The organism is Sphingomonas sp. 1F27F7B, assembly GCF_005503355.1.
GTDB lineage: Bacteria > Pseudomonadota > Alphaproteobacteria > Sphingomonadales > Sphingomonadaceae > Sphingomonas.
Map to the genome: position 1 here is coordinate 1 of NZ_SCMK01000025.1, position 55489 is coordinate 55489.

At 67.8% G+C, this 55489-nt stretch carries 52 protein-coding genes and 1 tRNA gene; 26 read left to right on the top strand and 27 right to left on the bottom strand.

Annotation, left to right across the window (positions count from 1 at the left end; genetic code table 11):
• Positions 1–108: 108 nt before the first annotated feature.
• Positions 109–1701, bottom strand: coding sequence for an ABC-F family ATP-binding cassette domain-containing protein (locus tag FFS08_RS19120; RefSeq protein WP_137864101.1), 1593 nt, complete (start codon positions 1699–1701; stop codon positions 109–111).
• Between the two features lie 358 nt (positions 1702–2059).
• Here FFS08_RS19120 and FFS08_RS19125 point away from each other — a divergent pair, with 358 nt between their 5' ends.
• Positions 2060–2521, top strand: a complete 462-nt coding sequence (locus tag FFS08_RS19125; protein WP_137864100.1) for a vgr related protein — start codon at positions 2060–2062, stop codon at positions 2519–2521.
• Positions 2522–2655: 134 nt separating this feature from the next.
• Here FFS08_RS19125 and FFS08_RS19130 read toward each other — a convergent pair whose 3' ends face one another.
• On the bottom strand, positions 2656–4176 hold the full coding sequence (locus FFS08_RS19130; RefSeq protein WP_137864099.1) for a YML083C domain-containing protein: 1521 nt from the start codon (positions 4174–4176) through the stop codon (positions 2656–2658).
• Positions 4177–4397: 221 nt separating this feature from the next.
• Between FFS08_RS19130 and uvrA the strand changes: the two genes are divergently transcribed.
• Positions 4398–7349, top strand: a complete 2952-nt coding sequence (uvrA, locus tag FFS08_RS19135) for an excinuclease ABC subunit UvrA (RefSeq protein WP_137864098.1) — start codon at positions 4398–4400, stop codon at positions 7347–7349.
• Positions 7350–7391: 42 nt separating this feature from the next.
• Here the strand turns inward: uvrA and FFS08_RS19140 are convergent, their stop codons facing one another.
• Positions 7392–7799 (bottom strand): hypothetical protein, encoded by a 408-nt coding sequence (locus tag FFS08_RS19140; protein WP_137864097.1) that lies wholly within the window; start codon positions 7797–7799, stop codon positions 7392–7394.
• Positions 7800–8174: 375 nt separating this feature from the next.
• Here FFS08_RS19140 and FFS08_RS19145 point away from each other — a divergent pair, with 375 nt between their 5' ends.
• The 5 genes from FFS08_RS19145 to FFS08_RS19165 all read left to right on the top strand — a co-directional run bounded on the left by FFS08_RS19145 (position 8175) and on the right by FFS08_RS19165 (position 10602).
• Complete coding sequence (locus FFS08_RS19145) at positions 8175–8387, top strand: cold-shock protein (RefSeq protein WP_137864096.1); 213 nt, start codon at positions 8175–8177, stop codon at positions 8385–8387.
• Between the two features lie 300 nt (positions 8388–8687).
• Positions 8688–8846 (top strand): hypothetical protein, encoded by a 159-nt coding sequence (locus tag FFS08_RS23630; protein ID WP_164040945.1) that lies wholly within the window; start codon positions 8688–8690, stop codon positions 8844–8846.
• 185 nt (positions 8847–9031) lie between these two features.
• A complete protein-coding gene (locus tag FFS08_RS23635; RefSeq protein ID WP_171012718.1) occupies positions 9032–9580 on the top strand; it encodes a DUF3617 domain-containing protein in 549 nt (182 codons plus the stop codon).
• Positions 9581–9713: 133 nt separating this feature from the next.
• On the top strand, positions 9714–10115 hold the full coding sequence (locus FFS08_RS19160) for a glycine zipper 2TM domain-containing protein (RefSeq protein WP_171012719.1): 402 nt from the start codon (positions 9714–9716) through the stop codon (positions 10113–10115).
• Positions 10116–10188: 73 nt separating this feature from the next.
• Complete coding sequence (locus FFS08_RS19165) at positions 10189–10602, top strand: OsmC family protein (RefSeq protein WP_137864094.1); 414 nt, start codon at positions 10189–10191, stop codon at positions 10600–10602.
• Between the two features lie 1021 nt (positions 10603–11623).
• Here the strand turns inward: FFS08_RS19165 and FFS08_RS19170 are convergent.
• On the bottom strand, positions 11624–12061 hold the full coding sequence (locus tag FFS08_RS19170) for a cupin domain-containing protein (RefSeq protein WP_137864093.1): 438 nt from the start codon (positions 12059–12061) through the stop codon (positions 11624–11626).
• A 103-nt stretch (positions 12062–12164) separates the two neighbouring features.
• Here FFS08_RS19170 and FFS08_RS19175 point away from each other — a divergent pair, with 103 nt between their 5' ends.
• From FFS08_RS19175 to FFS08_RS19190, 5 genes are all read left to right on the top strand, one after another.
• Positions 12165–12527, top strand: coding sequence for a glycine zipper 2TM domain-containing protein (locus FFS08_RS19175; RefSeq protein WP_137864092.1), 363 nt, complete (start codon positions 12165–12167; stop codon positions 12525–12527).
• A gap of 104 nt (positions 12528–12631) precedes the next feature.
• Entirely contained in the window at positions 12632–13810 is a 1179-nt protein-coding gene (locus FFS08_RS19180) for a glycosyltransferase (RefSeq protein ID WP_137864091.1), read from the top strand.
• A gap of 60 nt (positions 13811–13870) precedes the next feature.
• A complete protein-coding gene (locus tag FFS08_RS23640; protein WP_171012720.1) occupies positions 13871–14026 on the top strand; it encodes a hypothetical protein in 156 nt (51 codons plus the stop codon).
• A 77-nt stretch (positions 14027–14103) separates the two neighbouring features.
• Complete coding sequence (locus FFS08_RS19185) at positions 14104–14715, top strand: hypothetical protein (protein WP_137864090.1); 612 nt, start codon at positions 14104–14106, stop codon at positions 14713–14715.
• A 45-nt stretch (positions 14716–14760) separates the two neighbouring features.
• On the top strand, positions 14761–15411 hold the full coding sequence (locus tag FFS08_RS19190) for a TMEM175 family protein (protein ID WP_137864089.1): 651 nt from the start codon (positions 14761–14763) through the stop codon (positions 15409–15411).
• Between the two features lie 79 nt (positions 15412–15490).
• Here FFS08_RS19190 and FFS08_RS19195 read toward each other — a convergent pair whose 3' ends face one another.
• The 5 genes from FFS08_RS19195 to yajC are packed head-to-tail and all read right to left on the bottom strand — an operon-like array spanning position 15491 to position 19938.
• A complete protein-coding gene (locus FFS08_RS19195) occupies positions 15491–16615 on the bottom strand; it encodes a DUF3089 domain-containing protein (protein WP_137864088.1) in 1125 nt (374 codons plus the stop codon).
• A 45-nt stretch (positions 16616–16660) separates the two neighbouring features.
• Entirely contained in the window at positions 16661–17032 is a 372-nt protein-coding gene (locus FFS08_RS19200; protein WP_137864087.1) for an Mth938-like domain-containing protein, read from the bottom strand.
• A 4-nt stretch (positions 17033–17036) separates the two neighbouring features.
• On the bottom strand, positions 17037–17990 hold the full coding sequence (secF, locus tag FFS08_RS19205; protein WP_137864086.1) for a protein translocase subunit SecF: 954 nt from the start codon (positions 17988–17990) through the stop codon (positions 17037–17039).
• A gap of 14 nt (positions 17991–18004) precedes the next feature.
• Positions 18005–19597 (bottom strand): protein translocase subunit SecD, encoded by a 1593-nt coding sequence (gene secD, locus FFS08_RS19210; protein ID WP_137864085.1) that lies wholly within the window; start codon positions 19595–19597, stop codon positions 18005–18007.
• On the bottom strand, positions 19597–19938 hold the full coding sequence (yajC, locus tag FFS08_RS19215; protein ID WP_137864084.1) for a preprotein translocase subunit YajC: 342 nt from the start codon (positions 19936–19938) through the stop codon (positions 19597–19599). The genes secD and yajC overlap by 1 nt, the downstream gene beginning before the upstream one ends.
• A gap of 143 nt (positions 19939–20081) precedes the next feature.
• On the opposite strand from yajC, the gene FFS08_RS19220 reads away from it, so the two are divergent.
• Positions 20082–20158, top strand: a tRNA-Pro gene (locus FFS08_RS19220).
• 105 nt (positions 20159–20263) lie between these two features.
• Here the strand turns inward: FFS08_RS19220 and FFS08_RS19225 are convergent.
• Positions 20264–21436, bottom strand: a complete 1173-nt coding sequence (locus FFS08_RS19225) for an acyltransferase family protein (RefSeq protein ID WP_137864083.1) — start codon at positions 21434–21436, stop codon at positions 20264–20266.
• Positions 21437–21568: 132 nt separating this feature from the next.
• On the opposite strand from FFS08_RS19225, the gene FFS08_RS19230 reads away from it, so the two are divergent.
• On the top strand, positions 21569–22918 hold the full coding sequence (locus FFS08_RS19230; protein ID WP_137864082.1) for an MFS transporter: 1350 nt from the start codon (positions 21569–21571) through the stop codon (positions 22916–22918).
• A gap of 37 nt (positions 22919–22955) precedes the next feature.
• Here FFS08_RS19230 and FFS08_RS19235 read toward each other — a convergent pair whose 3' ends face one another.
• Positions 22956–25241 (bottom strand): glycoside hydrolase family 3 N-terminal domain-containing protein, encoded by a 2286-nt coding sequence (locus tag FFS08_RS19235; RefSeq protein ID WP_137864081.1) that lies wholly within the window; start codon positions 25239–25241, stop codon positions 22956–22958.
• Positions 25242–25431: 190 nt separating this feature from the next.
• Here FFS08_RS19235 and FFS08_RS19240 point away from each other — a divergent pair, with 190 nt between their 5' ends.
• Together FFS08_RS19240 and FFS08_RS19245 are read left to right on the top strand one after the other, a co-directional pair.
• Positions 25432–26448, top strand: a complete 1017-nt coding sequence (locus tag FFS08_RS19240) for a LacI family DNA-binding transcriptional regulator (protein WP_171012721.1) — start codon at positions 25432–25434, stop codon at positions 26446–26448.
• A gap of 159 nt (positions 26449–26607) precedes the next feature.
• On the top strand, positions 26608–28041 hold the full coding sequence (locus tag FFS08_RS19245; RefSeq protein ID WP_137864080.1) for a glucoamylase family protein: 1434 nt from the start codon (positions 26608–26610) through the stop codon (positions 28039–28041).
• A 55-nt stretch (positions 28042–28096) separates the two neighbouring features.
• On the opposite strand, the gene FFS08_RS19250 is transcribed toward FFS08_RS19245, so the two are convergent.
• The 5 genes from FFS08_RS19250 to FFS08_RS19270 all read right to left on the bottom strand — a co-directional run bounded on the left by FFS08_RS19250 (position 28097) and on the right by FFS08_RS19270 (position 36699).
• Positions 28097–29392: a hypothetical protein gene (locus FFS08_RS19250; protein ID WP_137864079.1), complete on the bottom strand. Its 1296-nt coding sequence runs from the start codon at positions 29390–29392 to the stop codon at positions 28097–28099.
• A gap of 80 nt (positions 29393–29472) precedes the next feature.
• The gene (locus FFS08_RS19255) at positions 29473–31299 is read right to left on the bottom strand and encodes a family 43 glycosylhydrolase (RefSeq protein ID WP_137864078.1); all 1827 of its coding nucleotides are present in this window, start codon (positions 31297–31299) and stop codon (positions 29473–29475) included.
• The gene (locus FFS08_RS19260; protein ID WP_137864077.1) at positions 31299–31970 is read right to left on the bottom strand and encodes a DUF6445 family protein; all 672 of its coding nucleotides are present in this window, start codon (positions 31968–31970) and stop codon (positions 31299–31301) included. The genes FFS08_RS19255 and FFS08_RS19260 overlap by 1 nt, the downstream gene beginning before the upstream one ends.
• A 74-nt stretch (positions 31971–32044) precedes the next feature.
• Positions 32045–34990, bottom strand: a complete 2946-nt coding sequence (locus FFS08_RS19265) for a TonB-dependent receptor (RefSeq protein WP_249341219.1) — start codon at positions 34988–34990, stop codon at positions 32045–32047.
• 176 nt (positions 34991–35166) lie between these two features.
• Complete coding sequence (locus tag FFS08_RS19270) at positions 35167–36699, bottom strand: tryptophan halogenase family protein (protein ID WP_249341218.1); 1533 nt, start codon at positions 36697–36699, stop codon at positions 35167–35169.
• Between the two features lie 96 nt (positions 36700–36795).
• On the opposite strand from FFS08_RS19270, the gene hslV reads away from it, so the two are divergent.
• The 5 genes from hslV (at position 36796) to FFS08_RS19295 (ending at position 42694) form a co-directional block, all read left to right on the top strand.
• Complete coding sequence (hslV, locus tag FFS08_RS19275) at positions 36796–37347, top strand: ATP-dependent protease subunit HslV (RefSeq protein ID WP_137864076.1); 552 nt, start codon at positions 36796–36798, stop codon at positions 37345–37347.
• Positions 37348–37366: 19 nt separating this feature from the next.
• Positions 37367–37738 (top strand): hypothetical protein, encoded by a 372-nt coding sequence (locus FFS08_RS19280; RefSeq protein WP_137864075.1) that lies wholly within the window; start codon positions 37367–37369, stop codon positions 37736–37738.
• A gap of 109 nt (positions 37739–37847) precedes the next feature.
• Positions 37848–38966, top strand: a complete 1119-nt coding sequence (locus FFS08_RS19285; RefSeq protein WP_249341334.1) for an FAD-dependent oxidoreductase — start codon at positions 37848–37850, stop codon at positions 38964–38966.
• Positions 38967–39028: 62 nt separating this feature from the next.
• A complete protein-coding gene (gene hslU, locus FFS08_RS19290; protein ID WP_137864074.1) occupies positions 39029–40321 on the top strand; it encodes an ATP-dependent protease ATPase subunit HslU in 1293 nt (430 codons plus the stop codon).
• A gap of 252 nt (positions 40322–40573) precedes the next feature.
• Positions 40574–42694: a S9 family peptidase gene (locus tag FFS08_RS19295; protein ID WP_137864073.1), complete on the top strand. Its 2121-nt coding sequence runs from the start codon at positions 40574–40576 to the stop codon at positions 42692–42694.
• Positions 42695–42722: 28 nt separating this feature from the next.
• Here the strand turns inward: FFS08_RS19295 and FFS08_RS19300 are convergent, their stop codons facing one another.
• The 8 genes from FFS08_RS19300 to ypfJ form a co-directional block, all read right to left on the bottom strand.
• Complete coding sequence (locus tag FFS08_RS19300; RefSeq protein WP_249341217.1) at positions 42723–43124, bottom strand: DUF6491 family protein; 402 nt, start codon at positions 43122–43124, stop codon at positions 42723–42725.
• 11 nt (positions 43125–43135) lie between these two features.
• A complete protein-coding gene (locus FFS08_RS19305) occupies positions 43136–43534 on the bottom strand; it encodes a hypothetical protein (protein WP_137864072.1) in 399 nt (132 codons plus the stop codon).
• A gap of 48 nt (positions 43535–43582) precedes the next feature.
• On the bottom strand, positions 43583–44305 hold the full coding sequence (gloB, locus tag FFS08_RS19310; protein WP_137864071.1) for a hydroxyacylglutathione hydrolase: 723 nt from the start codon (positions 44303–44305) through the stop codon (positions 43583–43585).
• Between the two features lie 380 nt (positions 44306–44685).
• On the bottom strand, positions 44686–45720 hold the full coding sequence (locus FFS08_RS19315; protein ID WP_212742043.1) for an NAD(P)H-dependent flavin oxidoreductase: 1035 nt from the start codon (positions 45718–45720) through the stop codon (positions 44686–44688).
• Entirely contained in the window at positions 45714–46169 is a 456-nt protein-coding gene (locus tag FFS08_RS19320) for a VOC family protein (RefSeq protein WP_137864070.1), read from the bottom strand. Before FFS08_RS19320 ends, FFS08_RS19315 begins: the two co-directional genes overlap by 7 nt.
• Positions 46170–46310: 141 nt before the next feature.
• Positions 46311–47075 (bottom strand): tetratricopeptide repeat protein, encoded by a 765-nt coding sequence (locus tag FFS08_RS19325; RefSeq protein WP_137864069.1) that lies wholly within the window; start codon positions 47073–47075, stop codon positions 46311–46313.
• Positions 47060–47818: an alpha/beta fold hydrolase gene (locus tag FFS08_RS19330; RefSeq protein WP_137864068.1), complete on the bottom strand. Its 759-nt coding sequence runs from the start codon at positions 47816–47818 to the stop codon at positions 47060–47062. The genes FFS08_RS19325 and FFS08_RS19330 overlap by 16 nt, the downstream gene beginning before the upstream one ends.
• Before the next feature lie 202 nt (positions 47819–48020).
• Positions 48021–48920: a KPN_02809 family neutral zinc metallopeptidase gene (gene ypfJ / locus FFS08_RS19335; protein ID WP_137864067.1), complete on the bottom strand. Its 900-nt coding sequence runs from the start codon at positions 48918–48920 to the stop codon at positions 48021–48023.
• A gap of 118 nt (positions 48921–49038) precedes the next feature.
• Here ypfJ and FFS08_RS19340 point away from each other — a divergent pair, with 118 nt between their 5' ends.
• From FFS08_RS19340 to FFS08_RS19350, 3 genes are all read left to right on the top strand, one after another.
• Positions 49039–50178, top strand: a complete 1140-nt coding sequence (locus FFS08_RS19340; protein ID WP_137864066.1) for a patatin-like phospholipase family protein — start codon at positions 49039–49041, stop codon at positions 50176–50178.
• Between the two features lie 127 nt (positions 50179–50305).
• On the top strand, positions 50306–51091 hold the full coding sequence (locus FFS08_RS19345; protein ID WP_137864065.1) for a 3-hydroxybutyrate dehydrogenase: 786 nt from the start codon (positions 50306–50308) through the stop codon (positions 51089–51091).
• A gap of 17 nt (positions 51092–51108) precedes the next feature.
• Positions 51109–51732 (top strand): DUF4893 domain-containing protein, encoded by a 624-nt coding sequence (locus FFS08_RS19350; RefSeq protein ID WP_137864064.1) that lies wholly within the window; start codon positions 51109–51111, stop codon positions 51730–51732.
• 21 nt (positions 51733–51753) lie between these two features.
• Here the strand turns inward: FFS08_RS19350 and FFS08_RS19355 are convergent, their stop codons facing one another.
• The gene (locus FFS08_RS19355) at positions 51754–52350 is read right to left on the bottom strand and encodes a hypothetical protein (protein WP_137864063.1); all 597 of its coding nucleotides are present in this window, start codon (positions 52348–52350) and stop codon (positions 51754–51756) included.
• 27 nt (positions 52351–52377) lie between these two features.
• On the opposite strand from FFS08_RS19355, the gene FFS08_RS19360 reads away from it, so the two are divergent.
• Both FFS08_RS19360 and arr read left to right on the top strand, forming a co-directional pair.
• Positions 52378–53685: an amidohydrolase gene (locus FFS08_RS19360; protein WP_137864062.1), complete on the top strand. Its 1308-nt coding sequence runs from the start codon at positions 52378–52380 to the stop codon at positions 53683–53685.
• A gap of 142 nt (positions 53686–53827) precedes the next feature.
• A complete protein-coding gene (arr, locus tag FFS08_RS19365) occupies positions 53828–54220 on the top strand; it encodes an NAD(+)--rifampin ADP-ribosyltransferase (RefSeq protein WP_137864061.1) in 393 nt (130 codons plus the stop codon).
• Between the two features lie 39 nt (positions 54221–54259).
• On the opposite strand, the gene dmeF is transcribed toward arr, so the two are convergent.
• Complete coding sequence (gene dmeF / locus FFS08_RS19370; protein WP_137864060.1) at positions 54260–55174, bottom strand: CDF family Co(II)/Ni(II) efflux transporter DmeF; 915 nt, start codon at positions 55172–55174, stop codon at positions 54260–54262.
• A gap of 8 nt (positions 55175–55182) precedes the next feature.
• Positions 55183–55458: a metal/formaldehyde-sensitive transcriptional repressor gene (locus FFS08_RS19375; protein ID WP_137864059.1), complete on the bottom strand. Its 276-nt coding sequence runs from the start codon at positions 55456–55458 to the stop codon at positions 55183–55185.
• Positions 55459–55489: the final 31 nt, after the last annotated feature.

The window sequence follows — 55489 nt, forward strand, 5'->3', positions numbered from 1 at the left end:
CGCGAGCCGCGCCATTTGCTCGTCCGTCAGCCAGTACAGGTTGCTCACAGTCAGTCTCCTTGCGGAGCCTGAATCAGATCGCACCTCTCACATCAATGGGTCCTGACCCTAGGGCACTGCCCCCGCGGAGCCCACTCCGATCTCCCGCCCCACCGCGATCGCCTCCAGGAACGCACGGTCGTGGCTCACCACCAGCAGCGCGCCGTCATAGCCGGCGAGCGCCGCCTCCAGCACTTCGATCGATTCCATGTCGAGATGGTTGGTCGGCTCGTCGAGCAGCAGCAATTGCGGCACGGTCTCGCCGCCGAGCACGCAGGCCAGCCCCGCGCGCAGCCTTTCGCCGCCGCTCAGGTCGCGGACCCGCTTGAGCGCATCCCGGTTGCGGAACGCGAAGCGCGCGCAGGCCGCATGGGCCTCGCGCTCGGTGGCGCCGGCATGCAGCCGCCGGAAATTCTCCAGCACCGACGCCTCAGGATCGAGCAGCCCGACATGCTGGTCGAGCATCGCCACCCGCCCCTCGGCCCGCCGCACCGTGCCGCGATCCGGCGCCGATTGTCCCGCCGCCATCCGCAACAGGCTCGTCTTGCCCGCGCCATTTGGCCCGGTCACCGCCACGCGCTCGGGCCCGACAATCTCGAAGCGCCACGGCCCGAACACCCGCTCGCCCCGCACCAGCCCCGCATCCTCGAACGCCAGCAGCCAGCGATTGGCGGGCAACCCGGTCGCCGGCAGCGCGATCGTGAGCGGCGTGATCACCTCCACCGCCTCGCGCGCCGCCGCCAGCCGCGCCGCCGCATCGCCGACCAGCCGCTCGCCCAGGCCCATGCCGCGCGCCGCCGAATTCTCCGCCCGTTCCTTCTGCCGGCCGAGCAGGATCTTCGGCGCCGATCCACTCGCCGCATAGACGCGGCCCGCCCGGTCGCGCCGCGCCTGGCGTTCCTGTACCCGCTGCGCCCCGGCCTCGGCGCCGCGCAGCGCATCGCCCGCGCGCTCAACCTCGGCCGCCGCCCGCGCCCGCTCCGCCGCGCGCGCCGCCGCGAAGGCCGACCAGCCGCCGCCGAACGCCCGCACCCCCATCGGAGTCAGCTCGACGATCCGGTCCATATGCTCGAGCAATGCCCGGTCATGGCTGGCCACCAGCACCCCGCCGCGCCACCCGTGCACCAGCGCCGTCACCGCCGCGCGCCCCTCGGCATCGAGATTGTTGGTCGGCTCGTCGAGCAGCAGCAGGTCGGGTGCATCGATCCGCAGCCGGGCGATCCCTGCTCTCGTCCGCTCGCCGCCCGAAAGCGTCGCCACGCGCCGGTCGAGCGCAATCGCGCCCAGCCCCGCCTCGGCCAGCGCCGCGCCGACGCGCTCCGCCAATGTCCAGTCGGCCTCGGCGAGATCCTCCGCGTCGCCCTCGCCCGCCAGCACCCGCGCCAGCCGCGCGAGCCCGGCGCGCACGCCGAGCACGTCGCCGACGCGCCAGTCGCCCGGCCATTCCTGGCGCAGCACGCCCACCGAGGCCGAGCGCATCAGGTTTCCGCCCAGAGGCGCCGCTTCGCCCGCGACGATACGCAGCAAAGTCGACTTGCCCGAGCCGTTGCGGCCCACCAGCCCGGTGCGCTCCCGCCCCAGCGCCAGCGTCAGGTCATCGAAGAGCAGCCGGCCTTCAGGCGTGACGGCGGAAAGCGAATCCAGAGTTACGAAGCAAGACATGCGACACCTGCGGGCAGGACGAGACGATCGGGCGAGCGATGGTCGGTTCCTGGCGCATGGCGGCTTACTCCCTGGCGATATTCGACGCGCTATCTGGCGGCGCGAAGCGGGAATGGCAAGCGTCGCTCCCTCCCGTTCGACGTCCCGTCCAGACGCGCCGGATCGTAATGCGCAGCGGCACCTGCCATTTGCGGCGACGATCGCCACCGACGTCGCCGCAGGGCGTTTCCCAGAGGCGAGGATGTCCATGGTGGGTGCGGCGAACAAGGCGATCCGGGGAAGCCGGCGCGCGCCGCACTCCATCCCCCGCCGCCCGCTCGCCAGTGACAAATGCCCCCGGCATGGCCATCTTTCCACCATGACCGCGCCCCGTCCCCTGACCGCCGGCGAAGCCGAACTCGCCCGCTCGGTGTTCGGCGACGCGCTCGATCCGGGCCGCGCCTTCGTCGCCAATCGCAAATGGGCGTTCTTCCAGCCGCGCAACACCACCATGGCGCCGCTCGGCACGATCCATTTCAACCCCGCCTCGGGTCTCTACCATGAGGACTTCGCCACCGCCCCGCTCGCGCTGCAGGGGCTGTTCGTCCACGAGCTCGTCCATGTCTGGCAGCACCAGCAAGGCCTGTTCCTGCCGCTGCGTCGCCATCCCTTCTGCCGCTATGGCTATACGCTCGAGCCCGGCCGGCCGTTCGAACGCTATGGCATCGAGCAGCAGGCCGAGATCGTTCGCCACGCCTTCCTGCTCCGGCGGGGCATCGATCTGCCCGGCGCCGCGCCGCTCGCCAGCTACACGGCGCTGCTGCCCTTCCGCACCGCCTAGGGCAATCGGCATTTGCGATCGGGGAGGAAGGCCTGCGCAAGTGGCGGGTCACCCCGGCCTTGAACCGGGGTGACCGGGGGAAATCAGAGGCTCGTTCGGGTTCTCAACCCAAGATGTGGCGACGATAGGCCGACCTATGACGGCGCGGGCTCTTCGGACGAGATCTTGGGCTCGCGCGGTGGCGGAGCCGGGCGCGGGGCCGGCGGCGGCGTGTAGCTGGGCCGCGGCGGCGGCGCGCTGCCGGGCGCTGGCGGCGTGGGCCGCTGCCACCCACCCTCCGGCCGTGGCGGACGCGGCGGCGTGGGCATCGCGCCATCCCCGGCGACAGGCGGCCGCGGGCGGTTCCAGCCACCCTCCGGGCGCGGCGGACGCGGCGGCGCAGGCATCGCGCCGTCCCCGACGACAGGCGGCCGCGGACGGTTCCAGCCACCCTCCGGGCGCGGCGGACGCGACCATCTTGGCGGAACGGGCGGATTCTCCACCGCAGCGGGCGGCGGGACCGGCGCGGGCGACGGCGTCGTCGCCGGCGGCGCCACCACGGGCGGCGGCGGTGTCGGGCGCTGCCAGCCGGTACCGGTGCCCGGGCGCGGTGGGCGCGAACCGGAATCCGGCGGGTTGCCCGCGCCCGGTTCCGCCCCGGGCGACACCGGCAGGTCGGGCCGCGCACGGCGCCAGCCGGGCGAGCGCGGACCGTCCGGTCCGCCGGCCCAGGGGCGCGTCATCGGCGGGCGGACCGGCCCCGAGGCGCCGCCGGGCTCCGCGATCGGCATGCCCGGGCGCGGCGGCGGGCTCGTCCCCGGCGCACCGGGGCGCACCGGCTGGCCCGGCTGGGGCGGGCGGCCACCGTCCGGTCGCCGGGACCAGCCCCAGCCCGGCTGCGGCGGGCGTCCGGTCCCCGGCTGGCCCGGTTGATGCGATCCGCGGCCCGGCGGATGGAAACGGCCCGGTGGCGGTCCCTGAAAGCCCCCCTCGCGCCAGTGGCGGAAGCGCTCCGCGTCTCCGCGGCGGCGGCGTTGCTCCGCCTCGAAGCGACGGCGCCAAGCCGCGGCGTCGCCGCGATCATGATAGCGGGTCCAGCCCGAATAGCGGCTGCGTCCGCTGTCCCAGACCTGGATGAAGCTGAGGAGATAGGGGCTGGTATCGATCCAGGCGTCGGTATCCACCGGGCGATAGTCGCGCCCCGCCAGCGCCTCGCGCAGCCGCACGGCGCGCGCATAGAGGCTTCCGGCCGCATCGTCATAGTCGCCGAACTCGGCACGCGGCGCCGCCTCGCCATCGGCGTCATAGACCATCGCAAGCCGTCCGCGCACATAGGCGAAGCTCATCCCCGGCTCCACCGCGAGGAACGGCCCCGACGCGCCCGGCGAGAAATAATAGCTGCGGATGCCGCCCGTGCCCGCATCCTCCACGATGATCGTGTAGCCGTCGGTCGTCTGCCACGCCCAGGGCTCCCGCCCCTCGAAGGCGAAGGCGAAGTCAGGCGGCGCGTCGCCGATCGCGTCCCACAGCGCATCCGCCTGGTCGATCCATTGATAGTCTTCCGGCGATTGCGGCGCGGACTGGCCCATTCCCGCCGGCGCCGCCACCGTCATTCCGGGCAGCGCCAGTGCCGCCCCGGCCAGCATCGTCAGCCGGATCATCCTTTCGAACCGCATCGCCCTTCCCTCCTGTATCCCGCCATGAGCTTCCGCCTGCGCCGCTGAACGGCGTGTGAAATGCATATGCAGCTTCGAGAAAGGAAGACGACCGCGATCCCTTCCCCATTCACCCGCAGGCCCGTCGGCCGCGGCAACTGGCAACTGGCAACTGGCAACTTCTGTCCGGCGTTCCTACATCCGCACTGGAAACCCCATAAGAACAAAGCTAGAACCCCGGCATGGCACTTACCACCATCTCCGTCCGCGGCGCGCGTGAGCACAATCTCAAGGGCGTGGACGTCGACATCCCGCGCGACACGCTCACGGTGATCACCGGCCTGTCGGGCTCGGGCAAGTCGAGCCTCGCCTTCGATACCATCTATGCCGAGGGACAGCGCCGCTATGTCGAGTCGCTGAGCGCCTATGCCCGTCAGTTCCTCGAGCTGATGCAGAAGCCCGATGTCGAGCATATCGAGGGTCTCAGCCCCGCAATCTCGATCGAGCAGAAGACGACTTCGCGCAATCCGCGTTCGACGGTCGCCACGGTCACCGAGATCTATGATTACATGCGCCTGCTCTGGGCGCGCGTCGGCGTGCCCTATTCGCCGGCCACCGGCCTGCCGATCTCGGCGCAGACCGTATCGCAGATGGTCGATCGCGTCCTCGCCCTGCCCGAGGGCACGCGCCTGCTCCTCCTCGCCCCGGTCGTGCGCGGCCGCAAGGGCGAGTATCGCAAGGAACTCGCCGAATGGCAGCGCGCCGGCTTCCAGCGCGTCCGCATCGACGGCGAGACCTATCTGATCGAGGAAGCCCCGGCGCTCGACAAGAAGTACAAGCACGACATCGAAGTGGTGGTCGACCGCCTCGTCGTGTCGGACAGCATCGGTACGCGCCTGGCGGAGAGCTTCGAGACCGCGCTCAAGCTCGCCGAGGGGCTGGCCTATGTGGATCTGGTGGACGCCAGCGTCGCCGAAGTGACGGGTGCCCGCGTCCAGGAAGCCCGCGCCGAGTTCAACGCCACCGGCGGCAGCCTCAAGGGCGCCGGCATCCCGGACAATCGCATCGTCTTCTCCGAGAAGTTCGCCTGCCCCGTCTCCGGCTTCACCATCCCCGAGATCGAGCCCCGCCTCTTCTCGTTCAACGCGCCCCAGGGCGCCTGCCCGGCCTGTGACGGCCTGGGCGAGAAACTGGTGTTCGACGAGGACCTGGTCGTCCCCAATCACGATCTCAGCCTCAAGAAGGGCGCAGTCGTCCCCTGGGCCAAGTCCAACCCGCCCAGCCCCTATTACATGCAGGTGCTGGGCAGCCTCGCCCGCGAGTTCGGCTTCAGCCTCGACACGCCCTGGCGCGACCTGCCCGGCGAGGTCCGGCTGATCATCCTCCACGGCACCGGCGGCAAGCCGGTCACGCTCACCTTCGTCGACGGCAAGAAGAGCTACGACGTGAAGAAGCCGTTCGAAGGCGTGATCGGCAACCTCAACCGCCGCATGCTGCAGACCGAATCCGCCTGGATGCGCGAGGAACTGGCCAAGTACCAGGCGGCGCACCCGTGCGAGACCTGTGGCGGCGCCCGCCTCAAGCCCGAGGCGCTGGCGGTCAAGATCGCCGGCGAGGACATCAGCCACGCCACGCGCCTCTCGGTGGTCGACGCGCTCGGCTGGTTCCAGAAGCTGCCCGACACGCTCACCCCGCAGCAGAGGGAGATCGCCCGCGCGATCCTCAAGGAGATCGACGAGCGGCTCGGCTTCCTCAACAATGTCGGGCTCGACTATCTCAACCTCGACCGCACTTCGGGCACGCTTTCGGGCGGCGAGAGCCAGCGCATCCGCCTCGCCAGCCAGATCGGCTCGGGACTCTCAGGTGTCCTCTACGTGCTCGACGAGCCGTCGATCGGCCTTCACCAGCGCGACAACGACATGCTGCTCGCCACGCTCAAGCGGCTGCGCGACCTCGGCAACACCGTGCTGGTGGTCGAGCATGACGAGGATGCGATCCGCACCGCCGACTATATCCTCGACATGGGACCCGGCGCCGGCGTCCATGGCGGCGAGATCGTCGCGCGCGGCACGCTGGACGAGATCCTCGCAAGCACGGGCTCGGTGACCGCCGACTATCTCAACGGCACCCGCGAAGTCCCCGTCCCGGCCAAGCGCCGCAAAGGCACCGGCAAGAAGCTCACCGTCGAGAACGCCACCGCCAACAACCTCCGCGGCGTCACCGCGTCGATCCCGCTCGGCACCTTCACGTGCATCACCGGCGTCTCGGGCTCGGGCAAGTCGAGCTTCACGATCGACACGCTCTATGCCGCCGCCGCGCGCCAGCTGAACGGCGCCCGCCTGCTCGCCGGCAAGCACGACCGGATCACCGGCCTCCAGCACCTGGACAAGGTGATCGACATCGACCAGTCGCCGATCGGCCGCACGCCGCGCTCGAACCCGGCCACCTATACGGGCGCCTTCACCAGCATCCGCGACTGGTTCGCCGGTCTGCCCGAGGCGCAGGCGCGCGGTTACAAGCCGGGCCGCTTCAGCTTCAACGTCAAGGGCGGCCGTTGCGAGGCGTGCCAGGGCGACGGCGTGCTCAAGATCGAAATGCACTTCCTGCCCGACGTCTATGTCACCTGCGACGTCTGCCACGGCGCGCGCTACAACCGCGAGACGCTGGAAGTGAAGTTCAAGGGCCAGAGCATCGCCGACGTGCTCGACATGACGGTTGAGGACGCGGTCGAGTTCTTCAAGGCGGTCCCGCCGATCCGCGACAAGATGGCGATGCTGGCCGAAGTCGGGCTGGGGTATGTCAAGGTCGGCCAGCAGGCGACGACGCTTTCGGGCGGCGAGGCGCAGCGGGTGAAATTGGCGAAGGAACTGGCGCGAAGGGCCACCGGCAACACGCTCTACATCCTCGACGAGCCGACGACCGGCCTGCATTTCGAGGACGTCCGCAAGCTGCTGGAAGTGCTCCACGCGCTGGTCGAGCAGGGCAATACCGTGGTGGTGATCGAGCATAATCTCGACGTCATCAAGACTGCCGACTGGATCCTGGACCTCGGCCCCGAGGGCGGCGTCAAGGGCGGCGAGATCGTCGCCCAGGGCACGCCCGAGGAAGTGGTCAAGGAGCCGCGCAGCTATACGGGCAAATATCTGGCGCCGCTGCTGAAGCAAAAGGCCAAGGAGCCCGTCGCGGCGGAATGAACCGATCCGCGGGGAGAGGGGCGCGGGCCCCTCTCCTCCCCTTCAATAGAAGCGCGCATAGGCCTTGGCGCTGCCGAAGCTGCCCCGGCAGTATCGCGCGTTGCTGGGCCAGGGCTTCCTGCCGTTGCGGTACGACCAGCTGCTCGATTCCCAGCCATAGGTAATCAGCAGCTTGCCCGGCCGCGCCTGGACCTGCTGGCCGATCCAGCGGTCGAATGCCGCCTGCATCAGCCCGGTGACGCGCGCCGCGTCGCCGCAGTTGCGCACGCCGCTCCAGGTGCCGATCGCGCCGGCGAGGTCCGTGCGGGCGATCTCGATCCGGGCGGTATCCGGGTTGGCCGGCAGCGCGTCGCGCGTCAGCTCCCTGGCGGCGAGCGTCTCCTGCGCCTGGGCCCCGAACGGCGCGAGCAGGGCAGCCGCAGCAGCGGCCAATGCGATCCTGTAGCTCATCTTTCTTCTCCCTAAGCGGAGGACCAGGTCCTCCCGCCCCCCGGAATAGCGCCCGCCGGCGCCATCCCGCGTGACGGCGATCACGCTCCGGCGGGGAGGGGGGAGGGGAGGGATGACCGTGAACGGGACGACGCAGCACGGACGTCGATCGACGGCGACGCCGAGCGCGAAGATCGACCCCGCCCACGCGACCGTCGCGGAAGCGGTGCCCTCGTGACGGGGCTTGCACTTTCGACGCCCGCTCCCCACATACTGTACGCTACAGTCGCATTTCGACGGTTTTCGGCGCTTTGCGGCCCCTTTTCCTTCCATCTGCCCCTTGCAGCGCGAGGTCCGCTCGCACTGAGCGGCCGATACGGGAAGAAAGGAACCCGCATGACATATACCGGCACCGTCAAGTTCTTCGATGCGACGAAGGGCTTCGGCTTCATCTCGCCCGATGGCGGCAAGGACGATCATTTCGTCCATATTTCCGCAGTCGAGCGTTCGGGCATGGGCACGCTCAGCCAGAACCAGCGCGTGAGCTACGACCTGGAGAACGACAAGCGCGGCCGCCCGTCGGCTGCCAATCTGTCGCCGGCCGAATAACAGACTCCGACAGGCGGCCTTGGCCGCTGGCGGCGTCTTCCGCTCCCCGATGGGGGCGCCGCCACTCCAACGTCCTCTTTTGGAGAACGCATCCGTGGCAAACCAACCCGATTTCCGGGCTCAGGCGGCGAAATGCCGTGCCGAGGCCGATGCCACTTCGCTCGAAAATGTCCGCGAACAGCGGCTGCGAGCAGAGGCGGCATGGCTCGAAATGGCCGTCCGCCAGGAACGGACCGTCCGCTCGCGCATTGCACGAGAGGCGGCCAGTCCGGCCATCCAGTCAACAATACAGGAAACTACATGAACTTTTTCAATCGAATACACGAAACCCAGATTACCCGCGGCGCCAGCCGGCCCTTCGAGGCCTTCGTTCCGCCGCACCGCCGCCTCTTCCCCCTCGAGACCAGCCAGCGTCAGCGCGCCATTGCCCGCGCCGCGGCGATCGAGGTGCTCGGCTAAGGGCCGGCGCTTTTCCGGGGCCGGCTTGCGGCCTGGCCCCGCTTTCCCTCTTTCCGTCCCTGCCGCATCCGGCCGTCCGGTATCCTGCCGCGACCAGCCGTTTGCGCCGGTGGTTTCGCTGCCGTCCTGTTGCGGACTATGCTCCGCGCGGGGCGGGGCATGTTCCACCAATGAAGGGGATGTCCATGAAGCGCTTCGTGATTCTGTTGCCGCTGTCGCTGACGCTGGCTGCCGCGGCCTGCAATTCCGGGCCCACGGTCACGGTCGAGAATGCCTCGGTCGAGGAAGTCTCGAACAAGGTTGCCGCGGCCCAGGGGGCCGGCAGCTTCATCTCGCCGGGCCATTGGGACGGCAAGGTCACCATCACCAATCTCGACATGCCGGGCATGGACAAGATGCCGCCCGAAATGGCGAAGGCGATGAAGGACAAGATGATGAAGGGCCAGGAGTTCGCCAGCTGCGTGACCCAGGCCGACGTCAAGTCGCCCAAGGCCGGCATGTTCGGCGGCGACAAGAGCTGCCGCTACGATCACTTCACCATGGCCGGCGGCACGATCGACGCGAAGATGACGTGCGAAGCCGCGGGCCAGAAGCGCGACATGACGATCAGGGGCAATTATTCGCCCGACTCCTATCACACCGAAGTGACGTCTACCGGGGGCCAGGCCGGCACCATGGCGATGACCATCGACGCGAAACGTGCCGGCGCCTGCACCGGCAAGGAGAAAAGCTGATCCGGGCGGCGGGGCGGCGCGACGCCTGCCCCGCCCGCCAATTTCGTGATGCCGTCAAATTCGTGATGGAGGCGAAACCTTTTCCGCCCCCCGTGCATTCCCCCTGGCGAGCGGGTTCACGGAGGAGAGACAGATGCGCATCCTGATCCTCGGCCTGGCGGCGTCTACGGCGCTCGCCGGCTGCACCGATTACGACACGCGGCCCGGCGGCGGCTATGGCTATCGCGACTATGATTATAACCGCCCCGATCCTTCCTATGGCGGCTATTATGCCGATCGCTATTATCGGGAGGGCCGCGGCTATCGCGAGCATCGGCTGGGCCGCGACGACCGGATCTATCGGGGCCAGGACGGCCGCTATTATTGCCGCCGGTCGGACGGCACCACCGGCCTGGTGGTCGGCGGCGTGGCCGGGGGCCTGCTCGGTGCGGCGATCGCTCCGGGCGGGTCGGAACTGCTCGGCGCCCTGCTCGGCGCGGCGGCGGGCGGCGCGGTCGGCAGCTCGGTCGACAAGGGCGAGACGCGCTGCCGCTAGTCCGCGCGGTCGCTCTTCAAGCCGGGCTCCGGATTCCCTAGATCGGGGCCCGGCAAGAAGGGAGAACCAGAATATGACGACCCGTACCGCGACGGCCCGCTATCAAGGCTTCGGCAAGGAAGGCAAAGGCCATATCACCACCCAGTCGGGCGTGCTGACCGACCAGTTCTACGGCTTCAACACCCGCTTCGCCGACGAGCCCGGCACCAACCCCGACGCCGCCCATGCCGGCTGCTTCACCATGGCGCTGAGCTTCGCCCTGGCCCGAGCCGGTTTCAGCGAGGGCTCGCTGGAGACGCGCGCCGCGGTGAAGCTCGAGCAGGATGGCGACGGTTTCACCATCACGCGCTCGGACCTGACGCTGACCGCCAGCGTCCCCGGCCTGGCCCAGGCACAGTTCGAAGCGCTGGCGGCCGGCGCCCATGCCAATTGCCCGGTCTCCAAGCTGCTCAAGGCCGAGAGCAGCCTCGACGCGACCCTGCTCTGATCGCCGCGGCCACCTCGGTGCCTGCCCCGGTGCTTGCAATATAGGGTTTCGCCTGCTTTGCCGGTGCCGTGGCGGCGGGATGCGCAGTCGCGCCCGCTCGCTTGACGGGAGCCGGGATGGCCCGCCGCGAAACGGAGCACGCGGGACATGCGCCGGGCTGCGGACAGGTGCTTGAGTTCTCGAACTGGCGGCAAACCCCGGTCCATATCTCAATTTCTTTCGTCGTCCCCGCGCAGGCGGGGATGACGGACTCCGCTGAATGTGTCCCGACCCAGGTTCCGCACCCGCCCTGGCGGCGCCGCGCAACGCAAAAGGGGCCCGGCATTGCTGCCAGGCCCCGTGTCGCCGGACTGCTGCCGTGGATCCGGACGGACCGTCGGCATGGTTTCGGCGGCATCCGCAGTTCGCGCCGGCAAGGGCATGCGAACCTTGGGTCGGTCGTCGAGGCTGGCCGTTGTCCACTCACCCCGAAGGGGAGTTGCGGTTACCAGCCTCGGCGGCCCGCTTCGTCTCGCCGGCCGGGGGCCGGAAATCGGAAGCCTTGCTGGATGCTTCTCTCCGCTCGATCCCTCCAGATCCTTCCGCATCGCTTGCGCGGCGCGTCCGGCTGGCCAGTCTCCCGGCGGGCCGTTCCTTCGCTCCCGAAGCCTGGTGCTTGCGCACCCGCTCCCGCGAACCAGGGTTCCGTCCCTTTCCGTTTCGTCCTTCCGCTTCCGGCCGCGCTTGCGCAACGTCTTCCGCTTCCGTTCGAACCGTGCTCCGGCGTCCCTCGAAACCTCGGCAGCGCCTGGGCGGCACTTCGGCTTCGCAACTTCCGGGGCCTCGCATCCCCGAACCGTAACCGAATGCGGTTTCCCGAAGGCACCTGCACCGTTTCCGGCCCGTGTAAGCTTCTGATCTTGCTTTGGTTTCCCGCCGCCGGACCGTTCCGCTTACAGTTATGATGGTGTCATCGAACCCGAGTCGCGCAAAGCGCGAAATGCCCCTGCAAACTTGTGAAGACTGTGGATAACGTGGACAACTAGGCAATATTATTGCGTGGTGACCAATTGGGAGGCGCCAATTCGAACCCGGCGAAATCAAAGCCCGGAACGACGATACAGCTCACCAGCGCCCATCCGTGCGGCGCTTCGGTCGCCTGCCAGCGATTCGCCGGGACCAGGCACTGGGGCGCATAGCCGGCGGTCACGTCGCCGCCAAGCGGGATCGTCGCCGGATCGCGGTCCGCCGCGTCGGCAATATGGAGTATGAGCGGGCTGCCCGCGTGCCAGAGCCACCATTCGTCGGCATCCACCCGGTGCCAGTGCGAGCGCTGGCCCCGCTCGAGCAGGAAATGGATCGCGGTGCCCCTGGCGCGCCCGTCCGGGCCCGGCGGCGCCCGCCAGGTCTCGCGGTACCAGCCGCCCTCGGGGTGCGGGGCCAGTTCCAGCCGCGCGATGATCGCCCGTGCTTCGTCCATTTCCTTCCCTCCGATGAACGGCGTGTAGTCTGCCGTTCATGAAACTAGTTCGGACCCGAAACGTTAGCCAAGCGGTTTGCCCAAAGTGCATCAGGAGTGAAACATGCGGAAATTTATTCTCGCGCTCGGCGTGATCGCCGTGGCGGTGCCGTCTGCCGGCTTGGTTCCCGTCGCGGCCAATGCCGCGCCGATGGCGAAGCCAGGTGCCGACGGCGCCTATGCCCAGGATCGCCGCGACCGCAGGCGCTATGAATATCGCGAATGGCGCGGCCGTGACGGCCGTACCTATTGCCGCAAGCCCGACGGCACCACCGGCCTGATCGTCGGCGGCGTGGCCGGCGCGCTGGTCGGCCGCACGATCGACACCCGTGGCGACCGCACCGTCGGTACGCTGCTCGGCGCCGCGGCCGGCGCGGTGGCGGGTCGCGAGATCGAGCGCAGCGGCAACAAGCGCCGCTGCCGCTGATCGCCCGGCGACGGACACGGAACGGTTCGCCCGGAGGACGCGCCGGGCGAACCGTTTCCATTTGGCGACGGGCCCGTTAACCCTTGCAGGCTATAAGCGGCGCCATGCTCCGCGTGCTCGTCCTCTCGACTCTCTTCCCCGATGCCTCGCGCCCCAATTTCGGCATCTTCGTCGAGCGCCAGACGCGCGCGCTGGCGGAGCGGCGGGATGTGGAGTTACGCATCGTCGCACCCCGCGGCCTGCCGCCAGGGCCGCTCGCCCGGCTCGGCCGCTATGCCCGCCTCGCTGCCCTGCCGGAGCACGAAAGCTGGCACGGGCTGACGGTCCATCGCCCTCGCTTTCGCAACCTGCCCGGGACCGGCGGCCGCTTCCACGCCCGGGCCCTCGCCGCCGCGCTGACTCCGCTGCTCGGCGAGATACGGAGGGAGTTTCCCTTCGACGTGATCTCCGCCGAGTTCTTCTTCCCCGACGGCCCGGCTGCCATCCTGCTCGGCGAGCGTTTCGGCGTGCCCGTCTCGATCAAGGCGCGCGGCTCGGACATCCATGACTGGGGCCGGCGCAAGGACATCGGGGCCCAGGTGATCGCCGCCGGGCGGGCCGCGGACGGCGTACTCTCGGTAAGCGATGCGCTGCGCGCCGACATGATCGCCATGGGCATTCCGGGCGAAAGGATCGAGACGATCACCACCGGCGTCGACTTGACCCGTTTCGCGCCGCGCGACGGCGCCGCCGCCAAGGCCGAGCTCGGCGTCGAGGGCCCGCTGGTCCTTTCGGTCGGCGCGCTGATCCCGATCAAGGGGCACGAGATCGTCATCGACGCCGTCGCCACGCTCCCCGGCGTCACGCTGTGGATCGCCGGAGAAGGCCCCGAGCGCAAGCGGCTCGAGGCGCAGATCGAGCGGCTCGGCCTGCGCGACCGCGTCAGGCTGCTCGGCTCCGTCCCGCCCGATCGGGTCGCCGCCGCGCTTGCCGCAGCCGATGCGATGGCCCTCGCCTCGGAACGCGAAGGCCTCGCCAATGCCTGGCTGGAGGCGCTGGCGAGCGGCACACCGGTGGTCATCCCCGATGTGGGAGGCGCCCGCCAGGTGGTTACCGCGCCGGCAGCCGGCCGCATCGTCGCCCGCACTCCCGCCGCCTTTGCCGAGGCGCTGGGCGCGCTGATCGCCGCCCCGCCCGCCGCGGCCGACACCCGCGCCATCGCCGCACCCTTCACCTGGGTGGCCAACAGCACCCGCCTCCACGCCTTTCTCCAGCGCCTCGTCGAGCGCCGCCGCGCTGCCTGAGGGAACCGCTTCGGCCCGCCCGCCGTTCGTGCCCGGGGCGTAACGGAAGAGAGATGGACGATGGACCCTTTTCGCAACTTGCCCGAGCCGCCCGCCGAAGCGGCACCGCTCGTCTACTATATCCTGCCCCGGGCCGAACCGGTTCCCGACGCGCCGATCGGCCCCGGCGACCTGGAAATCGAATTCGAGCCCGATTGGGAGGCGGAGGACGAGTGAGTGTTTTCCGCGTTGACTAGGCGGCGCCCGTCCATGACATTCATGACAGTGAAGTTACTAGCGGTGGAGACCGAGTGATGGCGGGCAAGAAAGACAAGAAGGCCGGCGATACCAAGCCCGAGAAGACGGGCTTTCTTCCCAAGAGCATCGCCGGGATGAAGCTGCCCAAGGAGCTGCGCAAGCAGCTCGACGCATTGGCCAAGCATCCGGTGGTGAACGACCTTCTCGCCGCCGGGCTGGCCGCCCTGGCCGCCAGGCTGAAGCCCGGCGAGAAGGCGGAAGCGGCGCCGGAGACTGCTCCTGCACCAGCGCCGGCCGCCACCGCCGCAAAGCCGGTGGTAAAGCGCGCTCGCTCCGTCGCCGCGAAGCCCGCCGCGAAGGCACCGTCACGAGCCAAGGCCGAGCCGAAGCCGGCAGCCAAGGCGCCGGCCAAGCCCGAAGCAAAGCCCGCGGCCAAGGCACCTGCCAAGGCCGCCATGGCCAAGACCCCGGCGGCCGAGGCCAAGCCGGCGGCGCCCAAGACCGCGGCAAAGCCCAAGGCCGCTTCCGCCAAGCCGGCTCCCGCGGCCACCACAGCCCCCAAGCCGGCACCGAAGCCGCTCAAGGCGGCGGCGGCCAAGGCGCCTGCCGCCGCGCCGCGCGCGACCACGCGCCGGGCCAAGGCCACGCCGCCCAAGACGACGCGCTGATCCTCTGCTAGGCACGCCGCCGAACCGGAAGACAGGGGGTTATCGATGGAGCACAAGCCGCACGCCGAGGGGCCGGCGCACGGTCTCGAGCGCATGGCGTTCTTTTCCGACGCGGTATTCGCGATCGCGATCACGCTGCTGGTGATCGAGATTCATGTGCCGCATGTCGCAGCACCCTATACCGATGTCGCGTTCCTCGCGGCGCTCGACAAGCTGATCCCCAATTTCATCGGCTTCTTCGTCTCGTTCTTCGCGATCGGTGCCTTCTGGGCGGGGCATCACCGCGCCTTCGATTGCGCGCGCCACTGGAGCCCCGCGCTGTTCGCCCCCAACCTGCTGATGCTCAGCACGATCGCGGCCATGCCTTTCTTCACGGCCTTTTCGGCGGAATATTTCGGCCACCGCGTGCCAACGGCCTTCTATTGCGGATGGATGGTGCTGATCTCGATCTTCAACATCATCGTCCAGCGCATCCTCACCGCGCCGCCGGTGGTGGGCGAGCATGTGTCGGAGCAGCATCGCAGAATGATCCGCCAACGCGGGCTGGCGGCGCTCCTGGGCTCGATCACCGCCCTGGTGGTCAGCCTGATCGTGCCGTTCCTCGGCCAGGTCGCGCTGATCTCCATCCCCTTGTGGCGCCAGCTGCTGATGCGCATCTCGCCGGCGCGCCAGAGCCAGAACGCGACCGAGACCTGATCCCCTTCGTCAGCCCGGGCCTTGGGCCCGACGCGGATCGGCCGCGCCGCGGGCTTCCGGACCCGAACTCCGATCCGGTCTAACGTTTCTTCGCCCAGGCGCGGTACTGGCGCGCGGTCAGGTCGACCAGGTCCCCTTGCGCCAGGTTCATGTCGATCAGGTGCAGCCCCCAGTCCTTGAGGATGACGTTGCCCACCTTCACGTCGCCGGGGATGGTATCGGTGCGCGCATCGGCGGGATCGGCGTTCACCGTCACCGCGAGATAGTGGAAGCCGTCCTTGTCGACGCACTCGGTCGAGATCAGGCCCGGCACGCTGACAAAGGGCGTGGTGACGGGCGCCCCGTCCTTGCTCCAGGCCTCGGCCGGCCCCGGGATCAGCATGTTGCCCCCGGCATTGAGATAGGCATGCGCCACCGCCCTGCCTCCGCCCAGCGCCGCCGGGTTGGTGCAGCCCGCCTCGACGCCCGGCCGATCCCCCTTGGCGAAGCGGCTGGCGGCGCTGGGCGGGGAATCGGCGCGGAAGCTCGCATAAGTGACCACGCAACCCGCCTGATCGGCGCGGCGGCACAGCGGGATCGTCGGGAACACGCCGCCCACGTCCTTGCCGATCGGGACCGGCACCGAGCTGCCGATCAGCATCGCCGAGACCAGCTGCTTCTGCGCGGGCTTGCCGTCGATCTCGCGGGCGACGAGCTGGGTGAGGATCAGCGAGCCCTGGCTGTGCCCGATCAGCACCACGCCGCGCCCCTTGTTGTCATGGGCCAGGTAATCGTCCCAGGCCGCCTTCACGTCGCGATACGCCATGTCGCGATCGATGGCCGGCGTGCCGCCGCCCATGATGCTCCGGAGCGCAGTGAGCGTCACCTGGCGATAGACCGGCGCGAACACGCGGCAATTGGCGCCGAACCGCGCCGCCTGGAACTGTGCGACCCGCTTCTCTTCCGGGCCGGGCACCATGTCGCTGTTGGGCGTCGTATCGAGCGAGATGGTCGGATAGACGTAGAAACAGTCGAACTTGGGATCGCTCGCGGCCTTGAACGGCTCGACGCTGTGCTTGCCGTCCGCGGCGACCACCGTCGTCGAGAGATCGGAGGTGCAGGCGTCCTGGCGGCCCGGACGGCACAGCCAGTTGGCGGCGTCGCGATAGTCCGGCGTGTCCGATTGCGCGGCCATTGCCAGCGCGAGCGCGAGAATCGAAACCATGGATCCCTCTCCCTCTTCGGCGCGATCCTGCGCCGGGGGAGGCGATCAGTCCAGCGGGTAGAGCGCCCCGGCGATCCAGCGCAGCTCGGCGCGCAACACGCCCCAGGCCCGGGCCGCGGCGCGGCTGTCCATCGCCTCGATGCCGATCCCCCGGGCACCCAGCGCGTCGATCAGGGCACGCGGCGGCCGCACCAGCGTCTTGCCAGTGCCAAGCAGCAGGAATTCGGGCCGGGGATCGAGGCCCAGCAAGGGTGCGAGATCGGCCTCGGCCAGTTCGGCGATGGGCGGCGGGGTCCATCCGTCGGCGCGCTCGGGCGTGATCAGCAGCCCCTCGTAGACGCCTTCGTCGACGCGAAAGCCACGCCCGGAGAAGCCGGAGATGACCGGCCCCTCCGCGCTGGCGCGCTTCACTTCCATCGTGTCAGCCGACGCGCTCGGCGCCGGTCGCCGGCGACGGCTTCTCTTCGCGCGGGCCCGGCTTCAGGCCGAGCGTGATCAGCAGCGACGACGAGACGTAGATCGACGAATAAGTGCCGACGACGATGCCGAGCATCATGGCCGCGGTGAAGCCGCGCAGCACCGGCCCGCCGAAGATCAGCAGCGAGGCGAGCGCGAGCATGATGGTCAGCGACGTCATCACCGTGCGGGGCAGCGTCTCGTTGACCGACAGGTCGATCAGCTCGCTCATCCCCATCTTGCGGTACTTGCGCATGTTCTCGCGGATACGGTCGTCGATCACCATCTTGTCGTTGATCGAATAGCCGATGATCGTCAGCACCGCGGCGACGATGTTCAGGTCGAACACCATGCCGGTGACCGCGAAGAAGCCGAGCGCCATCAGCACGTCGTGAATGATCGCGACCGCGGTCGAGATGCCGAACTGCCACTCGTAGCGGAACCACGAGAAGATCGCGATGCCGATGATCGCCAGGATCACCGCCAGGATGCCCTTGTTCACCAGCTCGCCCGAGACCTTGCCCGAGACGGTGGAATAGGTGCTGAAGGTCGCGCCGGGGAACTTCGCCGCCAGCGCCGTCTTCACTGTCTCCACCATCTTGTCGACCGCGTCCGGCGCCGTCGAATGCGGCACCGGCAGGCGGATCGTCACGGTGTTCTGGCCACCGAGCTGCTGGAGCGCCGCTTCGCCGAAGCCGAGCTCGTTCACCGTCTCGCGCACCTTGTCGAGATGCGGCGGGCTGGCGAACTTCTCCTCGATGGAGACGCCGCCGACGAAGTCGACGCCCATGTTGAGGCCATGCACGCCCACCAGCGCCACGGCGGCGATAGTGAGCAGCGCCGTGATCGCAAAGGCGATGTGGCGGACGCGAACGAACCCGATGTTCGTGTTGTCCGGGATGATCTTGAGGAGCCGCATGGCGCGTCGCTTCCTTAAATGTTGATTTCGGTCGGCCGGTTACGGCGCAACCAGATCGTGACGAGCATGCGGGTGAACACGACGGCGGTGAACACCGAAGTCGCGATGCCGATCAGCAGCACGACCGCGAAGCCGCGCACCGGGCCGGAGCCCAGGATCACCATGATCAGGCCGGCGATCGCGTGCGTCACGTTCGCCTCGAAGATCGTGCGGCTGGCTTCCTTGTAGCCGAGCTCGACCGCCTGGCTGACGCTTCGCCCGCGCCGCCGCTCCTCGCGGATGCGCTCGTTGATCAGCACGTTGGCGTCCACGGCGGTGCCGATCGTCAGCACGAAGCCGGCGATGCCCGGCAGGGTCAGCGTGGCGTTCAGCAGGCCCATCACCGCAAGGATGACCAGCACGTTGATCACCACCGCCAGCGTGGCGTAGATGCCGAAGCGGCCATAGGTGAGGATCATGAACGCGATCACGGCCACGACCGCGATGATCGAGGCGGTGATGCCGGCGCGAATCGAATCGGCACCGAGCTCGGGGCTCACCGTCGATTCCTGCACGACTTTCAGCTTCACCGGCAGCTTGCCCGAACGCAGCGCGATCGCGAGCTGGTTGGCGCTCTCCACGGTGAAGCCGCCGTTGATCACGGCGCTGCCGCCCAGGATCGGTTCGTTGATGTTCGGAGCCGAGATCACGACACCGTCGATGATGATGGCGAACGGCTTGCCGCTATTCTCCTGCGTCACCTTGGCGAAGCGCTTGGAGCCGGCGCCGTTGAGCTGCAGCGTCACGCCCGGCGCGCCGCTCTGCGGGTCATAGCTCTGCTTGGCGTCGACCAGCATGTCGCCGCTGATCATCACCTGGCGCTGCACCGCGACCTTGCCGCCCTGTGCATAGGGCATGATCACGTCGCCGGCGGGTGCTTCGCCGCGCTGCACTGCGTTCTGATCGGCATTGACGTCGACCAGGCGGAATTCGAGCACCGCGGTCTGGCCGATCAGCTCCTTGAGCGCGGTCGGGTTCTGCAGGCCGGGGACCTGCACGACGATGCGGTTGGTGCCTTCGCGCACCACCGTCGGCTCGACCGTGCCGAGCGCGTTGATGCGCGTCTCGATCACTTCGCGGGCATCGCCCATCGCCGTGTCGATCGCTTCGTTGATCCCCGCCTCGGTCGGCGTCAGCACGAATTGCGACGAATTGACCACGGCCACGTCCCACTGGCGCTGGCCGGTGACGCCAACGCCCGTGCCGGTGATCGCCAGCAGCTTCTCGCGCGCGGCATCGACCTTCGACGGATCGCGCAGCATGAAGCTGACCTTGCCGCCCTGGATCGAGATGTCGCCGATGTCGATCTTCGGGTCCTTGCGCATCTCGGCGCGGACCTGATCCTGCATCTGCGTCAGCTTGGCCTGGCGCACGTCGTCGGTATTCGCCTCGAACAGCAGGAAGCTGCCGCCGGCGAGGTCGAGGCCGAGGTTGATCGCCGGCTTGGGCACCCAGCTCGGCCAATGGTCACGCGCGCTCTTCGGGAAGAAGCTCGGGATCGACAGCGCGATCATGATCGCGATGCCGGCGAGGATCGTCGTGATCTTCCAGCGGGGAAAGTCGAGCATCAGTCGTTCGCGGGCTTGGTGCCGCCGGCCGGCATCACGCTGGTCAGCGTGGCCTTGATCGCGCGGACCTTCACGTTCGGGGCGATCTCGATCTCGACTTCGTTCTCGTCGACCTTGGTCACCTTGCCGAGGAGCCCGCCGCCGGTGACGACCTGATCGCCCTTCTTCACCGCGTTCACGGCGTTCTGAAGATCCTTCATCCGCTTCTGCTGGGGGCGAATCATCAGGAAGTAGAAAGCGACGAAGATGAGGACGAGCGGCGCAAGTCCGAGGACGCCGCCCATCGGGTTGGCCTGGGCTGCCGCGCCTGCGGCCTGTGCATGTGCTGGCGTGATGAACATGGTGTCCTGATTATTATTGTTATGGGCGGAGGAATCCGCACCGTTCAAGCGCGGCGCGCTAACATGCGGCACACCCCGGTGCAACTATTGTCGCGGGTGGGTTGCATCCCGCGCCGGTCCGGCCTAGAGGGCGCACCCTTGGTCGGGGCGTAGCGCAGCCTGGTAGCGCATCACACTGGGGGTGTGGGGGTCGCAGGTTCGAATCCTGTCGCCCCGACCATTATGACCTGCGATTGCAGGATGATCCCGGCAGGATCCAGCGATCGGAGCGAAGGCGCGCCATCGGAACCTGCCAGTCTCCCCCGGAAAACCAGCCGCTGCCCGGCTAGGGTGCCGCAATCTCTTCGGCCACGGTCTGGCGCGCCTGCATCCCATTGCCGGCAAAGCGCGCGATCACTGCCTTGCCCAGCCGCTGCCCGGGCAGCTCGACCAGCTTGTAGGTCATGAAGGCGAGCGCGTAGGTGACCGGCACCACGATCGCCCCGGTCAGTGCGAACCGCCCGGCCGCGCCGAGCCCGGTGCCGAAATGCGCGATCACGCCCGCCGCCACCGGATGCAGGACCAGCAGGTGGATCAGATAGGCGCCATAGGAAAGCTCGCCCAGCCAATGGAACGGCCTGCTGCCCAGCAGCCGCGCCGTCCAGTCGACGGCGCTCGCGGCGCGCAGGTGAACGAGCGCGAAGAAGCCGAGCACGAGCAGTTCACGCACGACGACGTGCAGCAGGTCGTGATCGCCCCCGACCGGCATCACCGCAAGCAGCATCGCCACGACGAGATGGACTGCGATCCGGCCTCGGCCCGGCCCCGGATCGGCGGCGATCAACATGCCGCACAGGAAGAGGTGCAGCTTGAGCGGCAGGAAGGCAGGCATCGGAAAATCGAGCCCAAGACGGTGCGCGAGCACGGCCAGCGCCAGTGCCGCGCCCGCTGCCACAAGCGCGGCCGGCACCCAGCCCATCCGCCGTGCCAGCAGCACCAGGAACGGAAACGCCGCGTAGAACTGCATCTCGAGCCCCAGGCTCCAGTCCGGCAGCGGCGTGCGAAAGGCATAGTCGGGAAGCAGGCCGAACACGAAGCTCACATGCGTCGCGATATTGGCGAGGCTCACATCGGTATAGCGTTCGCGCGGCTGGAGCGGCTGCCCCAGAAAGCCGTCGATCAGCACGCGATCGGCATAGATTGCCGGCCCGGCGATCAGCGCAACTGCCAGCGCCACGTAGAAGAGCGGGGCGAGGCGGAAGAAACGACGCGCCCAGAACGCTGCCCAGGTGCCGGGCGCGCTCCAGTCCTCCGCGCCCGCCCGCAGCCGATATTGGAACACCATCAGGAAGCCCGAGAGCAGGATGAACAGATCCACGCCCAGATCGGGCTTGCTCAGCACCGGCAGGCGGAAGCCGGTGAGGATCACCATGTGCCCGAACAGCACCCAGAGCGCCGCCAGCCCGCGCAAGCCATCGAGACACTCGACTCGTCGGATGCCGGCTCGCCGAATGTCCATCGCGCACCTCCAACGCAGTCCGCCGATCGCGGGCGCAACAGCCGTATCCGGAGCCCGGACCGCAGCGCAAGCCCGCCCGGCTCGCGCGATAAGTCCGTGACGCGCGCGCCTTGCACAGGCTAGACAGGGCCGATGATCGCCCGCCTCCGCGCCGCGCCGGCCCGCTTCCGGCTGCTGCTCTTCGCCTTCGGGGACTTCGCCTTCAATCTCTACTGGCAGAGCATCATGCTCTTCCTGCTCTTCTACTATACCGAGGCGCTGGACCTGCCGGTGGCGCGGGCCGCCACGATCTACGCCATCGCGTCGGTATGGGACGGGCTCGCCAATTTCCTTGCCGGCGCGATCGCCGACCGGCGCGAGCCCGGACGCGGCTATGGCCGCTTCCTGACGCTGGGAAGCATTCCGCTGGGGCTCGCCTTCATCCTCACCTACATGCCGCCCCTGGCGAGCGGCTGGTGGGGCATCGCGGCGATCTTCGGCGGCCATCTCCTCTTCCGGACCGCCTATGCCGCGGTGAACGTGCCCTATCTGGCGATGAGCGCGCGCGTGAGCAGCGACAGCCGCGACCGCGCCTTCCTCGCCGGGATGCGCATGCTGTTCGGCGCCATGGCGGCCGTGCTGGTCGCGCGCGGCACGCTGCCGCTCGGCGCCTGGCTGAGCGGCAGCGCGATTCCCGCCCAGGCCTATCTCGGCGCCGCGATCCTGTTCGCGATTCTCGGCACCGCGATCCTGATGCTGGTCGGCGCGAGCTATCGCGAGCAGGTCGTTCCCACGCGCGCCCAGCCCCCGTCGATCGCCGCGAGCCTGGCGAGCCTGGCCGCCAACCGCGCCTTCGTCACGCTGAACCTCGCGATGATGGCGATGATCGTCGCAGTGACGATCCTCAACAAATCGGTGCTCTATTATTTCAAGTATTTTATCGGCGACGACGTGGCCGGGCAAAGCGCGCTCGCCTGGATGGGTGTGGTCGGGGCGGCGGCGGTGCCGCTGTGGATGCTGCTCCAGCGCCTGCTCGGCACGCGCGGGCTATGGTTTCTCGCCGCCGGCTTCTGCGTGATCGGGCTGGTGCTGTTCGCCGGCGTGCACATCGACACGGCCGGGCCGATGCAGCTCTTCCTCGTCGCGATGCAGGCCGTGATCGTCGGACTGCACTTCGCCTATTGGGCGATGCTGCCCAACACGATCGAATATGGCGAGCGCGCCACCGGGCTGCGCGTCGAAGGCGCGGTCTTCGGCATGGCCTCGCTGCTCCAGCGCATCGCGATCGGCCTTGCCACTGCGCTGCTCGCCACGGGGTTTGACGCGGCCGGCTATGTCGCCAATGTCCGGCAGAGCGAGGCGACCCTAGCCGCGATGCGGTTGACCATTGCGCTGGTGCCGCTGGCGTTCCTGGCGCTGTCGTGCGTGGCGATGCGGCTCAACCCGCTGGGCAAGGGCGAGCATGCGAAGATCGTGCAGGATCTGGAGGAACGCGCGCGCTAGTTCCTCCCCGGGGCGAGCCCGGGGAGGAATTGCCGGATCAGGCCAACAGGGTGAACTGCGCCTTCACGCCCTCGGCCTCCGCCGACGGTGCGATCCACAGGTCGAACAGCCCCGGCTCCACCGTCGGCTTGTTCTCGCGGCCGATGAACAGCAGTTGCTCGCGGCGCAGCTTGAACGTCACCGTCTCGCTCGCGCCTGCCGCCAATGCGAGCTTGCGGAAGGCCTTCAGCTCGCGCACCGGCCGAGTCACGCTCGCCACACGGTCGCGGATGTAGAGCTGCACCACTTCCTCGATCGCGCGGCTGCCCGAATTGGTGATCTTCGCGGAAACGAGGATCTCGCCGCCCCAGGGCAGCGTTGCCGGCACCGACAGGTCGGAATAGGCGACCTTGCCATAGGTCAGGCCGTGCCCGAACGGGAACAGGGCCGAGTTGGGAATGCCGCGATAATGCGCCTTGTAGGGCTGGAGCGGCCCGTCCGGATTCGGCCGGCCCGTCGGCTTGTGATTGTAGTAATAGGGCTGCTGCCCCGGCGAGCGCGGGAAGCTGCACGGCAGGCGCCCGGCCGGACTATAGTCGCCGAACAGCACGTCGGCAGTGGCGTTGCCGCCCTCCGACCCCAGGAACCAGGTGACGAGGATCGCCGGCGCGGCGAGCACGGCGCCGTCCAGCGCCAGCGCGCGGCCGTTCTTGAGCACCACCACGACCGGCTTGCCCGTCCTCGCCACCGCTTCCGCCAGCTCCATCTGCGGCCGGGGGATCACGATCTCGGCGCGCGACTGCGCCTCGCCCGACATGTTCTCGCTCTCGCCGATCGCCAGGATCACCACGTCCGCCGCGTTCGCCGCGGCCACCGCCGCCTCGATCCCGCCGGCCAGCGGCGCCTCGACGCCCGAGCCGAGCGTCACGCTCACTGCATTCCTGTCGGCCACCGCGCCGCGCACCCCGGTCGCGAGGTCGACCGCCAGCGCATTGTCGCCATAGACCACCCAGGGCCCGTTGATGTCGTGCTTCCCTTCCGCGAACGGCCCGATGATCGCGATCTTCCTGCCGCTCTTGGGCAGCGGCAGCAGGTCGCCGTCATTCTTGAGCATCACGATCGACTTGCGGCCGCTCTCGCGCGACAGCGCGAGCGCCTGCTTGGTGCGCGAGCGCGCCCTTTCGCGCTTGGCGTCGATGCGGCGGAACGGATCCTCGAACAGGCCCAGCCGCGCCTTCATCGCCAGCACCTTGCGCACCGATTCGTCGACCAGCGCGATCGGCACCTCGCCCTTGGCGACGAGATCGGGCAAGTGATCGCGATAATAGCCGCTGGTCATGCTCATATCGACGCCGGCCAGGAAGGCGAGCTTGGCCGCTTCGCGCGCGTCCGCCGCGAAGCCATGGTCGATCATCTCCATGTCGCCGGTATAGTCGGAGACGACAAAGCCTTCGAAACGCCATTCGTCGCGCAGGATCCTGCGCATCAGCCATTCGCTGCCGGTCGAGGGCACGCCCGAAATCTCGTTGAACGAGGCCATCGCCGAAAGCGCGCCTTCGTCGAACGCACTCTTGAACGGCGGCAGATAGACTTCGCGCAGCGTCCGCTCGGACACGTCGACGGTCGAATAGTCGAGCCCGGCCTCGGCCGCGCCATAGGCGGCAAAATGCTTGGCGCAGGCCAGCATCGCGTCGTTCGCCTTCAGGTCCTTGCCCTGGAAGCCGCGCACTCGCGCCGCCGCAATCACTTCGCCGAGCAGCGTGTCCTCGCCCGCGCCTTCCATGGTGCGCCCCCAACGCTGGTCGCGCGCGATGTCGACCATCGGTGCAAAGGTCCAGTCGATGCCCGCGGCCGCGCCTTCATAGGAGGCCATGCGCGCGGTACGCTCGGCGAGATCGGGATCGAAGGCCGCCGCCTCGCCCACCGGCACCGGGAAGATCGTGCGGTGGCCGTGGATCACGTCGGCCGCGAAGAGCAGCGGGATCTTGAGGCGCGACCCGGTCATCGCCACGGTCTGCATGCGGCGCGCCATTTCGGCGCCGTTGCCGTTGAACACGCCGGTGAGCCGCATCTTCGCGACTTCCTCCAGCTGCTGCTCGAAGCTCGGGCCGTTGGTAGGCGGATTGAGCGCGGTGGCGACGCCGCCGCCCCAGGCCGCGGGCAGGATGGTGAGCTGCCCGGCCTTCTCCTCCACCGTCATCTTCGCGATCAGCGAATCGATGAAGGCAGGCATCGGCAGGCTGCCCGCCGCCTGCAGCATCGCGCGCGCCGGGCTCGCGGCCCAGGCCGCGACCGCTCCGGCTCCCATCAGAGCCGCGCGCCGCGAAATCCTGGTGTCGAACATCTCGTTTCCTCTCCTGAACCCCCGCGGCCGATCGCCGACGGAATTGTCTGCACCGGGCCGGCCGCGAAACTTTTTTGCTTGTCGCTGCCCGCCGTAACCGGTTACATAACGCGCAGACGGGTTGTATTGCAATCGCCGAAGCGGTCTGAAACGCAGGAAACATGCGTCGATCGGGGAGAAGGGACTGAAAATGGGCGAGGCCACCATCCGCGATGTAGCGCGCCGCGCCGAAGTTTCGGTCGCATCGGTGTCGCGCGCGCTGAACGGCCTCGACAATGTCCGCGCCGAAACCCGCGAGAAAGTGATCAAGGCGGCCAATGAGCTTGGCTATGTCCCGCATGCCGGCGCCCGCAGCCTCAGCCTCGCCCGCGCGCATGCGATCGGCGTCGTCCTGCCGGACCTGCACGGCGAATTCTTCTCCGAATGCGTGCGCGGCATGGACAGGGAAGCCAGCCGGCGCGGCTATCTCCTGCTCCTCTCCAACATGCACGACGACAGCGATCAGGCCGCGGTGGCGCTGCGGGCGATGCGCGGCCGGGTCGACGGCCTGCTGGTCATGGCGCCGCACATCGCGCCCGAAACGCTCGAGCATGCGATCCCGCCCGCGCTCCCGTCGGTGATGCTCAACAGCCATCGCGAGCTGGCCGGCCGGCCGGCACTGCGCTTCGACAACCGCGCCGGTGCCGAGGCGATGGTCGAGCATCTCGTGGCCAATGGCTATCGCCACATCGTCCATATCGCCGGGCCGGAGGGCAATCTCGACGCCGCGCAGCGCGCGGAGGGCTATCTCGCCGCCTGCACCCGCCACGCCCTGCCCCCGCGCATCCTGCCGGGCGATTTCAACGAGGAAGCCGGCGAGGCCGCCGCCCGCGCGATCCTGGCGAGCAGCACTCTCACCGACGCGGTGTTCGCCGCCAACGACATGATGGCAATCGGCTGCCTCCACACGCTGCGCAGCGCGGGCACCCGCGTGCCCGAGGATATTGCCGTCGCCGGCTTCGACGACGTGCCGCTCGCCCGCTATCTCTCGCTCACCACGATCCGCGTAAACATCGCCGAGATGGGCGCCCGTGCAGTCGCCCGGCTGATCGACCTGCTCGAAGGCAAGGACCTGACCCGCGCCAGCGAGACCCTGACCCCCGAGCTGGTGACGCGCGCCACTACGGCGCCGCGCACCGCTCCCCCGAACGGAGCCGCGCATGCGTGACCGCGGCTCCGTTTCTCTTTCGGCCTGGACTGTAACCGGTTCCAAGGCTCCCTCCCCCCGGTTACACCCCCCTCGGGGGCGGCGCCTCGCGCGTCGCCTCCAATTTTTCGAGACGGGGACAGGAACCGCTCACTCTTTCTCGGATATGAGGCTTTGGACATGATCGACCGGCGTGCGCTACTTTCGCAGTCTTCGCTCCTGCTCGCGGCATCGGCGCTGCCCGGCACCGCCGATGCCCAGGCACGCAAGGGTGCCGCCGCGCGGACGCTGCCGCCCTTCTATGCGGATATCGAATACCGCACGTTCCGCTGGTTCTGGGAGACGGCGCGGCGCGACAACGGCCTGGTCCCCGATCGCTATCCCGCGCCGAGCTTCTGCTCGATCGCCGCGGTCGGCTTCGCGCTCACCGCCTATCCGTTCGGCGTCGAACGCGGCTGGATCACCCGGGCCGAGGCGCGCGACCTCACCCTCACCACCCTGCGCTTCTTCTGGGAAGCGCCCCAGGGCCCCGAGCCGACCGGCCGGATCGGGCACAAGGGCTTCTACTATCATTTCATCGACATGATCACCGGCGAGCGCTTCGGCCAGAACGAACTCTCCAGCGTCGATACCACCCTGCTGCTGATGGGGGTGCTGTTCGCCGGCCAATATTACGACCGGGCGGACGCGAAGGAGCGCGAGATCCGCGACCTCGCGCAGAAACTCTATGCCCGCGCCGACTGGAATTTCTTCCGCACCGATGGCCGCAAGGCCGTATCGATGGGCTGGCACCCGGAGCGCGGCCTGATCCCGGCCAGCTGGACCGGCTATAACGAGGGGATGTTCGTCTACATCCTGGGCCTGGCCGCCCCGGAACATCCGCTGCCGGCGGACAGCTGGGAGGTGTGGACCGCCTCCTATCCGCACTGCTGGCGCGGCGAGGGCCCGACACGTCACATCGCCTTCGCGCCGCTGCTCGGCCACCAGTACAGCCATATCTGGATCGACTTCCGCGGCATCCGCGACAAGGTGATGCGCGAGGCCGGCATGGATTATTTCGAGAATTCGCGCCGCTCCACTTATGCCAACCGCGCCTATTGCATCGCCAATCCCCGGGGCTGGGACGGCTGGTCCAAGGACATATGGGGCCTCTCCGCCTGTGACGGCCCGGGCGATTTCAAGCTGCCGTTCAAGGGCGGGACCGCCGAGTTCTTCGGCTATTCCGCACGCGGCCCGCTCGGCCAGCCCGATGAGCGCGACGACGGCACCATCGCCCCCACCGCGGCGCTCAGCTCGCTGCCCTTCGCACCGGAGATCGTGATCCCGGCGGCCGAGGCGATGCGCCGCGAGCATGGCGACCTGCTCTACGGCAAATACGGCTTCTACGATTCGTTCAACCCCAGCTTCCGCTGGACCGACAAGCGGCTCTCCAACGGCCGCGTCGACCCGGCCAAGGGCTGGTACGACACCGACTATATCGGCATCGACCAGGGCTCGATCCTGCTCCAGGCAGCGAACTACCGGAACGATTTCGTCTGGAAGCGCATGCAGGGCTGCGCGCCGATCCGGAAGGGACTGAAGCTGGCGGGGTTCACCGGGGGCTGGCTGGGCTAGTCCCCGGAAACTACCGGGCGAAGGGCCGGGCTAGCGCCCGGCCTCTCTTCTATCCTCAACTGGCCTTGTAGTAGGGAAGCTTGACCGCCGTCCCGCCGACATAGGCCGTCAGATAGCCCAGCGGCCTGGCGGGAAGAGGATCCGCTCCTCCCGCCGCCCCCACGGCGGAACCCGTGCCGTTTCCGAACGCTACCTTCCCGCTGCCCGGGCTGGTAGCGGCGGCCGAGAGGATCAGCGTGCCGACATTGTCGATGGCCTCGCCGTTCATGTCGAGCGCGCTCACCGCAGGCGTCATCGCGAAATCCCTGGCGCCAAAGGCGGAAAGACATCCGGTAAACCGATTCCGGACGGTGTTGTAGATCTGGCCGCCTGGCGTATCCGCATTCACGGTGTTGGAGGAAACGAAGAACTGACCGGCGCCAGCGTTCAGGATAGCCCCCGGCAACTGCCCGTAGAACTGGACGAAGTTATTGCCGATCGTATCGGAGAAATCGTTCCAGTTGACCGGCGCCATCCCCACGATGCCATTCGCAACCGCGCCGTTGAATGCGATCGCCCGCGGGCCGGTGGCGCCGCGCCTCTCGACTCGTCCGCCATAGAAATAGTTCTGGGTGCAATTTCCGTCGAACTGGATGGGCGCCTCACTGAACGCCGCTTCGAAGCTGATGCCGTACCAGCAGGTCCCCGAAACCGGACCGCTGAAGACGACCGCAGCTTCGGGCGTCCCGCTGAAATCGACCATGCGCGGCATGAAGAAGCGCGTATCGTTGGCATCATCCAGATCCCAGCCGCGATCGCAGCGCTCGACTTCCGGGGAATAGAATGTGTTCCAGTAACACACCGAGCGAAGCTGCCATGCCGTGCCGAACTTGGCAGTGCCGCCCGCCGTACTGACGAGGCAATTGATCCACTGGCAATATTGCCAATAGGCGCATTCCCACGCGACCGCGCAGTCTTGCATGGCGCGCAGGTTGACCATCTCGAAGGTGCATCGCGCCACTTCATTGCTCGACGCGGAATGGGCGGAGACGGCCGGGCCTGCATGATCGATCAGGAAGGTGGCGTTGCGCAGCTTCAATGGCGTCAGCGTCGGAAGGTAGATCGTCCCGGTGAGCCGAAACTTGCCACCGTTGCCGTCCAGCACCTGGCCGGTCGCCGCCGCCCGCGCGATCGCATCCACCACTGCCGACGTATCGTCGGCCACGCCGTCGCCAACCGCGAAGCTTTCGAGCGACAGCACGCGGCGAAGTGCCGTCTCGACCGTCTCGGCATTCGCGCCCCCGCCCTGCTCGAAGCCGACAAGCGAAGCACCATTCGGCGCCGCGAGTTGCGCTTCCGTCACATAAGCCATGATTGATTCCTCACATAAATTCACATGGAACATATGAAGAACATTCTAAATCCTACATTGCAAGCCGGGAGCGCATTGCGTCAATTGATCCGTACCGCCTTCGACCGCCGCGAGACTCCGTTCTCGTCGAACGCCTCGACCGCGACCCAATAATCCACCCCGACGTTCAGCGCCCGCAGTTCCAGCGCCGTGCCCTGGTCGGCCCAGCGCTGATAGGCGAGCGTCAGCCGGTCCGGCCGCACGCCCCACAGGACGTTGTAGCCGACCGCGCCCTTCACCGGCTTCCACGCCACCTTCGCGTTGCGCGCGTCGCCATCGCGCTTTGCCGCAACGCCGCCCGGCATCGCCGGCGCCTTGCCGCCCGCGCTGCCGAAGATGCGCAGGTCGCCGATCGCCAGGTTCGCGCCCCCGACATGCCCGTGCACGTATCGCACGTACCGCGCCTGCACCGGTGCCGGCAGCTGGAAATAGGCGTTGGGCCGGTCGCGCCGCGGCGCCTCGGTCCGGGCCAGCGGGCGCCAGCGCGTCCCGTCCAGCGAGGATTGCAGCTCGAACTCGGTATAGATGTCCGGCGCGTCGCCGAAGCGGCCGGACTTGTAGTCGGCGAAGTTCACCTGCACCGCGCGCAACGTCTTCGCCGCGCCGAGATCCACCGTCAGCGTCTCGCCCGGCCTGTTCGCGCCCGCCACCCAGAAGGTCCGCGGATCCTCATCGGTTGCCCGGTCCGCGGCGAATTCCCCCATGGTCGACGACGCCACCGCCGCCTTCCTGTACGACAGCAGCATCCATCCGGTGAACAGGCTCTCCGGATCCTCGACCTTCGTTGTCGGCGCATAATGGGGGAAGTCGCCGAAACGAGTCGAGACCGACATCTGCCCGTCGGCCCAGAATTTCGCCGGCCACATGCCGATGCGCCGCTCGAAGGTCCAGTTGTAGCCGATCCACGGCGTGCCGGTGTTCCACCAGTTGCCGTTCACGTCCTGGAAGGTCGACCCGTGCCCCGCCCCCTGCACGAAGCCGCCGGGCTTGTAGGCGACCGGGTTCCACGGCGCATATTCGAACGGCCCCAGCGGCTTGTCGGAGACATAGGTGCCGTTGGAATAGGCGTTATACTCCGTCCCCGGCGCGCCATACTGGAGATAGTAGCGGCCGCCCTCCTTCGTCATCCAGGCGCCTTCCATGAAGGGCTTGATCGGCGTGCCGTTCGGGAGGGCGCCGCTATGGTCCTGGCCGAAGCGCTCCCAGCCATGCTGGTCCGGGTGCAGCGCCAGCATCGCCTGCGGCTTGCCCTTGTAGATCAGCTTTCCGTCCCGGAACTCGATCTCCATGGCGTAGAGCGGGAAGACGTTGGACGAGTTCCAGTACATGTACCATTTGCCGTCATCGTCCTTGAACAGTGCCGGATCCCAGGGCCCCGGAGGCACCTGCCCGTCACCGGGCTTGATCTTTTCCTCTTCGCCGGGACGCACCTGGCCCGGGATTTGCGGCATACGCCGGACGAAGAAATCGAGCTTCCCGCTGTCCGGATCGGTGGTGGAAAGGATCGCGTTCGGCTCCATCATCGAAGGCTGGATGATGATCCGCTCGGCATCGGTCCACACCGCCGGCGCGACGATCGAGCGCATCGGCCAGCGGCTCGGGGTGATGAACTTCCAGTGGACGAGGTCGCTCGACGACCAATAGCCGTCGGCCAGCGTCTGGAAGAGATAATATTTGCCCTTGAAGGTGACCACCGCCGGGTCCGCACCGGTGCGGTACGAGATGCCCTCGTTCATCTGCTCGAAATTGTAGCGATAGTCGATGTCGATCGGATTGGCATAGGTCTCGCGGCCGGGCGTCGATGGCGCCTGCGCCCGGGCAGCGGCGGCGGAGACCAGGCAGGCGGTGAGCAGAAGGCTGGTACGCATCATCTCTTTCCCCGAACGAAGAGGTTGAGTGTCAGCCGCCCGCGGCGCGGATCGGCACTGAAGTCATGGGTTGCGGGGATGATCCCCGAATGGAGCAGCCGGCCCTGATAGATAGCCAGCCGCCCGGCATGGCCCGCCACCATCCCGATCTGCTCGAAACACGCATTGGACGCGGCGGTATAGCCGCCAAGCGTCGCGCTCTCGCGCTTCGCCGCGGCGACAAAGGCGGGCAGGTTGGAATCGGTCACCATCTCGATCCCGGTCGAGCGCTGCCGATAGAAGGCCGTACCCGGCGTCTCCGCCAGGTAGAGCAGCAGCGCAAGATAGGCCGGATCGGTCGAATCGAAATGTGGCGCGCGCTGCGCCGGGTCGAGCCGGTCGGGCGGCGTCGTCACCATCGAGAAGCTCGCCTCGAGCAGGTCGAACCCCTCGAAATCGAAACCGCCGCCGATGAAGGGGGCCGCGTCATCCAATAACCGTTCCACGGCTCGCCAAGCCTCGCCGTCCGCGGGCCCGATCACCCTGCGCAAGCCGGGATAGTAGCTGCCTGTGCCGGGCGGGAACGGCGCCAGTGCGCAGGCGGCATCGATCCATGGCCCGGAATCGGCGAAATCGTCGATCGTCACAACCGGGCTCCGGTTTGTGCCGAAATGGATGCGCGCAGGCGTCACCAGCAGGCTCCGTCAACAGAAAGGGGAGGGGAACGGTGCGCTCCCCTCCCCCCAATTCGCAAGCCGCGAGCGGCTCAGAACTTGTACTTGGCGCCCACCTGGAAGCTGCGGGCGTTGCCAACCGTGCCGTTCTCTTCGAACGTCGGGTTCTGCCCGCTGCCGGCGCCCCAGGCGGAATAGTTGCGGTTGACCGAGTCGAACACGTTGAAGGCCGCGAAGCTGACTTCGAGCTCGTGGCCCTTGGCCCACGGCATCTGGACCTTCTTCGCGATACGCAGGTCGAGGTTCGAATAGGCAAACGTCTCCTTCGGGAAGAACACCCCGCCCATATTGGCGTAGCAGCAGGCATTCTCCGGCGCGTTCGGCTTGAAGATGATGTTGCCGAAGGCCGGGCCCGAGCTCAGCGTCAGCGTGCCCGACAGCACCGTGTCGAACGGCCCGCGGACGATGCCGGTGCCGACGAAGCGGTACTTCTCGACGCCCTGCACATAGTTCCAGCCATAGGCGTCCACGCGCGGGCCATTGTAGAACTCGTCGTTGTTGGCGAGTTCCTGCGCCACGTTGGTGCGCGCGCGCTGCAGCGTCACCGCGGCATTGAAGCCCCAGATGCTGTTCGCGGTGAACGGCTTCTCCGCAGTCACGTAGACGGCGTTGTACACCGCCTTGCCGTGGTTATCCCCGATATTCAGCTTGCCGCTGAAGCCCGGCAGCTGGCCGGCGGCGGGGAAGTTGTCCTCGATCCACTGATCGCCCTGGCTCGTATACTGGCCATTGGGCAGGCGGTTGCCGCGGACATAGCGGAAGATGTTGTGGCTACGCACATGCGAGAAGGCGATCGAGGTCTGGATCGCACCGAACCGCTTGCGGATACCGATGTTGAACTGGTCCGAATAGGGCAGCTTGGTATCGTTGTTGAGCAGCCATACATCGCCGCCCGAGCCGGTTGCCGTCGCCGCCGCGCGCAGGGCGTTCACGTCCTTGTAGCTGGCCGACCAGGGCAGAGTCGTGGCCGGGCGCACCCCGCCATTTGCCGCGGCGGCGGCGGCGCAGGTGATCTGCCCGGGGCCGTCGCAGAAGCTGAGCGTGAGAACGCGCTGATAGTAGCTCTTCACCGTCTCGATGCCCGCGGTGATGAACAGCGGACGATCATAATAGCGGCCGGCGCCGGCGAACAGCACAAGGTCGCGATCACCATGCACGTCGTAGCTGATGCCGAGGCGCGGCTGGATCGCACCCCAGAAGGGCTTACGGTTCTCGCCGGTCGAGATATAATCGCCCGGGTTGATGCCCGCCGCCTTCCAGCCCTGATACGCCATCAGCGCGGTGCGCACGTTCTGGGGCGTGACGAACTTCTCGTTCTTGGCGTTGGTCTCGAAGTCCCAGCGCAGGCCGAGATTGAAGGTCCAGTGCTCGTCCGGCGTCCAGTCGTCCTGCGCGAACAGGCCGATCTGGGTGTTGTTGGCGCTGGCGGGCCGGAACGGAATCACCGAGATTCTGGCACCATAGGGCGTCGAGGCATTGAAGTCGGTATAAGTGGCCGCGTTGAAGAAATAGCCGCCATTGCTGTACGAGTCTTCGGTGCGCTCGTACTTGTTGAACGAGATCTTGCCGCCGAGCTTGAAGACGTGATCGCCACCATAGATGGTGACGTTGTTCTTCACGGTGAACGTTTCCTGATGGTCGTTCTGCTCGAAGCTGTTGGTGCCGAGCGCGGCAATCACACCGAAGCCGCCATTGCCGTTGGACAGGTTGATCTCCGGTCCCGAGCTGGTGCGCGGCGTGCCGTTGTCGACCCGGCTATATGCGATCTGCAGTTCGTTCAGCCAGTTTTCGCCGCGATGGTTCCAGTCGGCGATGAAGTTCTTGACGTCGTTGTTCAGGTAATGCCCGTGGCTGGGCACCGCAGTGCCGCCGAAGTCCGCCAAGTTGCGTTCCTTGCGGATGAACGCCGACAGGTTCACCGTATCGTTCGCGGTGGCGAAGAAGGTCAGCTTGCCGAAATAGAGGCGCTGCTTGAAGTCCTGCGGGTAGCTGCCGTTGTACTGCGAGATGAGCGCCTGGGGTATCGGCGGCCCGAAGTTCACCGTCGTGGACGGGCTGGTGCGGTTCATGCCCTCGAACGCGCCGTAGAAGTGCAGCACATCCTTGATGATCGGGCCACCCAGGTCGGCGCCGAACTGCCAGCGATTGTAATCGGGCTTCGGGATCGTGCCGTTCGGGTTGTTCGCCTTGCCCGGACGGTCGAAATAGGGCCGGCCGATGAACGACTTGGGCTGCCACTCGGCGAACAGGTCGCCATGGAACTCCTGGCCGCCGGTCTTGGTCACGGCGGTGATGATCGCCGAGCCCGCCTGCTCATATTCGGCCTTGAAGTTCTGGGTGCTGACCGCGAACTCCTGCACCGCGAGTTGCGGGAAGGGATTGCCCTGCGAGAAGTTCTGACCCGAAAGGCCGCCATGATTGATCGGGTTCTTGAGGCTGAACCCGTCGATAAAGGTGTTGGTCTGGTCGGGGCTCACCGCGCCGGCCTGGACTTGGCGGTTGGAACCCGGCGGCGAGACCGTCACGCCCGGCGCGAGTGCGGCGAAGTTCAGGAAGTTACGGTCGCTCTGCGGCAGATTCTCGATCTGCTGCGGCGTGACGTTGGTGGTGATCGTCGCAGTGCGCACTTCGGTACGGCCGCGCGCGCCGGTCACGACGATCTGGTTCCCGGCCTGGGCCGCGGCGATGTCGTAGACAACGGTCTGGTTGACCGGAACGACCACCGTGGCGGCATCCACGCCCGGCGCCTCGACATTGTAGGTGCTCGGACGCAGGCCCGGGATGAAATAATTGCCCTTGGCGTCGGTGGTGGCCGTGACCTTCTGACCGGTATTATTGTCGGTAATCGTGATCGTGGTGCCGGCACCGGCACCGTCGACATGCCCCCGCAACGACGAGGTGGTCTGCGCAAAGGCGGGCGCCGCCACCGTGAGCGCGGCCGCCATCGCCGCCGCCGAGATGCCACGCGCCAAAATCACGCGATTCGCGTTGAATTTATTCACTTCATTCCTCCCCAACCCAGTGCTGTAACCGGTTACACGCTTGAACGCGCTTCTTTATGTTCTGTAACACCTCTGAAACCGGTTCCAGCAGTGCTTGTCAAGCGGCTTCTGTCAGCGCTGTCGGAAATGTTGCTGCTTGTTTCCGGCTGTGCCTATCCGGCAACACCATGCGGCGGCGGCGCCTTGCAATGGCGATCGATGAAGCTCTGCTGCATCGGCATCGCCCCCGCGACATCGGCGATCACTTCCACCATGTCGTCCATGAAGCGCGCGAGCTCGCCGGCATCGATCATGTCGACCATCGGATCGTAGCGCATCCGCAGGCCCTGCCCGATCAGCACCTGAACCCAGCTCTCCTCCCGGAACAGCTCCGCCTTGCCATGCTGAAAGAAGCGCGCCGAGCTCTCGAACAGCGCAAGCCGCTCGGCCAGGCTATCGGGCACATCCATGTGCTTGAGATACCGCCAGAACTCCGTGTCCTCGCGATCGGTGACCTTGTAATGGGCAATGATGAAGTCGCGCACGTCGCGGAATTCGAAATCATGCTGGCGGTTATATTCGGCGATGTCCGCGGCGTTGAACCCCTGGCCCGGGAACAACGCGACCAGCCGCAATATGCCCGTCTGGATCAGGTGGATGCTGGTCGATTCGAGCGGCTCGAGGAACCCGCTCGACAGCCCGATCGCGACGACGTTCTTCTCCCAGGCCCGGTCGCGCTTGCCCGGCGCGAACTTCACCGGACGCGGATCGGCGAGCGGCCTTCCGTCCAGATTGCCCAGCAGCGTGACCATCGCGTCCTCGTCCGAGACGTGCGCGCTCGAATAGACATGGCCGTTGCCGATCCGGTGCTGCAGCGGAATGCGCCATTGCCAGCCCCCGCCATGCGCGGTGGAGCGGGTATAGGGCGTCAGCGGCGTCACGCTCTCGCACGGCACCGCCAGCGCGCGGTCGCAGAGCAGCCACTTGCTCCAATGCTCATAGCCCACGCCCAGCGTCTGTCCGATCAACAGCGCTCGCATGCCCGAACAGTCTACGAACAGGTCGCCGTCCACCATGCGCCCATCGGCCAGCACGACATGGTCGATGAACCCATCCGCGCGCTGCTTTGCTTCGACGATCCGTCCCTCGATCCGCGTCACGCCGCGCGCTTCGCTCTGCAAGCGCAGGAAACGGGCATAGAGCGAGGCATCGAAATGAAACGCATAGTCGATGCCGGCGATCGGCGAAGCGGGGTTTCCGGGGTCGGGAAAGCAGAACCTGTTCGCGCGCGCGGCAACGCAGTTCAGTGCATAATGATCGAAATGCTTCGCCCGGCCCATCGTCTGCATCTTGAGCCAGAGCTGGTGCGCGTGGAGCCACCACACGTCCTGCCCGATCTTGCCGAAACCGTGGATGTAGCTGGTGCCGAGATCGCGCCAGTTCACGAACTCGATCCCGAGCTTGAAGGTCGCCTGCGTGGCCTTGACCATCTCGACATAGTCGATACCGGCGAGCTGGTTGAACTCGCGGATCGCCGGGATCGTCGCTTCGCCCACGCCGATCGTGCCGATCTCGTCGCTCTCGATCAGCCGGATCTCATAGCCGCGCACGAACAGCTTGGAGAGCATCGCGGCGGCCATCCAGCCCGCCGTGCCGCCGCCCACGATGGTGATCTTCCTGATCGGCGCGTTGTCGTATGCGCTCACATGCCTCTCCCCGTCTCGACCGCCCTGCTACCATCGTAACCGGTTACGGGTCCACGCCTCTTGCGCCGCTCGCCCAGTCCTCCCCATATCGGCGCCATGAGCGAAACAAATGCGTGGCACGGCACGACGATCCTCTCCGTGCGCAAATCCGGCAAGGTGGTGATCGCAGGCGATGGCCAGGTCTCGGCCGGCAATACCGTGATGAAGCCCAATGCCCGCAAGGTGCGCCCTCTGGGCGACGGCAAGGTGATCGCCGGCTTCGCGGGCGCCACCGCCGATGCCTTCACCCTGTTCGAACGGCTCGAGGCCAAGCTGGAGCGCCACAACGGCCAGCTGCTCCGCGCCGCGGTCGAACTCGCCAAGGACTGGCGGACCGACAAGTATCTCCGCAACCTCGAGGCAATGCTGATCGTCGCCGACAGGGAAGTGACGCTGGTCGTCACCGGGAACGGCGATGTGCTGGAGCCGGAGGGCGGCGTGGCGGCGATCGGCTCGGGGGGCAATTTCGCCCTGGCCGCGGCCCGCGCGCTCGTCGATTACGAAAGCGATCCCGAGAAGATCGCACGGGCCGCAATGAAGATCGCGGGCGAGCTGTGCGTCTACACCAACGACCGGCTGACGGTGGAAATGCTCGACAGCGACAGCTGAGCGCCGCATCGGCGGCGGCATGAAGTTCCGCCTCGACTATGATCCCCGCCGCAATCGCATCCTGATCGACATCCGCGATTTCTGGACGGTGGAAACCGTCCACGCATTCGCGGCGGCGGCCGGGGCAAAGGCGCAGGAGGTCCGCGGTCTGCGCGGCGATTACGACGTGCTGATCGATTCGCGCGACTTCCCGGTCCAGGCGAACGACGTCGCCGATCTGCTGCCCAGCATCGCCGAGGCCGGGCTGACGCTCACCTCGGGCCGCGCGGCCTCGGTCGTGGGCAGCCACCTCAACAAGCTCCAGGCCGAGCGCACCCAGACGCATCCCCGGATGCGGATATTCATGACGATGGAAGAGGCCGAGGCCTGGCTGGCGGAGCACGGCCGATAGGGCGCCTCCCCCGCGCGGGCATCGAGCACGCGGCCCATGAGTTCATCTCATGCCTCCCCCAATTCCAAACCGGGTTGAGCCGCTCCGCCCCGCGCTTACCCTGCGCGCCATGCAGATCGCCCGCCGCCCCCTGATCGCCTCCGCCGCACTGGCGCTTCCCGCCTGCACCGCGACGCCGCGCCCGTCGATGCGCGCCAGCGCCACGCGCGGCCCGCAATGCCTGCCCGCCGTCAACGTCGCGCCCGGGCGCGTCATCCGTACCGTCGCGGGCTTGCGCCCCTATCGCGCCCAGGGCTTCGTCGTCCGCGCCGAGCCGCTCGGCGACAAGCGCCTCGTCCATAATTACGGCCATGGCGGCGCCGGCATCACGCTGGGCTGGGGCACGTCGCGCCTCGCGGTCGATCTCGGCCTGCCCGGCCATGCCGGTCCGGCCGCCGTGCTCGGCTGCGGCATCGTCGGACTCACCACCGCACGGCTGCTCCAGGAGGCCGGCCGCCAGGTCACGCTCTATGCCGCACAGCTCCCGCCCCACACCACTTCGAACATCGCGGGCGGGCAATGGCACCCGGCCAGCCTCTACGATCCCGACCGGGTCACCCCCGATTGGATCGCGCAGTTCAAGCTGGCGATGGACTATAGCTGGCGGCGCTTCCAGATCATGGTCGGCGAGGAATATGGCATCCGCTGGGTGCCCACCTATTTCGAGATGCGCGACGATCCGGCGGGGACCGATGCCGAGCCCGATCCCGCCGCCGCCTATGAGACCGACAATGTGGTCCTCGGCCCGGGCGAGCATCCCTTTCCGGTGAAGCGCGTCCGCCGTTTCATGACCATGTATGCCGAAAGCGGCCATCTTCTCCGCCAGCTGATGCGCGATGTCCAGATCGCCGGCGGCCGGTTCGTGGTCCGCGATTTCGCCACGCCGGCCGATATCCTCGCCCTGCCCGAGACGCTGGTGTTCAACTGCACCGGCCTGGGCGCCGGCAAGCTGTTCGGCGATGCCGGGATCGAGCCGGTGCGCGGCCAGCTCGCCGTGCTGCTGCCCCAGGCCGAGGTGCAATATGCGGTTGCCGGGCAGATGGGCTATATGTTCCCCCGCGCCGACGGCATCATCTGCGGCGGCACGTTCGAGCATGGCGAATGGGATGCCACGCCCCAGCCGGAGCGGATCGCCAGGATCCTCGCGCGCCAGCAGGCCTTCTTCTCGGGGTTTCGCTGCACGGCTTGAAGCCGCGTGCCCGGCCCCCAACATCGGGGTTCGAAACGAACCCAGAGAACCCATTTCCCCAAATGAACGAGAATCTAACGCCCAAGGCGATCGTCGCCGCTCTCGATGCGCACATCATCGGCCAGAAGGACGCCAAGCGCGCCGTCTCGGTGGCGCTGCGCAACCGCTGGCGCCGCCAGCAGCTCTCCGCCGATCTGCGCGACGAAGTCACGCCGAAGAACATCCTGATGATCGGGCCGACCGGCTGCGGCAAGACCGAGATCAGCCGCCGCCTGGCGAAGCTCGCCGATGCCCCCTTCGTCAAGGTGGAAGCAACCAAGTTCACCGAGGTGGGCTATGTCGGCCGCGACGTCGAGCAGATCGCCCGCGACCTGGTCGAGGAAGCGATCCGGCTGGAGAAGGAGCGCCGCCGCGCCGCGGTGAAGGACAAGGCCGAGGAGGCCGCGATGCAGCGCCTGCTCGACGCGCTCACCGGCAAGGATTCGTCCACCGCCACGCGCGAGGCGTTCAAGCAGCGCTTCGCCGAAGGCACGCTCGACAATGCCGAGATCGAGATCGAAGTCGAGCAGGCCCCGGCCATGCCCTTCGACATCCCGGGCGGCGCGCCCCAGATGATCAACCTGGGCGAGATGATGAAGGGCCTCACCGGCTCGCCGCTCAAGCGCCGCAAGATGGGCGTCCGCGCGGCCTGGACCAAGCTCGTCGAGGAAGAGGCCGACAAGCGCCTCGACCAGGACGAAGTCAGCCGCGTCGCGCTGGCGGACGCGGAGGCCAACGGCATCGTCTTCCTCGACGAGATCGACAAGATCGCCGTGTCGGACGTGCGCGGCGGTTCGGTCAGCCGCGAGGGCGTCCAGCGCGACCTGCTGCCGCTGATCGAGGGCACTACCGTCGCCACGAAATACGGGCCGATGAAGACCGACCACATCCTCTTCATCGCCTCGGGCGCCTTCCATGTCGCCAAGCCCAGCGACCTGCTGCCCGAGCTGCAGGGCCGCCTGCCCATCCGCGTCGAGCTCTCGGCGCTGACCGAGGAGGATTTCGTCGCGATCCTCTCGGACACCAAGGCGAGCCTGGTCCAGCAATATGCGGCGCTGCTCGGCACCGAGGGCGTGCGGATCGACTTCACCGACGACGGCATCCGCGCGGTGGCGCGCATCGCCGCCGAAGTGAATGGCGAAGTCGAGAATATCGGCGCCCGCCGACTCCAGACGGTGATGGAGAAGCTGCTCGAGGACATCAGCTTCGGCGCCGAGGACCGCAAGGGCGAGACGCTGGTGATCGACGGCGCCTATGTCGACAAGCAGCTCGCCGCCGTGGCGCGGAACACGGACCTGAGCCGCTACGTGCTGTAAACGCGCGAAGCTGCTCCCCGATCGGGTTGAGGGTTTCCTCCTTCTCTCGTCATCCCCGCGCAGGCGGGGATCCAGAGTCGCGGGCGATAAGGCAGAGAAACCCTGGATCCCCGCCTGCGCGGGGATGACGGCTATTGGACCATCTTTGTCCGAAGGGGATAGTCGCCCGGGCAAATCGGGGCGGAATTTGCTTTCCCGATACCGGATGGCTTGCCACCATCCCCGCACGATTCGTTTCGCACGGGGACTCACATGAAGCGCCTGCTCGCCGCCGCCCTGCTCTCCACCGCCGCCGCCGTGCCTGTCCATGCGCAGACGACAGCGCCCGCGCCGCCCGTCGCCGCGCAGAAGCCGCACGCGGTCAAGGCGCCCTTCGGCGCCACCCGCAACGACGAATATTACTGGCTGCGCGACGATACGCGGAAGAACCCGGAGATGCTGGCCCATCTCAAGGCCGAGAATGGCTATGCCGACGCGATGCTCGCCGCCGAGAAGCCGCTGGCGGACAAGGTCTATGGAGAGATCATCGGGCACATCAAGCAGGACGACAGCTCGGTCCCCTATCTGAAGCGCGGCTATTATTATTACACCCGCTTCGCCGCCGGCGCCGACTATCCGGTCGTCGCGCGGCGCAAGGGCAGCCTGGAGGCGCCCGAGGAAGTGATCCTCGACCAGCCGGCCATGGCGAAGGGCCATAATTTCTTCCAGATCGCGGGCCGCGCGGTGAGCCCGGACAACCGGCTGCTCGCCTATACGCTCGACACGGTCGGCCGCCGCCAATTCGTGCTCCAGGTCAAGAACCTGGCGACCGGCGAGACCCTTGCGGACAGCATCCCCGATGTCGAGGGCGGCGTGGTCTGGGCCGATGACAACCGGACGATCTTCTACCTCGAGAAGGATCCCGTCACCCTGCTCTCCAAGCGGGTCAAGGCGCATGTCCTCGGCACGCCCGCCTCGGCGGACCGGCTGATCCACGAGGAGAAGGACGACACCTATTACATGGGCGTCGGCCGCACGACCGACGACCGGCACATCTGCATCTATCTGCACAGCACGGTCAGCGACGAGCAGCGCTGCGCCCCCGCGGCGAACCCGACCGCCTTCACGGTGATCGCCCCGCGCGAGCGCGACTTCCTCTATCAGGCCGATCATCTCGGCGACCGGTGGATCGTCCGCACCAACTGGCAGGCACCCAATTACCGGCTGGTGACGGTGGGCGACGCACATCTCGCCCGTGGCCGCGCCGCCTGGACGGACCTGGTTCCGGCCGACGGCGACGTGTTCATCGAGGATTTCAAGCCCTTCAGCGGCTTCCTCGCCGTCGAGGAACGCTCCCAGGGCAACAAGAAGCTGCGCATCCTCGTGCCCGGGGCGAAGCCCTTCCCGGTCGCGGCCGACGAGCCCGCCTACAGCATGGCGCTCGGCACCAACGAGGAGCCGGGCAGCGAATGGCTGCGCTACACCTATGATTCGCTGGTCACGCCCACCACGACCTATGAAGTGAACTACAAGACCGGCGAGCGCCGCGTGCTCAAGGTCCAGCCGGTGCCCGGCTATGATCCCGCGAAATACGTCACCGAGCGCGTCTGGGCCACTGCGCGCGACGGCACCAGGGTCCCGGTCAGCCTGGTCCATGCAAGGGCCTTCGCGAAGGACGGCACCGCCGCGCTCTTCCAATATGCCTATGGCAGCTACGGCTATTCGACCGATCCCGCCTTCTCGCCGATGCTCCCCAGCCTGCTCGATCGCGGCATGGTCTATGCCATCGCCCATATCCGGGGCGGCCAGGAAATGGGCCGCAAATGGTTCGACCAGGGCAAGGTGCTCAACAAGAAGAACAGCTTCACCGACTTCATCGACGTGACGCGTTTCCTGGTCGATCAGGGCTATGCTGCGAAGGGCCGGGTCGCGGCGATGGGCGGCAGCGCCGGCGGGCTGCTGATGGGCGGCGTCGCCAACATGGCACCGCAGGATTATCGCGTGATCGTCGCGCAGGTGCCCTTTGTCGACGTGGTCACCACCATGCTCGACACGTCGATCCCGCTCACAACCGGCGAGTTCGACGAATGGGGCAATCCCGCCGAGAAGCGATATTACGACTATATGCTGAGCTACTCGCCCTACGACAATGTCGCGGCGCGGGCCTATCCGGCGATGTATGTCTCCACCGGCCTGTGGGACAGCCAGGTGCAATATTACGAGCCGGCCAAATGGGTCGCCCGGCTGCGCGCGAAGAAGACCGACGCCAACCCGCTCGTCTTCCGCATCAACATGGAGGCCGGCCATGGCGGCAAGTCGGGCCGGTTCGAGCGCTATCGCCAGCAGTCCGAATATCTCGGCTTCGTGATGGACCGGCTCGACGTGGCGAAATGAGCCCCTCCGCTTCGCGGCGGGAGGGGCGCTATTTCGCCCGTTCGTAGGGCGTGAACTTGCCGAACATGCAATAGGCGCTCGGAATGCTCGAGCCCGGATCAAGCACGCGGAACCGGTCGTTGCGGCAGAGCTGCGATCCATGCACTTCCACGATCATCGTGGTGTAGGGCCGCAGGCCCGGGCAACTGCTCCCTAGATCGTTGCGCCACAGCGTCCGCCCCACCGGCTTGTAGAGGATGGTGCGGTCGTCGATGATCTGCGGGCCGTCGGAATCGCTCACGCTGATGCAGTCGCGCGGCGTGCCCGGCACCCGGTCGCCGAGCGCCGACGCCAGGTCGTTCCGCGCCTCCGCCTGTTGCGAGGCCTGCATCTCGCTGCTGGCGGCGCAGCCGGCCAGCGCGAGCATCGCGGCGATGATGGGTGCACGCATCCCGGCTCTCCTCATTTGGTATAGGGCACGAACTGGCCGAGCGCGCAGCTGCTGGTCTGGATGCCGCCGCCCAGTCGCGAACGGGTGCGGACGATGTCGCCCCGGCACAGCTGGCCGGACGTACTCTCGACCACCATCAGATCGTCGCTCGCCAGCCCGGTGCAGCTGCCGGTCACGTCGTTGCGCCACACTTTCTTGCGGCCCTCGATATAGAGGATCGTGTTCGGAAAGCCCTGCGTCTCGCCCATCCGCTCGCGCGGGATGCAGTCCTGCGGCTTGCCCGGAGCCAGGCCGGCGAGCGTCTTGGCGATCTTGGCCTCATCGCGATCGGCGGCCCGCTGCGGCATCGCGGCATTGGCGGCACAGGCAGCGGCGAGCGTGAGGATGGCTGGAATGGCGAAGCGGAACATCTCTATTCTCCTGTCGCCCCCGACCCTGCCATCATAACGCTTCGCCGATCAAAAGACATCCTTCGCCGCACGCCGCTCGGCAAGCTGGGCGGCGCTGACCGCGCGCAGGAAGGGATTGGTGGCGAGTTCGGCGCCGATAGTGGTGGGCACCGTTGCCTCGCCCGCCGCGCGGGCGGCGTTCACTTCGGCCATGCGCGCGCGGATCGCGACATTGTCCGGCTCGGCGACCAGCGCGTAGCGACCGTTGGACTGGGTATATTCGTGCGCGCAATAGACCTGCGTCTCGGGCGGCAGCTGCGCCAGGCGCCGCATGTTGCCGAACATCTGCTCCGCCGTGCCTTCGAACAGCCGGCCGCAGCCCATGGCGAACAGCGTATCGCCCACGAAGATCGCCGCGTCCCCCGCGAAATGATAGGCGATGTGCCCCGCCGTGTGCGCCGGCACTTCCAGCACATGGGCGACATGATCGCCGATGCGCGCTTCGTCGCCTTCCCGCACCAGCCGGTCCGCGGTCGGGATCTTCGCCGCCTCCGCCGCCGGCGCGATCACCTCGGCGCCGGTACGCGCCTTGATCCCGGCATTGCCGCCGGTGTGATCGGGGTGCCAGTGCGTGTTCCAGATCGCGGTGATCGCCCAGCCGCGCTCGTCCGCCTCCGCCAGCACCGGATCGGCGACGGCGGGATCAACCACGATCGTCTCGCCCGAGGCGGGATCATGGACCAGCCAGATGTAATTGTCGCTGAGGGCGGGGATGCGGGCGATCTGGAGCATGATGCCAGACTAGGATCCGAACTCGCTATCGGCAACGGTCGTGACGGAGCGGATTTTGGCGCGCAGGTAGGAGCGAGGAGGGAGCAATGCCTTTGCATCGTGACCCAAAGGGACTCCGGCTCGCGACGCCGCTGTGCGCCAAAATCCGCCCGCCCCGAAGGGGTCGCCCTGGGAAGGCTCCTGGACTTCGTCGGATCGCTTGCGCGTAGCGCCGCTACGCGGCTGCGCGCCCCTCCTCGCCAGCAGCCTTCCCAGGGCAATCACGGCCATTGCCGATAGCGAGTACGGACCCTAGGTCGGGGACTCATATTCCTTCAATCGTCATCCTCGCGCAGGCGGGGATGACGACGGAAAATCAGATACTTGTTTGGGTTCTCAACCTAGGCGCCCGCGCGCGCCTGCGCCAGTTCCGCGATCAGCCTGCCGACCAGCTCCTCCGCTCCCATGGCACGAACGCGGGCGACGCCGGTCCCCGCCCATAGCGGCGAATAGTCGCCCCGCCCGTCCGCCTCGGCATGGGCCCGCAAGGGCGCCAGCGCGTTGGAGCCATAGGGAAAGGCCGGCACCTCGCCCCGGACCGGCCCCAGTTCGCGCATCAGCCGGTTCACCAAGCCCTGCGCCTCGCGGCCCGAGAACAGGTTGGTGAACTCGGTCGGTACCCGGGTTCCCAGCAAGGCGCGGAACGGCGCGGAGATCGCGCTCTCCCGCGCCGCGAGAAAGGCAGTCCCCAGCTGCGCCGCGCACGCGCCGGCCGCCAATGCCCAGGCGATGTCCGCGCCATCGACGATCCCGCCCGCCGCGATCACCGGCACGGCGATCTTCTCCGCCAGCAAGGCGGCGAGCGGGGTCGGCCGATGCCGATCGCCAAGGAACCAGCCCGAATGCCCCCCCGCCTCCGCTCCTTGCGCGATCACCGCGTCGACGCCCCGCGCGGCGAGCCAGCGCATTTCCTCAGGCGTGGTCGCATTGCCGAGCACCAGCGCGCCGGTGCCCCGCACCCGCGCGAGCAGCGCTTCCTCAGGCAGGCCGAAATGGAAGCTGACGATCGCCGGCCGCGCCTTCTCGACCGCCTCGCACAGCGCTTCGTCGAAGGGCCGGCGCAGCGGCGGCGCGGCGCCGGGCGCAACGCCTTCCTCGGCATAATAGGGTGCGAGCAGGGCATGCCAGGCGCGCTCGTCGGGCATGGGCTCAGGCAGCCGGTGGCAGAAGAAATTGAGGTTGAGCGGCCCCGGCGCCGCAGCATGCACCTCCGCCACCTGCGCAGCCAGCTGCGCGGGCGTCAGCATCGCGCACGGCAGCGATCCCACCGCGCCGCCCCGGATCGCCGCGATCGCCAGCGCGGCGGCGCCGGCGCCCGCCATGGGCGCCTGCACGATCGGGGCACGCGCCCCGAGCGCTTCGAGAAAGCCTACCACTGCCCCGTATTGGGCATCGAAGCCCAGGGCTCGGCCGGTGCCAGCCGGTCGCCGGCCTGGAGCAGTTCGATCGAGATGCCGTCCGGAGTGCGGACGAACGCCATATGGCCGTCGCGCGGCGGACGGTTGATCGTCACGCCGCCGTCCAGCAGCCGCTCGCACGTCGCGTAGATATCGTCGACCCGATAGGCGAGATGCCCGAAATTGCGCCCGCCGGCATAGGTCTCGGCCGGGCTGCCGTCCTCGGCCGGCCAATTATAGGTCAGCTCCACCTCGGCATCGGCGCGCTGGCCCTCGCCGTTCGAATCCTCGTCGGCCGCCAGGAAGATCAGCGAGAAGCGCCCCTGCTCGCTGTCCATCCGCCGCACCTGCTTGAGGCCGAGCAGCTCGAAAAAGGCGATCGTGGCGTCGGGATCCGTCACGCGGATCATCGTGTGGAGATAGCGCATGCGGCTGGAGATAGGCGCTCTACGCCCCTCCCCGCAAGGGAGGGGTTGGGGGCAGGTGGACGACCGCGAAACGGCACCGCGCACGCTTTCGTCGCGGCATCGCCACGACGCGCTCCCTCCCCTGCAGGGAGGGGAAGCATTTCACTTCTCCGTCGCCGAGAACTGCTCCAGCGCCTTCCTCGCCGCGCTCGCGATGTTGGTGCCCGGCGCCAGCTCGATCGCCCGGTTCCAGGCGGTCCGCGCATCGGCTTCGTTGTCGCTCGCCGCAGCGACGTTGCCGGCCTCGAGCTGGATCGAGGGATCGTCGGGCGCACGCCGCAGCGCCTCGGTAATGTCGCGGGCCGCCCGGCCCAGGTCGCCCGCGCGCCGGGCCAGCGTCGCGGAAAGCAGCCAGGCGAGCGGATCCTTGTCGGCATAGGTAAGCGCCTTGTCGATGTCGCTGCGCGCGGCTTCCATGTCGCCCGCCGCCACCATCGCCCGGGCCCGGTCGAGATGCGCCTCGCCCAGCTCGAGCCCGGCCAGCGTGCCCGTCGCCAATGCCGCGTCGATCGCCGCGCGCGCCTTTGCCGGATCGCCCGCCGCGATCCAGGCATTGCCCGCCGAGGCCCAGTAATTGGGCGCGCGCGGGTCCTTGCCCGTCTCCGCCTCATGCGCAGCGTCCTCGAACGCGCCGGCCGCCGCCGCCCATTTCCCCTGGTTCGCATAAGCCACGCCCAGACACTGGCGCGCGAGCACGCCGCCGCCCGTGGTGCGCCACTGGATCGCGTCCGCCTGGCCCTTCACCGGATCGCCGGTCGCCAGATCCATGCACTGGGTGAAGCGCGGCGGCTCCTTCTCCGGCGCGGCGGGCGCCGGCGCCGCCTGCGCCGCCACGGCCTGCAGGGCGAGGATCAGGAAAGGGAACATAGGGCGAGCACTTCCTCAAGCGCGCGCACGATCAGGGCCAGGTCCTGCTCGCGCGAAAATCGATGTTCCGCGTCCTTGACCAGCAAAGTCTGCACCATGTCTGAACGGATCGCCGCCGCGAGCCGCGGAGCATGTTCCCAGGGCACTTCCTTGTCCTTCTGCCCGTGCAGCAGCCGCGCCGGGCCGCCCCAGGCGATCGGCTGGACGAGCACGCGGTTCGCCTCGCCCGATGCCCAGAAGCCGCGGGTGGTGACGGTCGGCCGGTCGCCATAGTCATTGGGCGTCTCGATGCGCCCGGTCTGGAGCAGCGCCAGCTTCTGCTCCATGGTGAAGCCCCAGTCGGTGAAGTCCGGCGCCGCGGCGATGCCGACCATGCCGGCGACCATTTCCGGCCGCGCCTTGGCGATCATCGCCATGATCCAGCCGCCCATCGACGAGCCGACCAGCACCACCGGCCCACGCACCACTTCGTCGATCATCCGGAGCGCGTCGTCGCGCCAGCTGGCGAGCGTCTCTTCCTCGAAGCTGCCCTCGCTCTCGCCGCAGCCGGCATAGTCGAAGCGCAGATACGCCCGGCCGTTCGCCTTGGCCCATTGCTCGAGGTGCAGCGCCTTGGTGCCCTGCATGTCCGAGGCATAGCCGCACAGGAACATCACTGTCGGGCCGGTGCCCGGCATGTGGTGATAGGCGAGCGCGGGGCGCGGCGGGGCTTCGGCGGCGGCGGTCTGGGGGGCGTCGGTCATGGAAGTGGGATAGCGACCCAAGAGAGCCCTTAAAACCCTCTACCGCCTGCGGGAGAGGGTGGCCGCGCGAAGCGCAGGCCGGGTGAGGGCCAGTGCGGGAGACAAGCGCGTCCCTCACGGCCCGCAAACACCCTCCCCCTTCCGCCGCTTCGCGGCTCCCTCCTGCTCCCGCAAGCGGGAGAGGGATTGACTGGAGAAGGAGCTAGATATTCCCCGAAAACGTATCGCACTGGGCCGGATCGCCTGTGTCCAGGCCCTTTTTCAGCCAGGCCATGCGCTGTGCCGAGGTGCCGTGGGTGAAGCTCTCGGGCACCACCGTGCCCTGGGCCTTGCGCTGGAGCGTGTCGTCGCCGATCGCGTTCGCGGCGGTCATCCCCTCCTCGATGTCGCCCGGCTCGATCCGCTCCTTGTTGCGCGCCGCCCAGACGCCGGCGAAGCAATCCGCCTGCAGCTCGAGCCGCACCGACAGCGCATTGCCCTCGGCCCGGCTCGCCCGCGCCTGGAGCTGCGAGACCTTGCCGGAAGTGCCGAGCAGGTCCTGCACGTGATGCCCCATCTCGTGCGCGATCACATAGTCGCGGGCGAAATCGCCCTTGGCGCCGAAGCGCTGCTCCAGCTCCCGGAAGAAGCTGGTGTCGAGATACACGCCCTGGTCCGCCGGGCAGTAGAAGGGACCCACCGCCGAGCTCGCCGAGCCGCAGCCCGAATCGACCTGGCCCTGGTAGAATTTGATCGTCGCCGGCCGATAGGATCGTCCGCCCTCGCGGAAGATCGCCGCCCAGGTATCGTCGGCCAGCCGCATCACCCGGCACGATTCGAGCCGCTCGCCCGTGCACACTTGGCGCCCGCTCTGCCCCGCGGTGGGCGACTGGCCCACGCCGCTGCCGGCGCCGCCCGACGAGAGCAGCCCGCCGCCACCGCCGCTGCTCATCGCGAAATAGGCGATGGCGATCAGGCCGATGATCGCAATGCTCCCGCAGCCCATGCCGCGGCCGAGCACCAGCGGGAGCAGCCCCAGCAGCGGGAAGCCCCCGCCGCCACCGCCGCCGCCGCTCCCCAGGTCCTGGGCGTTGTCGGTGGGATCGATATCGTCGAGCCGCATCGGGATTCCTCTTCGTTCGCTGCCCGCAACAATGCCTCAGCCGACGTTGCGTTGCACGCCGCGCGGCATATGAAAAGATGCACTTCCCTCGGCCCATGGTTTCGGCCAAGGCAGGATCATGGCAGACGCCGAGTCACGTCCCCGCCGCCAGGCCCCCGGCCTCCCATTGCCGGATACGGTCGCGCTGGTCCTGCAAGGCGGCGGCGCGCTCGGCGCCTATCAGGCGGGCGTGATCGACGAATTGCAGGGCGCCGGCATCGAAGTCGACTGGGTCGCCGGCATCTCGATCGGCGCAGTCAATGCCGCGCTGTTCGCCGGCAATCCGCCCGAGAAGCGCATCGCCGCGATCCGCACCTTCTGGGAGGATGCCACCGCCGCGCTCCCCGATTTCTCGCTGCCCATGAACGACGCGGCGCGTGAGCTGAGCCACGAATGGGCGGCCGGCATGGTCATGCTCGGCGGCGTGCCCGGCTTCTTCCGCCCGCGCCTGCTGCCACCCGGCTTCGCCGTTCCCGGCACGCCCGAGGCGCTGAGCTTCTACGATACCGCGCCCCTGCGCGAGACGCTCGACCGGCTGGTCGACTGGGAGCTGCTCAACAAGGGGCCCGTCCGCCTCTCGGTCGGCGCGGTCGACATCAAGAGCGGCAATTTCCGCTATTTCGACACGCGCGACGAACGGCTCGACGCGCGCCACATCATGGCCTCGGGCGCGCTGCCGCCGGGGCTGCCGCCGGTGGAGATCGACGGTGCCTGGTATTGGGACGGCGGCCTGGTCTCGAACACGCCGCTCACGCACGTCCTCGACCGCCAGGATGCCGAGACGCTGATCTTCCAGGTCGACCTGTTCCCCGCCGCCGACGAGCTGCCGCGCACGATCACCGACGTGCTGGCGCGGGAGAAGGAGATCCGCTTCTCCAGCCGCACCCGCGCCGTTTCGGACGAGCGGATGCGGCTGCGCCAGGAGCGCCAGATGGTCTGCCGCCTGCTGAGCAAGCTGCCGCCCGAGCTGCTGGAGGATCCCGAGGTGCAGGCGGTCCGCGCCCGGGTCTCCGAATATCCGGTCAGCCTCGTCCACCTGATCTACCGCGCCAATGCCTGGGAGGGCGGCGCGCGCGACTTCGAATTCTCGGCGCGCTCGATGCACGAGCATTGGCAGGCCGGGCGCATGGCAGTGGCGGAGACCATGGCCAATGCCCGGCTCGTCGCCCAGAACATCCTCGACGGCAACACCGCCGCCTTCGATCTCACCCAGAAATGATCTTCCCCCGCTTCCCCCTTTTTCGTCATCCCCGCAAAGGCGGGGATCCAGAGTTGCAGGCAATGCCGCTTGTTACCCTGGATTCCCGCCTGCGCAGGAATGACGGTGTCTAGCCAAGGAGTATCCCATGTTCCTCAAGGGCAAGTCCGCGATCGTCACCGGCTCCACTTCGGGCATCGGCCTCGCCTATGCCAAGGCGCTGGCGGCCGAGGGCGCGAGCGTGATGATCAACGGCTTCGGCGACGCGGCGGCGATCGAGAAGGAGCGTGCCGCGCTCGAAGCGACGAGCGGCGCCAAGGCGCTCTACGACGCTGCCGACATGACCAAGCCCGATCAGATCGCTGCGATGGTCCAGCGCTGCCATGACGAACTCGGCGGCCCGCACATCGTCATCAACAATGCCGGCATCCAGCATGTCTCGCCGATCGAGGATTTCCCGGTCGACAAATACGACGCGATCATCGCGATCAACATGTCCTCGGCCTGGCACATGACGCGCGCCGCGGTGCCGTTCATGAAGGCGCAGAAATGGGGCCGGATCATCTCTACCGCCTCGGCGCACAGCCTGGTCGCCAGCCCCAACAAGAGCGCCTACGTGATGGCCAAACACGCCATTGCCGGGCTCACCAAGACGATCGCTCTCGAAGTCGCGACCAGCGGCGTCACGGTCAACTGCGTCTCGCCCGGCTATGTCTGGACCCCGCTGGTCGAGAACCAGATCCCGGACACGATGAAGACGCGGAACATGACCCGCGAGCAGGTGATCAACGACGTGCTGCTCGATGCGCAGCCGACCAAGGAGTTCGTCCAGCCCGAGCAGGTCGCCGCGCTGGTGCTTTTCCTGTGCCGGGACGAAGCGGCGCAGATCACCGGCGCCAATTATTCGATCGACGGCGGCTGGACCGCGGCCTGAGGAAAGGGCGTAGAAGGATGAAGGGGATCCCAGCCGCCGCGCTGATCGCGCTCGGGCTCACCGGCTGCAGCGTCTATCGCGAAGCCACCGCCACGCGCCCGCCCGCCGGCTGGAGCTGGCGCAAGGTGATGACCGAAGACGATGCCGATCGCATCCGAAACTGGCGCCAGGCCTGGGACGACGCGCTCGCTCCGGCCAAGGCGGCGGCGCCCGCCGCGATCGCGGCCGACGCGGATCTGTTCGATCCCGATCGCGCGCTGGGCGCCGCGATGCCGCCCGCGGGCGAATATCGCTGCCGCACCTTCAAGCTCGGCTCGCAACAGCCGCTCACGCCCTATTTCGCCGCCTACCCCGCTGGCCGGTGCCGCATCACCGTCCAAGGCCCCGAGACGCACTTCGTCCGTCTCGACGGCGAGCAGCGCCCCGACGGGCTGATCTACACCAACACCGACGCCCGCCCGATGTTCATCGGAGTGATGGTCCTGGGCGACGAGACCGCCCCCCTGCGCTACGGCGTCGATCAGACGCGCGACATGATCGGCTATGTCGAGCGCATCGGCGAGCGGCGCTGGCGGCTGGTGCTGCCCTATCCGGGCTTCGAATCGAAGCTCGACGTGATCGAGGTCACGCCGGCGGAGTGAGCGGAACGCAGCGTGCGCTCCCTATTCCCGCAGCCCGAACTCCTTGACGATGAAGGCATGGAGTTCCGGCGCCTTCGCCTTCACATTCTTGCGCCGGAAGGGCGGGCGCGCGGCGCTGCCATGGAGCACCACGCTCGCCGTCATCGCGAAGAATTCGAACGGATTGGTCAGCATATAGGCCCCGGCCGGCCAGAGCCCGCTCGCCTTCGCCTCGCGATAGAAGCGCTGCACGTCGGAATTCTGCTGCCCGCCCGGCATCCTGAGCAGCTGCCAGCGATGGATCAGTTCGTGGAGCAGCACCGGGTTCTCCGCCGGCTGCGTCTCGCGCGCGAAGAACACGCCGCGCGGCCCCGCGCGCGTCCTGGTGCCCGGCTGCAGGTCCACCGTGATCACCTGGCTCGCGAAGAACTCGCGCGCCGCGTCCGACACCCGGAGCGCCTTCACCAGCGCGATCTGCGCGGCAAGCGATGCGGCGATCGCGGGGGTCTGCTCGCCGCCCTGCCAGTCGATCGCGAAATCCTCGGCCGCCCGTGCCCGGGCCGGCAGCGCCAGCAGCGCGGCGCCGGCAAACAATGCCCGGCGCGAGAGGTTTGACAGCCCGGCATCCCCACGCGACATTCGAGCCTCCATGCAGCGGGGAACCTTATGCTTCGATTCACCCTTCTCGCAACTGCGATGAGCTTTTCCACGCCCTCCGCCGCCGATCCGGTGCACGACGCGACCAAGGCCGCGCTGCCCCGGCTCATGGAATTCTATCGCGATTTCCACGCCAATCCCGAACTCAGCCTCCATGAGGTGAAGACCGCCGCCACACTCGCCGAGGAAGCGCGCAAGGCCGGCTATGAAGTCACCGAGAAGGTGGGCGGCACCGGCGTGGTCGCGATTCTGCGCAACGGCCCGGGCCCGGTCGTGCTGATCCGCGCCGATATGGACGGCCTGCCGGTGACCGAGGCAACCGGCCTGCCCTTCGCCTCGAAGGTGCGCACCACCAACGACGAAGGCATCGAGACCGGCGTGATGCACGCCTGCGGCCACGACACGCACATGGCGAGCTGGATCGGCACGCTGCGCAACCTCGCCGCGATGAAGGCGAAGTGGCACGGCACTGTCGTCATGATCGCCCAGCCCGCCGAGGAGCGCGGCATGGGCGCCAGGGCGATGCTCGACGACGGGCTGTTCACGCGCTTCCCCAAGCCGCAGTTCGCGCTCGCCTTTCACGACAGCGCCAGCCAGCCCGCCGGCCAGATCGGCGTGACGCCGGGCTATGCCCTGGCGAATGTGGATTCGGTCGACGTGCTGGTGAAGGGCGTCGGCGGCCATGGCGCCTATCCGCAGACCACCCGCGACCCGATCGTCCTCGCCGCGCGCATCGTCACGTCGCTCCAGACCCTGGTCAGCCGCGAAGTCGATCCGCAGGAAGCCGCCGTCGTCACCGTCGGCATGATCAAGGGCGGCTCGACGCACAACATCATCGGCAGCGACGTGACGATGCTGCTCACCGTGCGCAGCTTCAAGCCCGAGGTCCGCAAGCTGCTGCTCGACGGCATCGCCCGCATCGCGAAGGGCGAGGCGATCGCCGCCGGCGTCCCCGACGACCGGATGCCCGAGATCAAGGTGCGCGACAATTTCACGCCGGCCACCTTCAACACCCAGCCGCTTTCGGACCGGATGAAGACACTGTGGACGACACGCTTCGGCAAGGACCGGGTGGTCGAGACCCGCGCAGTGATGGGCGGCGAGGATTTCAGCCGCTATTGGCTCGCCGACAATTCGATCCAGAGCCTGATCTTCTGGGTCGGCGGCGTGCCGGCGGACAAATGGGCCGCATCGGACAATGGCAGGAAGCCGCTTCCCTCGCTGCACAGTGCCTATTGGGCGCCCGACGCCGAAGCGGTGATCGGCACCGCGACCGAGGCGATGACCGCGGCGACGCTGGATATCCTGAAGAAATAGGCATTGCGGGGGCGCTCGGGGCGGGGGCCCTCGGAGTCGGAGCGTCTCTTCCCACTATCATTGTCTGACCCGGGACCGGGATTGCGGCAAGCCGGGGTCCCCGTTCCATGAAGCTGCCCTCGATTCGCAAACGAGGGAGCAGATGCACATGATCTATTATCACGGCACGCGCGCGGACCTGGGGCCCGGCGACCTGATCGCCGCCGGCCATGCCTCCAACTACGGCACGCGCAAGGCAGCCGCCTGGGTCTATCTCACCGGCACGCTGGACGCGGCGATCTGGGGCGCCGAGCTGGCCCGGGGCGAAGGGCGCGAGCGAATCTACATCGTCGCGCCGACGGGCGAGATCGTCGACGATCCCAATCTGACCGACCGGAAATTCCCCGGCAATCCCACCCGCTCCTATCGCTCGCGCACGCCGCTGCGCGTGATCGGGGAAGTCGCGGCGTGGGAGGGGCATTCGCCGGAGCAGCTGCGACACATGCGCGAGGCGCTGCAACGCCTGGAGGCCCAGGGCATCCAGGCCATCGACTGAGGCTCGCGCGCCGCACCCGGCCACGCATCGGGTGCGGCGTCAGCGGCACTCCACGGTGAGGTGCCCCAACTCGTGCACCGGTGCCAACCGCGCGCGGACCGTATCGGCATCCACGCCGACCACGCTGACGATCGCCGCCCGCGCCTCCGGCCCTACTCGCCAAACATGCAGATCGACGATGCGTGCATCCCCGGTCTCGACCAGTTCGCGCACCTCTTCGGCGACATGCGCGTCGGTCCGGTCGAGCAGCACCGTCGCAGTGTCGCGCATCAACGTCCACGACCAGCGCGCGATCACCACCGCGCCGACGATCCCCATCGCCGGATCCATCCAAGCCCAGCCCAGGTAGCGCCCGGCCAGCAACGCCGCGATCGCCAGCACCGAAGTCAGTGCATCGGCGAGCACATGAACATAGGCCGATCGCAGATTGTTGTCGTGCGCCTGCCCGTGCTGGTGCCCATGGTGATCATGCTCGTGCCCGCGATGGTGATGATGTCCGCCCGAGAGCAGGAAGGCGCTGGCGATATTGACCAGCAGCCCGAGCACCGCGACGATCGCAGCCTCGTTGAACGCCACCGCAATTGGCTCGAACAGCCGCAGAAGCGATTCCAGTCCGATCGCGAACGCGATCAATCCGAGCGCCATCGCGGAAGCGAAGCCGGCCAGGTCGCCTACCTTGCCCGTCCCGAAGCTATAGGCGGCGCTGCGGGCATGCTTCCTAGCATAAGCGTAAGCGGCGGCGGCCACCGCCAGCGCCCCGGCATGCGTCGCCATATGGAAGCCGTCGGCGAGCAATGCCATCGATCCGGTCCAGTAGCCGGCGACGATCTCGCCGATCATCATCCCCGCGGTCAGCAACACCACCCAGAGCGTCCGCCGGGCATTGTCGTCATGCGAGGCGCCAAGGAACACATGCTCGTGCGCCAGCGCATCGATCTCGGAAAGCGTCGCCATCTCGGATCCTATTTCGAATAGCGGCGTATCACCGCCAGAAGCTCTTCCGCGCCCTGCGCGCGCTCGCCATCGCTCAGCCCCGGTGCCGCGACATGCGCAGCGAGGTGATCGGCGATGATCTCGTCGAGCAGCCCGTTCACCGCGCCGCGCACTGCGGCCACGAGCTGCAAGATCTCGGCGCAGTTCGCGTCACCCTGCATCGCTCGCTCGACTGCGTTCACCTGCCCGCCGATCCGGCGAACCCGCGCGAGCAGCGCAGAATTGTCATGGGAAAAATGAGCCATACCAATACCCCCTATAGGTATATGGGCGCGT

What these genes read in the sequence shown, in the direction of transcription:
- FFS08_RS19120 (WP_137864101.1), bottom strand. Translation starts at nt 1,701, where the DNA reads ATGTCTTGCTTCGTAACTCTGGATTCGCTTTCCGCCGTCACGCCTGAA.
- FFS08_RS19125 (WP_137864100.1), top strand. Translation starts at nt 2,060, where the DNA reads ATGACCGCGCCCCGTCCCCTGACCGCCGGCGAAGCCGAACTCGCCCGC.
- FFS08_RS19130 (WP_137864099.1), bottom strand. Translation starts at nt 4,176, where the DNA reads ATGCGGTTCGAAAGGATGATCCGGCTGACGATGCTGGCCGGGGCGGCA.
- uvrA (WP_137864098.1), top strand. Translation starts at nt 4,398, where the DNA reads ATGGCACTTACCACCATCTCCGTCCGCGGCGCGCGTGAGCACAATCTC.
- FFS08_RS19140 (WP_137864097.1), bottom strand. Translation starts at nt 7,799, where the DNA reads ATGAGCTACAGGATCGCATTGGCCGCTGCTGCGGCTGCCCTGCTCGCG.
- FFS08_RS19145 (WP_137864096.1), top strand. Translation starts at nt 8,175, where the DNA reads ATGACATATACCGGCACCGTCAAGTTCTTCGATGCGACGAAGGGCTTC.
- FFS08_RS23630 (WP_164040945.1), top strand. Translation starts at nt 8,688, where the DNA reads ATGAACTTTTTCAATCGAATACACGAAACCCAGATTACCCGCGGCGCC.
- FFS08_RS23635 (WP_171012718.1), top strand. Translation starts at nt 9,032, where the DNA reads ATGAAGCGCTTCGTGATTCTGTTGCCGCTGTCGCTGACGCTGGCTGCC.
- FFS08_RS19160 (WP_171012719.1), top strand. Translation starts at nt 9,714, where the DNA reads ATGCGCATCCTGATCCTCGGCCTGGCGGCGTCTACGGCGCTCGCCGGC.
- FFS08_RS19165 (WP_137864094.1), top strand. Translation starts at nt 10,189, where the DNA reads ATGACGACCCGTACCGCGACGGCCCGCTATCAAGGCTTCGGCAAGGAA.
- FFS08_RS19170 (WP_137864093.1), bottom strand. Translation starts at nt 12,061, where the DNA reads ATGGACGAAGCACGGGCGATCATCGCGCGGCTGGAACTGGCCCCGCAC.
- FFS08_RS19175 (WP_137864092.1), top strand. Translation starts at nt 12,165, where the DNA reads ATGCGGAAATTTATTCTCGCGCTCGGCGTGATCGCCGTGGCGGTGCCG.
- FFS08_RS19180 (WP_137864091.1), top strand. Translation starts at nt 12,632, where the DNA reads ATGCTCCGCGTGCTCGTCCTCTCGACTCTCTTCCCCGATGCCTCGCGC.
- FFS08_RS23640 (WP_171012720.1), top strand. Translation starts at nt 13,871, where the DNA reads ATGGACCCTTTTCGCAACTTGCCCGAGCCGCCCGCCGAAGCGGCACCG.
- FFS08_RS19185 (WP_137864090.1), top strand. Translation starts at nt 14,104, where the DNA reads ATGGCGGGCAAGAAAGACAAGAAGGCCGGCGATACCAAGCCCGAGAAG.
- FFS08_RS19190 (WP_137864089.1), top strand. Translation starts at nt 14,761, where the DNA reads ATGGAGCACAAGCCGCACGCCGAGGGGCCGGCGCACGGTCTCGAGCGC.
- FFS08_RS19195 (WP_137864088.1), bottom strand. Translation starts at nt 16,615, where the DNA reads ATGGTTTCGATTCTCGCGCTCGCGCTGGCAATGGCCGCGCAATCGGAC.
- FFS08_RS19200 (WP_137864087.1), bottom strand. Translation starts at nt 17,032, where the DNA reads ATGGAAGTGAAGCGCGCCAGCGCGGAGGGGCCGGTCATCTCCGGCTTC.
- secF (WP_137864086.1), bottom strand. Translation starts at nt 17,990, where the DNA reads ATGCGGCTCCTCAAGATCATCCCGGACAACACGAACATCGGGTTCGTT.
- secD (WP_137864085.1), bottom strand. Translation starts at nt 19,597, where the DNA reads ATGCTCGACTTTCCCCGCTGGAAGATCACGACGATCCTCGCCGGCATC.
- yajC (WP_137864084.1), bottom strand. Translation starts at nt 19,938, where the DNA reads ATGTTCATCACGCCAGCACATGCACAGGCCGCAGGCGCGGCAGCCCAG.
- FFS08_RS19225 (WP_137864083.1), bottom strand. Translation starts at nt 21,436, where the DNA reads ATGGACATTCGGCGAGCCGGCATCCGACGAGTCGAGTGTCTCGATGGC.
- FFS08_RS19230 (WP_137864082.1), top strand. Translation starts at nt 21,569, where the DNA reads ATGATCGCCCGCCTCCGCGCCGCGCCGGCCCGCTTCCGGCTGCTGCTC.
- FFS08_RS19235 (WP_137864081.1), bottom strand. Translation starts at nt 25,241, where the DNA reads ATGTTCGACACCAGGATTTCGCGGCGCGCGGCTCTGATGGGAGCCGGA.
- FFS08_RS19240 (WP_171012721.1), top strand. Translation starts at nt 25,432, where the DNA reads ATGGGCGAGGCCACCATCCGCGATGTAGCGCGCCGCGCCGAAGTTTCG.
- FFS08_RS19245 (WP_137864080.1), top strand. Translation starts at nt 26,608, where the DNA reads ATGATCGACCGGCGTGCGCTACTTTCGCAGTCTTCGCTCCTGCTCGCG.
- FFS08_RS19250 (WP_137864079.1), bottom strand. Translation starts at nt 29,392, where the DNA reads ATGGCTTATGTGACGGAAGCGCAACTCGCGGCGCCGAATGGTGCTTCG.
- FFS08_RS19255 (WP_137864078.1), bottom strand. Translation starts at nt 31,299, where the DNA reads ATGCGTACCAGCCTTCTGCTCACCGCCTGCCTGGTCTCCGCCGCCGCT.
- hslV (WP_137864076.1), top strand. Translation starts at nt 36,796, where the DNA reads ATGAGCGAAACAAATGCGTGGCACGGCACGACGATCCTCTCCGTGCGC.
- FFS08_RS19280 (WP_137864075.1), top strand. Translation starts at nt 37,367, where the DNA reads ATGAAGTTCCGCCTCGACTATGATCCCCGCCGCAATCGCATCCTGATC.
- FFS08_RS19285 (WP_249341334.1), top strand. Translation starts at nt 37,848, where the DNA reads ATGCAGATCGCCCGCCGCCCCCTGATCGCCTCCGCCGCACTGGCGCTT.
- hslU (WP_137864074.1), top strand. Translation starts at nt 39,029, where the DNA reads ATGAACGAGAATCTAACGCCCAAGGCGATCGTCGCCGCTCTCGATGCG.
- FFS08_RS19295 (WP_137864073.1), top strand. Translation starts at nt 40,574, where the DNA reads ATGAAGCGCCTGCTCGCCGCCGCCCTGCTCTCCACCGCCGCCGCCGTG.
- FFS08_RS19300 (WP_249341217.1), bottom strand. Translation starts at nt 43,124, where the DNA reads ATGCGTGCACCCATCATCGCCGCGATGCTCGCGCTGGCCGGCTGCGCC.
- FFS08_RS19305 (WP_137864072.1), bottom strand. Translation starts at nt 43,534, where the DNA reads ATGTTCCGCTTCGCCATTCCAGCCATCCTCACGCTCGCCGCTGCCTGT.
- gloB (WP_137864071.1), bottom strand. Translation starts at nt 44,305, where the DNA reads ATGCTCCAGATCGCCCGCATCCCCGCCCTCAGCGACAATTACATCTGG.
- FFS08_RS19320 (WP_137864070.1), bottom strand. Translation starts at nt 46,169, where the DNA reads ATGCGCTATCTCCACACGATGATCCGCGTGACGGATCCCGACGCCACG.
- FFS08_RS19325 (WP_137864069.1), bottom strand. Translation starts at nt 47,075, where the DNA reads ATGTTCCCTTTCCTGATCCTCGCCCTGCAGGCCGTGGCGGCGCAGGCG.
- FFS08_RS19330 (WP_137864068.1), bottom strand. Translation starts at nt 47,818, where the DNA reads ATGACCGACGCCCCCCAGACCGCCGCCGCCGAAGCCCCGCCGCGCCCC.
- ypfJ (WP_137864067.1), bottom strand. Translation starts at nt 48,920, where the DNA reads ATGCGGCTCGACGATATCGATCCCACCGACAACGCCCAGGACCTGGGG.
- FFS08_RS19340 (WP_137864066.1), top strand. Translation starts at nt 49,039, where the DNA reads ATGGCAGACGCCGAGTCACGTCCCCGCCGCCAGGCCCCCGGCCTCCCA.
- FFS08_RS19345 (WP_137864065.1), top strand. Translation starts at nt 50,306, where the DNA reads ATGTTCCTCAAGGGCAAGTCCGCGATCGTCACCGGCTCCACTTCGGGC.
- FFS08_RS19350 (WP_137864064.1), top strand. Translation starts at nt 51,109, where the DNA reads ATGAAGGGGATCCCAGCCGCCGCGCTGATCGCGCTCGGGCTCACCGGC.
- FFS08_RS19355 (WP_137864063.1), bottom strand. Translation starts at nt 52,350, where the DNA reads ATGTCGCGTGGGGATGCCGGGCTGTCAAACCTCTCGCGCCGGGCATTG.
- FFS08_RS19360 (WP_137864062.1), top strand. Translation starts at nt 52,378, where the DNA reads ATGCTTCGATTCACCCTTCTCGCAACTGCGATGAGCTTTTCCACGCCC.
- arr (WP_137864061.1), top strand. Translation starts at nt 53,828, where the DNA reads ATGCACATGATCTATTATCACGGCACGCGCGCGGACCTGGGGCCCGGC.
- dmeF (WP_137864060.1), bottom strand. Translation starts at nt 55,174, where the DNA reads ATGGCGACGCTTTCCGAGATCGATGCGCTGGCGCACGAGCATGTGTTC.
- FFS08_RS19375 (WP_137864059.1), bottom strand. Translation starts at nt 55,458, where the DNA reads ATGGCTCATTTTTCCCATGACAATTCTGCGCTGCTCGCGCGGGTTCGC.